Here is a 54885-nt window from a genome sequence, read left to right as displayed (position 1 = left end):
TGATCGAGGGCTGCAGCGCGTAACCTTGCGAGGTCACCAGCTGGCCTTCGGACGAACGGGTGAAGTTGCCCGCGCGGGTATAGCCGAGCTGGCCACCGGGAAGCTGGACCTGGAAATAACCCGTGCCGTCGAGCGCGAGGTCGAGCGAGTTGCCGGTCGTCTCCAGCGAGCCTTGCGTTTCCATGCGCGTGGTCGACTGGATGGCAACGCCGGTGCCCAGATTTAGGCCGGTGGCGTAAGTGGTCTCGGTCGATGAGTCCGCCCCGGCCACGCGCGCGTCCTGGTAGGCCAGCGTCGCGAAGTTGGCGCGGTCGCGCTTGAACGCGGTGGTACCGACGTTGGCGAGGTTGTTGGCGATCACGCGCATGCGCTGGTCTTGGGCTTCGAGACCGGTGCGGGCGACCTGGAGTGCTGAGCTAGGCATGGTTTCTTACTCCTCAGGAATCGATGCGCATGAGACGCGCGCCGCCTTCGTCGAGCTGCTTGGCGGTGTCGACGAGCTTGGTACGCATGTCGAAAAGGCGCTGGGCCGAGATCATCTCGACCAGCACTTCGGATGCGTTCACGTTTGACTGTTCAAGGGCCTCGGGGGTCAGCCGGGCGTTCTCGTCGACCGGCAGAACGCCGCCGCCGCGCACGCGGAACTGGCCGGCGAGGTCCTTCTCGATCTGCGATCCGGTGGTGCTGACCAGCTTGAGGCGGTCGAGGCGGACCGGCGGGTCCTGGGGCGTTGCCGGGTCCTTGACCAGCACGCCGCCGTCGGGCGCGATGGTGACGATCGAACCGGGCGGGACCGTGACCGGGCCGTTGTCGCCCAGGACGGGCAGGCCCTCGCCGTTCTCGATCACGCCGGTGACCGAGACCGAGAGGTCGCCGCGGCGGGTATAGGCCTCGCCGCCGTCGTAGGCCTGGACCGCGAGCATGGCATCGCCGTCGAGCGCGACGTCGAGCGGATTGCCGGTCGAGGTGACCGAGCCTTCCTTCATCGATGCGCCGCGCACTTCGGTGCTGGTCATCGCGCGCGCTTCCAGCTGCGGGCCTTCCAGCGTCATCGGCGTCGCCTGGATGATTTCCTTGCGAAAGCCGATCGTCTGGGCATTGGCCATGTTGCTTGCGATCACGCGCTCGCGCGTCATCGAGGCATTCATGCCGGAAACGGCGGTATAGATCAGCCGGTCCATGGGGTCAGGTCCTTGTCAGGGTTTGCTACTGCTGGCTTCAGGTCCGCAGGTTGATGATGGTCTGCGAGATCTGGGTGGCGGTATCGACGGCCTTGGCATTGGCCTGGAAGTTGCGCTGCGCGGTGATCAGCGAGACCAGTTCCTCGGCGATGTCGACGTTGGAACGCTCGATTGCACCGGAGAGCAGTTCGCCATAGAGACCGCCGCCCGCTTGGCCGTAGTTGGCAGCGCCCGAGACGCCGGTGGCTTCCCAGCTGGCATTGCCGACCTGCTTGAGACCGGTGGGAGAGATGAAGGAGGCCATCGCGACGACGCCGAGCGTGGCGTTCGAACCGTCGGCGTAAGTGGCGACGACGTTGCCGTTCACGCCGATCGTGACACCGGCGAATTCCGAACCGGCTGCGTTGGTCTGCGGGATCTGTACGTCCTGCAGGGTGGTGGTCGAAGTGATCGCGCCGGTGGCGTCGACCGGGAAGGCCTGCAGGCGCGAACCCACGGCATTCTGGACATAGCCCTGGCCGTCGACGTTGAACGAGCCGGCGCGGGTGTACTGGGTCTCACCCGAGATCGGCGAGACGACGGTGAAGAAGCCTTCGCCGTTGATCGCGATGTCCAGCGCATTGCCGGTCTGCTCGACCGCGCCCAGCGAGAAGTTCTGGGTGATTGACGAGACGCGCGCGCCGATGCCGACGGTCAGCTTCGGGTCCGAAAAGGCCGAGGAGGAGACGATGTCCGCGAAGGCGGTATCGCTCTTCTTGAAGCCGCTGGTCTCGGCGTTGGCGATGTTGTTCGAGATGACGTTGAGGTCGGTCTGGGCGTTCTTGAGGCCGGTAAGCGAAGTGTAGAAAGACATGGCGTTGGTCTCCAGGAATGCGGTGTCAGGCGCTGGCCGAGCTGTCGGTCGCCTGCGAAGCGGCTACTTGCTGTGCGAGCGAGGTCAGGGCCTCGTTGGTCGAAGTCTGGGCCGTCACGAGCGTGTCGAGCTTCGAGGAAATCGTGCTCAGCGTGTCGGACATCTCGGTCGTGCTCGAGAGCTGCGAGAACTGCGCCATCTGCGCGAGCATTTCCTTCTGGTCGACCGGGTTGGTCGGGTCCTGCTGCTGCATCTGCGCGAGCATCAGCTTGAGGAAATCGCCGGAATTGAGCGAAGCGAGCGAAGTCTTGTTGGTCGACGAGGTGCTCGTCGACGCGCTTGTCGAATTTACGGAACTGACGGTCATTTGAGCCTCATCGTGTCGAGCATGAGTTGCTTGGCGGTGGAAAGGGCCTCGACCATGTTCTGGTACTGGCGCGAGGCCTCGAGCATCTCGACCATCTCGGCGTTCTCATCGACGGGAGCGGCCCAGACATCGCCGTTTTCATCGGCGAGCGGGTGGTCGGGATTGTGTTCGCGCACCGCTGCGGCCTGTTCGCGCACCACACCCTGCACCTGAACGGTGGCAAGGCCGCTGGCGCGATCGAGGTCCTCGGCGAAGACGGCGCGGATCGGCTTGTAGGCATCCGCCTCGCTGCCCGACACGGTGCCGGCATTGGCGAGGTTGGAAGCGGCGGCGTTCATGCGCACGAGCTGGGCGGACATGCCGCGCTGTGCGACGTCGAAGATGGTAAAGGGCTGACCGGCCATCCTATTCACCTCTCAGTGCGCGTTTGACGTTGTCGACGCGCGAGCGGATGAACTCGAGCGTGGTGGCGTAGCCGACGGCGTTTTCCGAAAAGGCGAGCTGCTCGTTCTGCAGCTCCACCGTATTGCCGTCGAGCGAGGGCATCACCGGAATGCGGTATTGCGTGGCGCTCTGCGCTGCGCTCCCGATATCGGCGCCGTTGCTTGCGGACTTCAGCGCCGCGGCAAAATCGATGTCGCGCGCCTTGTAGCCCGGGGTCCCGGCATTCGCGATGTTCGAGGCGATCACGCCCATGCGCTCGGAGCGAAGCTCGAGCGCCTTGGCGTGAATTCCGAACAGGTCCTGCGGCATTTGTCCTGGCTCCAGGTTTAATCTCCCCGGTTATTCGCAAGTACCGTGCCAGTTTCATGGATTGCCGCGGATTTCCGGGCTTTTGCCGCTCTCTTGCCGGAGGCGGCAGGGCAAGGCGGCAAGGCTTTGCCGGATGGCGGCAAAAAGGATCCGCCAAGCCCCTGAAATTCCCGCATTGCCGTCCGTTCTATCCTGCACGAAGGAGATGCAGCTTCATGCAGGTCGACAATCTGTTCGATGCCACCAGCGCCCTGATCGTTGTGGGCGGTACGATCGCGGCGACGGTCATGCGCTGCGGCCTGCGGGACACGCGCACGGCGTTCGCATCGCTTGGCGGCCTGTTCGGCAAGCGTTTCGATGCTGCCCGCGCCCGCGCCGAACTGGCCGGGCACGTGCGGGAAATGCAGACTGACGGGGTTATCCGCACGGCACCGCATCATTTCGGCGATGCGGAATTCGACGAGGCGACCGATGCCTTGATCGGAACCCGTTCGATCAGCGCCCTGCAGGCGGCCCATGTCGCCCACAAACGCCGCCGCGTGGTGCGCAATCGCCGCGCCGTGCGTACCTTCAACCAGGCGGCAGACCTCTCGCCGGTTTTCGGACTTGCCGGCACGCTTGTCTCGCTCAGCCAGTTGCCCGGCGGCGCGGAAGGGGCCGGAGATTTCACCACTGCAATCTCAATGGCCGTGCTGACGACGCTCTATGGGCTGTTGCTGGGCAACATCGTCTTCGCTCCGCTTGCGCGCGTCGTGGCCCGGGTGGGCGCGAAGGAAGAGCGTGAGCGCCAGAAAGTGCTCGATTGGCTGGAGGGCCAGCTCGTTTCCGCCTTGCCGGCCCATGCGCGCCCTGCGGCCATGGAAAAGGCCGTGGCGTCCATCGCCGCGCGCGGCTCACGCGCGTGAGCGGGCGCGCCTCGGTTGGTTGGCAAACCGCGCTGGCCGACCTTTCCCTGATCCTGTTCATGGTAACGGCCGCCGCGGTGAGCCGGCAGCCGCCCGAAGCCTTCGCCAAGGCCGGAAAGGTTGCGGCGCAGGCTGGCGGCGGAGCAGCGGTTTCGCCGCAGTCCGAGCCGCTCGCCGTCTATGTCGATGCGCCGGGTGCGCCGCCGCTTTCGCAGTGGCTGGCACAGCAGGCCGTCGATCCGCGCCAGCAGCTCACGATCACCGCGCATTACGGGGAGGCCCCCGAGGCGCAGGCCCGCGCGATGGCCGAAGCCACGCGCCTGCTCGAGCAGGCGGGGAGGGCAGGCCACGCCGCACGTATCGTCGTCGAGCCCGGGCAAGGTCCATCGCGCGTCGTCATTGCTTACGATGCGCCGCTGGTGAACGATGAGGGCAGGGCGGCTGCGCAAGTCAGCCTCTCGTCGCGCGGGACGCAGAAAAATGCGCCGGAAGTGGCACGGAAATTGCAGGAGTCGGGCCAAAGTTAAAGCTACAGGATACCCTGAAGATGACGACTGGCCTTGTCCTCGCTGCCGCCGCGGCAGCTTCCGCCCTTGCCGGCTTTGCCGATCTCGAAGCGATCGACCGACAGGTTGCCGGCTTTACCGGAGCGCCGATCGGCGCGGTCGGCGGGGCCATGACGGGTGTCGACCGCCGTTTGCGCCTGCAGCCTTGCCGCAGCGGACTGGCGCTGTCCTGGCGCACGACGATGCATGACAGCGTCGTCGTCCAGTGCGGCGATGCCAACGGCTGGCGAATTTTCGTGCCGGTGCGCCAGGCCGCTCCGGTCGCCGCCGCTCCCGTGGCCAATGCGGTCAATCGCGGCGATGCGGTCGCGATCTCGATTTCCGGTGACGGCTTTTCCGTCTCGCAACCGGGCGAGGCTCTCGATGCAGGTGCCGTGGGCGACTGGATCAGGGTGCGCCCGGTAACCGGCACGCGCACACGTGCCGAACCGATGCGGGGCCGCATCGAACGGCCGGGCGTAGTATCCATTCCCTTGCCCTGAACAAAAACTTTCGGTTTGCCCTTAGTACCTTGCGGCTCATTTCGAAATTTTTTGCCCCGGGCCTTAAAAGAACCTTAGCCCCGCCGTTTTAAGCTGCAGGAACTTTCAAGGAGCGGCATCATGCCACCTATCGAAGTGGGACCTGCACGCGCAATTACCGCGATCAGTGCCAGGCTGGCCCGCACGGCGGGCAAAGACTCCCTGCCCGGCGCGAACGGCGCTGCGGCAGTCAGTAAAACTGCGCCGACCGACAAGCAGGCGGCGATTGCCGCCGGTGCGGCGGTGGAGACGACCGAGGCGCTCGATCCGAGCGCGCCGCCGGTCAATACCGAACGCGTGAAGCAGATCCGCAAGGCCGTGGAATCGGGGACCTATCCCCTCGTTCCCGCCGAAATTGCGGACGCCATGATTGCAGCCGGCGTGCTGCTGAGGAGCGGCAAGTGATTACCAGGACTGAACTTCGTGACACCCTGCGGCAGATGCTTGCCGTGCTGGAAAGCGAACGGCAGGCTCTTGCCGGTCTCGACCTCGACGCGATCGTCGGTGCGACCAACGACAAGGACCGCCTGTGCGGTACCCTTGGCGGCGTCGACGGCATCGAGCTCGACGACGAGTGCCGCAGCCTGATCGATACGGCCAAGCGCCTCAACGAGGTGAACCGGCAGGTCCGCAATATCATTGCCGCCAATGTCACGACGCGTCTCAACGCCATCGTCGGCAGTCCGCAGGTCTATAACGCAACGCCGCGCTATGCGCAGGCAGTGGGCCGCAACTGACATTTGCCTTTCCCGGCAGGAGCCGTTTGGCACGGTTCTTGCTGAAACACTCCCGGTTAGATTTTCGACCGGGAGCCGGAATTGAGCGATGCACCAGGTATCGGTGGGGTAGGAAGCCCGAATGGCGGCGGCACTCGCGTGCAGGCCGCCATTGCGCGTGCCGCTGCCGCCACCGGCGTCGACTTCAAGTACCTGATGGCCCAGGCCAAGCTCGAGTCCAGCATGGACCCGGGCGCCAGGGCGTCGACATCCAGCGCCGCCGGCCTCTATCAGTTCACTCAGGGCACCTGGGTCGAAACGCTCGACCGCCATGCCGATCGCCATGGCCTCGACTGGGTCGGTTCCGCGATTGACGGTGGGCGGATCACCGATCCCACGATGCGCGCGCAGATCATGTCGCTGCGCTACGATCCCGACACTTCGGCGATGATGGCTGCCGAACTGGCCAGCGACAACCGCGCCGAGCTGACCGGCGTGCTGGGCCGCGAGCCGGATTCGTCCGAGCTATATCTCGCCCACTTCCTCGGCATTTCCGGGGCCAGCCAGTTCCTGTCGGCCCTCAATACCAATCCATCGCAGAGCGCGGCCTCGATCCTGCCCAAGGCGGCAGCGGCCAATCGCGGCATCTTTTACGACGGCGGCGCACCGCGCAGCGTCGGTGGGGTGATGGATCTCATCCGCGGCAAGGTGTCGCAGGCGATGAACGGCGAAGCGCCGGCGCATTGGGCGACGATGTCAACCAATGCGCAGCTCGCGGCAGCACCGGCTGCACCGCAATCGCACCTGGGGCCAATCGCCCGCGAATTCCATGCCGGACTGGGCGAGGCGCCGCAGACGGCGACGCGCTCCATGTCCGCAACTCTCCAAGGCACATTCGGTTCGGGCTCGGGGGCGGATACCGCCCCGGCGCATGTCCGTAACGCCTACGCCAAGCTTGCGAGGTTCGGACTGTGAATCTGTTCAAACGCGTTTCGGACCCCGGGTCGCTGGCGTTGCCGGCCGGTATCCTCACGCTCATCGTGCTGATGATCGTGCCGGTCCCGGCCATCGTCCTCGACATCTCCTTCGTCATGAACATCGCGCTTTCGGTGGCGATCCTGATGGCGGCGATGAACGCGGACAAGCCGCTGGACTTCTCCTCGTTCCCGTCGGTCCTGCTCTTCGCCACCTTGCTGCGCCTGGCGCTCAACGTCGCCTCGACGCGCGTCGTGCTGGTCCACGGACACGAGGGCGAGGCGGCCGCGGGCAAGGTCATCGAATCCTTCGGCGCCTTCCTGATCGGCGGCAATTTCGCCGTCGGCATCTTCGTCTTCCTGATCCTGATGATCATCAACCTGGTCGTGGTGACCAAGGGCGCGGGACGCGTGTCGGAAGTTTCGGCACGTTTCACCCTCGACGCCTTGCCGGGCAAGCAGATGGCGATCGACGCCGACCTTGCCGCCGGACTGCTCACCGCAGACGAGGCCAAGGCCCGCCGCCGCGAAGTGTCCACCGAGGCGGACTTCTACGGCTCGATGGACGGTTCGTCGAAGTTCGTGAAGGGCGACGCGATTGCCGCGCTGCTGATTCTGGGCGTGAACATCATTGCCGGCTTCTGCCTCGGCATGATCAGCCACGGGCTGTCTGCCGGAGAGGCCGCGCAGACGTACATCACCCTGGCCATCGGCGACGCGCTGGTCGCGCAGGTTCCCTCGCTTCTGCTGTCGATTGCCGCTGCGGTCATCGTCACCCGCGTTGCCGACACCCGCGACCTTGCCGGCCAGATCGGCGGCCAGTTTGCCGATCCCGGCACCTGGTTGCCGGTTGCCGTCGTGCTTGGCGCGATGGGCATGATCCCGGCGATGCCGCAGTCGATCTTCTTGCCCGCATCGGGTCTCGCCTTCTGGTTGTGGTATGCGCTCAAGAAGCGGCGCGACCGCCCGGTGGTGGTGGCCGAGCCGATGCCCGAACCCGTCGATCCGGCGAAGATCGAGCTGGAGGAAGTCTCCGACCACACGCTTGTCACCATCGAGCTGGGCTATGGACTCGTCCAGCTGGTGGACGACCGCAAGGGTTCACCGCTTGTCCAGCGCGTCACCGGCGTGCGCAAGCAACTCAGCCAGGCGTTCGGCTTCATCGTGCCGCAGTTCCGGGTGCGCGACGCGCTCGACATGCCGCCGCACGAATATCGCATCATGCTGGGCGGGGTGAACCTGGGCGGCGCCATGATTCGCGCCGACAAGGTGCTGGCCATCGATGCCGGCGAAGTGCGGCCCAACCACACGCTCAAGGGCGAGGCGACGCGCGATCCCAGCTTCGGCTGCCCGGCGCTGTGGATCGACCCGGCCCAGCGCGACCATGCCACGGCAGAGGGCTTCCTTACCGTCGATGCCGGCACCGTTATCGCCACGCACCTCAACCAGCTCCTGTCGGAACGTCCGCAGGACATGCTCGGTCCCGACCAGGTCAAGGACTTGCTGGAATCGCTCAAGGAACATGCCTCGGGCCTTGTCGAGACGATCCATCCCCAGCCGCTCACGCTGGCTGCGATCACCCGCCTGCTGCGCTCGCTGCTGGAAGATCACATCCCGATCTCGCATCCCTTGCCGATCCTGCAGAGCCTCAGCCGCGCGGTGCAGCAGACGGTCGATCACGACCGGCTGGTGGAACTCCTGCGCGCGGACCTTGGCGCCCTGATCGTCGGGCGCATCTGCCCACCGCACGAGCGGCTTCCGGTCCTGACGCTCGACGCCGGGCTGGAATCCGCCATCGTCCAAGGGATGCAGGACCCGGTCACCGGTCAGCCGGTGATCGAACCCGACCTCGCCCGCATGATCGGCGAGCGCGTTTCCGAACTGTCGGAGGCCCGCGGCCCGGGCGCGATCCCGCTGACGCTGGTCGTCCAGCCCCGCGCCCGCCGTACCCTGGCCGCGCTGCTGCGCCTGCGCGCGCCTTCGTGTCTCGTACTCAGCATTGCCGAACTGCCGGCGACCCAACCGATCGAGGTGGTCGACGTCATCGGCAGTGCGCCGCCGCAGCGACAGGCTCCGGGCCTGCCGCGACCAGACCATAACGATCCAGCTGAAAGCATGGCAGCATGAAGCACGATCCCAATGCATTCGCGCCCGCGCCGACCTACAAGGTCAACACCGCGCAGTCCCGGCGTGTCAGTGGCGCCTATCAGGGTGACGTGGCGGACCGGGTTCGCCGGTTCCTGCCCATGGTCAGGCGGCTTGCCTGGCATGTGAACGGAACCGGCCGGCCCGGTATCGAACTCGAAGACCTGATGCAGGCGGGCCTCGTCGCCCTGACCGAGTGCGCCCAGCGTCATCAGGGGCCGGGCGAGGACGGCTTTGCCGCCTATGCCAAGATGCGCGTGCGCGGGGCGATGGTGGACCTGATCCGCCGGACGCTTCCGATGTCACGCGGTGCCAGCGAAAGGCGTCGCCTGCTGGCCGAAAAGCAGACCGAACTGCGCGGGGTGCTGGGCCGCGATCCATTGCCGCAGGAACTGGCCGAGGCCATGGGCATCGACGAAGCCGAACTGCACGCCCTGCGCGATTCCAGCCAGCCGCTGCACTTCGAGCCGATCGACGAGATCTATTCCGACCAGAACATGGCCTTTGCCGACGAGACCCCCGACAGCCTTTCCATCCTCCAGGACGAAGAGATGCGCGAGGCGGTCATCGCCGCCATCGCCGAGCTTCCCGAGAGGCTCAAGCTGATCGTCTCGCTCTATTTCGTGGAGGAACTGAATCTCTCCGAAATCGCGCAAGTGCTCGATGTTTCGATCCCGCGCGTCCACCAGCTCAAGGCGCAGGCTCTCGCCAAGCTGCGCGAGGCGCTGGAAGGCATGGCGGAGATCATCTGATTCCGGCCTGAAGAGCGTGCAGAACTGCACGTTCGACGGGGCCGGAACACAGGCTTGCCGCCTGCACGGCAACCGTTTGCCGCATTTGCCGCCTCATTTGCGACGAGGCGTTCGCGGCGATGCAACTACCCCCTCTCCCGGCCGCTTCAACATACGCGGGGAAGGAGTGCGCTCGATGCGCCTCCTGTGTGTTGAACCGAAGAAGCCTTGGGAGATGCAACGTGATAACCATTACCCCGCTCGGGCTGGCGATAGGGCTGATCGTCCTTGCCGTGATTGTCGGCGCCGCCCTCATGTACATGCGCAAACGCCATAGCGAGCAGCTGCGCGACCGCTTCGGCGGTGAGTACGACCGCACCGTTCGCGAAGCCGGCAATGCGCATCGCGGCGAAACCATCCTGCACGAACGCGAAAAGCGCGTGGCCTCGTTCGACATCCGTCCGCTCTCGGAAGAAAGCCGGGCCCGTTACGTTGAAGCATGGCGCAAGGTGCAGGCCCGCTTTGTGGATTCCCCGGCCGATGCCGTGACCCGCGCCGACGTTCTTCTCGGCGAAGTCATGGAAGAGCGCGGCTATCCGGTCGTCGATTTCGAACAGCGTTCGGCCGACCTCTCCGTCGACCATGGCGACGTGGTGCAGAACTATCGCGCCGGCCATGCCATTGCCGAGCGTCATTCGCGCGGCGAGGCGGGCACCGAGGACCTGCGTCAAGCCATGATTCACTATCGCGCCCTGTTCGACGATCTCGTCCATGAGCCGGTCGACAGCACTCCGGTCATCGAGGGCCGCGACGGGCGCATCCATGACATGCGCAAGGACAGGAGTTTCAGCCGGGAGAAGCTCCACGACTGATCATATCGACAGCGCCGAATGCATCGCCTTGCAGCGCAACCGCGCGTGCTTCAGGCGATGGCCCGCGATCTGACGGCTGATGAGCGGCAGGCAGCAGGGCGCCACACATCGCCCCTGCCTGCCGCTCAGGCGGCAACCCGCTCGTTGGATGGCGGGCTGAGGCGGTTGAGCACCGCCGGAACCTGGGCCGCGGGAATGGCCTCGCAATGGAAATGGCCCTGGACGCGATCGCATCCCATGACCGTGAGCAGCTCCATCTGATCTGACGTCTCGACACCTTCCGCGGTTACCGAAATGCCCAGGCTGTGCGCGAGAGCGATCATGCCGTGGACGATCTTCTGGTCTCGCGTGTCGCTGGTCAGGTTGGTGATGAAGCTGCGGTCGATCTTCAAGCGGCTGATGGGCAGTTCCTTCAGATGCGTGAGCGAGGCAAAGCCAGTGCCGAAATCGTCGAAGGCGATTTCGACGCCTGCGTTCGACAGCGCATGAAGTTCGCGCCGGACGATCTCCGATTGCTGTCCCAGGAACATGCCCTCGGTCACCTCGATGCCGATGCGTTCGACACCGACGCCATGCCGGTCGAGCAGGGTCAGGAGGCGTGCCGCGAAGTGCGGGGCGTCGAAGTCGGCGGTCGTCGTGTTGTATTTCACTTGCGCGAACGGAATGCCTGCATCGATCCAGGCGCGGGTCTGCATGATTACCGCTTCCTGCACGAACGTGCCGATCTCCGCGCAGAGCTGGCGCGATTCGAAAACCTCTTCGAACGCGCCGGGTGCGATCAGGCCGAGCACCGGATGATGCCAGCGCAGCAGGGCCTCGAACGATGGCAGGCCGCTTTCATGCAGGCCAACGATCGGTTGGTAGAACAGTTCGAACTGTCCGACGGAAAGGCCTGCGTGTGCCTGTTCCTGGATCAGAACGCGCCGCCGCGTGCGCTCCAGCATTTCCGGCTTGAAGCGGATACAGCGGTTCCGGCCCACGCGCTTGGCCGAATAGAGCGCGACGTCGGCGCAATTGATCAACTCGGCCGTGCACTGGCCGTCCTTTGGATAGACCGAAAGGCCGATGCTTGCCGTCGCAAGCAGGAAAGCCGGTCCGATCTGGACGGGAGCCCTGACCGCTTCCTGCATTTGTTCTACGATGTCCGTCAGCGGCGCGCTGTCGGGCGTGCGCTTCAGGACAATGGCGACCTCGTCGCCGCCGGGCCTTGCGATCAGTGCCTCGCTGCCCAGCACGGTGCGCAGGCGATAGGCCATGGTCTTGAGGAACTGGTCACCGGCATCGTGCCCGCTGACGTCGTTGATGTCCTTGAAGTTGTCAATGTCGAGCATCAGCAGCGCCAAGCCGTGCTGGTGCAGTTGCGCCTCGCTCAGGAGCTGGGCGAAGCGATGCTGGAAGCCGAGGCGGTTCTGCAACCCGGTGAGCGCATCGGTGACGGCCATCGCGCGCATGCGCTGCTCGGCGTTCTTCTGTTCGGTGATGTCGAAGCGACAGGAAACGAAGCGGCAGACCTCCCCCGCCTCGTCGAGTTCGGGGAAGATGGTCGTCGAGACCCAGTAGAGCGAGCCGTCCTTCGCCCGGTTGCAGATTTCCCCGCGCCAGATTTCGCCGGCGCAGATCGTGTTGAACATGGTCTTGAAGAAGGCCCGGTCGTGATGGCCGCTGTTGAGGATGCGGTGGTTGGCGCCGACGAGTTCCTCGTGACCGTAGCCGCTGATCTCGCAGAACCGGTCGTTTGCATAGAGGATCCGCCCGGCGCGGTCGGTCACTGCGACGATCAGGACATCGTCGACGGCCTCGATCCAGAACGAGCCGGCCTGCTGGCCATGATCCTGCAAACTGTTGACTGCGGGTGATCCCATCCGGCGGTGTCCCGAATCGCGGTTTCAATTCGTCTCCTGATAACGGTAACGCGGCTAACGGTTTTGCGTTGGGCAGCTAGGGGACTCACCGCTGGCAAAGATGAATCCGCGTCAATATCTCGCCGAGGAGCGCGAGCCGCCGCAAACGCGGCAGGATCAGCGGTCCGCTTTCTCTGCAAGCAGTGCAGGGGTCAGCACCTGGGGCAGCTTTTCGGGTGCGCGGCCCGGGGCGTACCAGACATAGAGCGGAACGCCGGCTGCGCCCTGGGCGGTGAGATAGCGGGTAATATCCGGATCGCGCCGGGTCCAGTCTCCGCGCAGCACCGCTACGCCTGCTTTTTCGAAGGCGGACCGGGTGTCCTCGCGCTCTATGGCGACTTCCTCGTTGACCTTGCAGGTCAGGCACCAATCCGCCGTCATGTAGACGAAGACCGGCTTGCCCGAAGCGCGGGCCTGCGACAGCGCTTCCTCGCTGAACGGCGCGGTCTTCAGGATGCTGTCGACATGCGCGGCACGCGGGCCCGGACGCGGCAGGAGGGCAAGTCCGGCAACGGCAGCGAAGGTCGCAAGCATAGCCGCGGGCGCGGCGCTGCGACCCCGGCGCTGGGCCATGCCGGCCCCGGCGAGCGCCACGAGGACGACGCCGGTGAACAGCAGTGCGCCCAGCAGGAACCATTCGCCTCCGATTTTCCACGCCAGCCATGCGAGGGCCAGCGCGGTCAGGCCCATCGGCATGGCCATGATCAGCCTGAAGCGGCGCATCCACGCCCCGGGCCTGGGCAGGCGGCGGCGCAGAGCCGGGATGAATGCAACGGCGATGAAGGGCAAGGCGATGCCCAGGCCCAGCGCGGCGAAGAGGGCCAGCGCGGGCACGACCGGCAGCAGCAGCGCCGCGCCCATCGCGCTCGCCATGAACGGCCCGGTGCAGGGCGTCGCGACGAAGGCGGCAAGCAGGCCGGTGGCGAAGGCGCCCTGCGTATAGCTGCGCGGGCTGCCGCCGGACACGAAACCGGGAACGGCGAATTCGAACAGGCCGAGCAGGTTCGCGGTAATGGCGCTTGCCAGCAGCAGCAGGCCGACCACCACCAGCGGTTCCTGCAACTGGAAGGCCCAGCCCACTTCCTCGCCCGCGGCGCGCAGCACCAGCAGGACGCCGCCCAGCGCCAGGCACGCGGCTATGACGCCGGCGGCATAGGCAAGGCCCTCGATCCGCGCATGGGCCTCGCTCTCGCCCGCGCGGGCGAGGCTGAGCGCCTTGAGGCTGAGGATCGGGAAGACGCAGGGCATGACATTGAGCAGCAAGCCGCCCGCCAGCGCGGCGAGCAGCAGCCATGGCAAGGAAGGCAGAACAGGTGCGCCGCCGGCTGCGATCGTTTCCCCGCCCGTCGGCACCGTGCCGGGCCGTGCGGTGAAGGAAATGCCGTTGCCGGCGCGGTCGAACTTGAGCACGCCTTCGATCACTGCCGGGCTCTGCGGGTCGAAACCGACGCGCGGGATCGTCACCAGCAGCAGGTCGCCCTTGCGCGCGAAAACCTGCGGCGCGGCGTAGTCCACCACCTTGTCCTGCGCGATGAAGACGTGCGGTTCGCCAAGGTCGACCGAAGCCGGAAGCGGGATCGCGAGACGCAGGGACTGGTCGGAAAGCGCCATCTCGACCGGGGCGCCCAGCGGTGCGGGCAGGCGGCGGGTCCATTCAGCAAAGCGGGCGGGGTCCTCGCCCGGCGCACCGACAATCACTTCGGTGCCAAGGTCGGCGCGTTCGGGCACGCAGATCTGGTCGGTGCAGGCCAGCCACTGCGCCTTGACGCGCACCGGCAGGCGGCTGCCCGGCCTGGCATTCGCAGGCAGGGTCAGCGGCACGAGAACCGCGTAGTCGCTCTCATAGACATGGTTCATCAGCCCGGAGACGATCAGCGTATGCGGTACCGGGTACTGCGGCTGGCCGATTTTCGCGCCGGAAGGCAGCGCCCAGTCGAGCTGCATGCCCAGCCCCGCGTCGCCCGGATTGGTCCAGTAGCCGTGCCAGCCCTTTTCGGGCTTCATGTCTATCGCGAGGGTGACGTGGCCGCCATCCGGGGCAGGCGGCCCGGCCACCAGCTGTGCAGCGATATGGTTCGGCGCTGCCGATACTGTCGCCGGAAGCAGGAACAGGGCCAGCAGGTGACACATGACTGCCACAAACAGGCGATAGCGGCGCGTATCCATGAAGCTCCCGTGCATCCGGCGGCCTTGCGAAACATATTCGCTCCGGCCAAAGTTGCATTGCCTGCATTGCGCTGACTTTTCAAGGAACCTCCCCCCATATGCCTCTCGCCTCGCGCCTTTGCCTCGCACCGCTCGTCCTTGCCGGTCTCGCAGCATTTTCGGCTCCGGCCTTTGCCGGGGATGTACCTTCTGCCCAGGCGCCTTCCCCGCAGGCGCCGGCTGCCCGGACTGCGCAGGAAAAGCCGAAGCTGATCCTGGCCATTTCGGTCGATCAGTTTTCCGCCGACCTCTTCGCCCAGTATCGTGAGCATTACAGCCACGGCCTTGGCCGCTTGCTCACCGGCGCGGTGTTCCCGTCGGGATTCCAGTCGCATGCCGCTACCGAGACATGCCCCGGCCATTCGACGCTGCTGACCGGCGTTCACCCGGCACGCACCGGCATTATCGCCAACAACTGGTATGTCCCGGGCATCGGCCGCGAGGACAAGCAGGTCTATTGTGCCGAGGACGAGAGCAATCCGCAGAGCACTTCAGACGATCCGGTCGTCTCGCCCGATCATCTCAAGGCGCCGACGCTGGGCGACCTGATGAAGCAGCGCAACCCGGCCGCGCTCAATGTCGCGGTCTCGGCCAAGGACCGTGCGGTCGTGATGATGAGCGGGCACACCGCCGATGCCGCCTACTGGTTCAAGGGCAAGGGCTTCACCAGCTATGCCGACCGCAAGCTGTCGCCCGCAGCGCAGGCCGAGAATGCCGCGCTGGCGCAGACCGTGGGCGCGGGCAGCGGCGACCTGCCGGTCCCGGGCTGGTGCGGCGCGGTCGATCGCGCAATGTCGCTCGGTACATTCTCGATCGGTACCTATCGCTTTCCGCTCAAGGCGGGCGACTTCAAGGGCTTCAGCGTCAGCCCGCGGATGGATGCGGCCACCACCGACATGGCTGTGCGCCTTGTCGACGAGATGGGCCTTGGCAAGGATGATGTCACCGACGTTCTTTCTGTCAGCTATTCGGCGACCGACAAGGTCGGCCATGCCTTTGGCACCGAGGGCGTCGAGATGTGCATCCAGATGGCGCAGCTCGACCAGACCATCGGAACCCTGCTCGATGCTCTCGATGCGCGCGGGATCGATTACCTGGTCGTGCTGTCGGCGGATCACGGCGGCATCGACGCGCCCGAGCGGCTGCGCGAGCAGGGCGTGCCCGATGCGGCCCGCCTCGATCCTTCGCTGACCGGCCAGGCTCTGGCGCAAGCGGTGTCGCAGGATACCGGGATCACTGCGAAGTCGGGGCCGCTCCTGTACGGTGCGGGCAGTTCGGGCGACATCTGGCTGGCCGATGGCCTGAGCGCCAGGGAGCGCCGCAAGGTGATCGCGGCACTGGTCGCCCGGCTCAAGGCGAACCCGCAGATCGCGGCGGTCTTTACCGCCGATGAGCTCAAGGCGGCCAAGATCCCCAGCGGCAATCCGCAGGACTGGACGATGATCGAACGCGTCGCGGCTTCCTACAACCCCGCCCACTCGGGCGAGGTTCTGATGATGACGAAGCGCGGCGTCGTGCCCGGCACCGAGCCGCATCCGGGCTATACCGCCACCCACGGCAGCCCCTGGGACTATGACCGCCGCGTGCCGATGCTGTTCTGGCGCCGGGGCATGGTGACCATGGAGCAGCCGCAGCCGGTGGAGACAGTCGACATCGCGCCGACGCTCGCCGCACAGATCGGTCTGGTCGAACCGGCGGGGACCTGGGATGGCAGGTGTCTCGACATCGACGCTTCGGAGGCCGATAGCTGCTCGCGATGAGCGAATCGCAGACGACCTTGCAGCAGGCGGCTTCTCCCGAACCCGGGGAGCGCCGCGACCTGATCATCCTTGGCGGCGGCCTTGTCGGCATGACGCTGGCACTGGCGGCCGCCCGCTCGGGCATCACCAGCCACGTCATCGACCGGGCCGATCCCGCTGACCTGACCGCGGTCGGCGCCGATGGCCGCGCCTCGGCGATTTCTACCGCGAGCTGGAACCTGTTCCGCAACATCGGCATCGCCGACAGTCTGGATGCGCTGGGCTGTCCGATCGATTCCATCGCGGTAACCGACGCCATGAAGCCGGGCCGGATCGATTTCACGCCCAAGCCTGAGGAAGGCTCGCTGGGCCGCATGTTCGCCAACCGCGATTTGCGCATCGCGCTGTTCGATGCCGCGCGGCAGGAACCGAACATCGCCTGGCACGTGAAGTCCGAGGCGGTGCGCCGCGATCGCGGGCCTCACGGTGTCGAGGTCGAGCTATCCGACGGCCGCGTGCTCAAGGCGAGCCTGCTCGTCGCGGCGGAAGGGCGCCAGTCGCCCACTCGCGACGAAGCCGGTTTCGCGCTGGCCAAGTGGGACTACAAGCACCGCGCCTTCGTGACCGGGCTGTTCCATGAAAAGCCGCATGACAATACCGCGTGGGAGATCTTCTATCCCGCCGGGCCTTTCGCGCTATTGCCGCTGCTCGACGACGAGGAGGGCCGCCATCGCAGCGCGCTGGTCTGGACCGTCGCGGAAAAGGACGCCGCCGGGATCACGGCCATGCCTGACGCGATGTTCGTCAACGAAGTGGCATCGCGCATGCACGGCGTGCTGGGCGCGATCTCGCTATCCGCGCCGCGCATGTCCTATCCGCTGCGGTTCCACCATGCAGGTCACGTGATCGACGACCGCCTCGCAGTGATCGGCGATGCCGCGCACGGCATGCATCCGATCGCCGGTCAGGGACTCAATCTGGGCCTGCGCGATGTCGGTGCGCTCGTGGAAGTGCTGACCGAAGGCATGCGTCTCGGCCTTGAGCCGGGCGATGCGCAGCTACTGGCCCGCTACGAGAAGTGGCGCAGCCTCGATGCCTTCATGGTCATGTCGGTGACCGACGGATTGACCCGCCTCTTCGGGATCCCGGGCCGCCTGCCCAGCGCGGCGCGGCGCCTTGGCATGGGCGCCGTCCAGCGCATGCCGACGCTCAAGCGCTTCTTCATGGACGAGGCGCGGGGCATGTCGGGCAAGCTGCCCGCACTGCTGCAGGGATAAGGACGCAGGCCCGGCCGGCGCGCCCGCCTCAGTTGACCGGCATTTCCATCGGTTGATCTGCGCTGTCTTCGCCGGGCATGGATTCCGGCGTGCCGGGCGTGGCCAGTGGGCTGGGCTGATCGACCTTGTGGCCCTCGGCATCCTGCAGGCGGCGCGGTTCGAGCATGGCCGTCGTTTCCAGCAGGTCGAGTGCGCGCTGGACTTCCTCATAGCGGCGGGCGTCGGCGATCCAGCGGTCGGCGGCTTCCGCGCCCGGCAGGCGTTCCACTTCGGAGACCGCGCTGCCGATGCGCTTGGCGGTAAGCATGACGCTGGCGCGTTCGATCCTTGCCGACGGGCTCATCAGCGCCGCCGAATCGCGGTGGACCTTGAACATCCCGGCCAGTTCGGTGCGGGCACGGTCCCACAGGCTCATGTCGCTGCCGGTCGCGCTCAGTTCGGGTGAAAGCGCCTCCAGGCGCGCGCGCAATTCGTCGATGGTGACGGGGTTCTTCGAGAAATCGATCACCGTCTGCACCGCGCGCGGCTGGGCATTGGCGAAACGCAGGCGCAGCTGGTCGGCGACGTAGCTGAGCGGCTCGCCGCGATCGACCATGCGGCGTGCGGCAAAGGCGATCAGCAGGCCCTCGGCCCTTGCGGCATTGCCCGATGCGGCGTCGGTCTGGAAATCGATGCGGGAGAGCCGGTCCTCCAGCAGCGCGAGGCGCCCCTCGATCGATCCGATCGCGGCAAGCTGCTTGGCCGTGGGCTGCGAGGGCTGCGCAGGTGTTTCGGGGGCGACGCTTTCGGTATCCGGCTCGGCAATCGTGGCGGGCTCTTCGGTCGGTTCCTCGACCGGCTGCAGCTTGTCGAGATAGCCGCGTGAACCCGCCCAGGCGACCAGCAGGGCGCCCAGCAGGAAGGCGAGCAAAGCCACGAAGATCACCCCGCTGCGCGAGCGCGGGCGGGTATGGGTTGCAGAGGATATCGCTGAACTGTCCTGCATCGAGCCTTTTTCGGTTATGGGACCCTGTTTGCGGTGTCTTGGCACATCTGCGAGGCCAAGACCAGTAAGGCGGCATCGCTCGGTTCGTCGGCGCTGTGCAGTGCGGCCCAGCCATCGCCCGCCCGTTCGGCCACGCGGGGGCCGATGGCGGCCAGGGAAACGGTCCCGCGGTCGATTCCCGATGCCTCCACGCACTGTGCGAAGTGGGCGGCAGCCTCGCCGGAATGCAGCAGGACCACACAAGGCGCAGTCAACAGGCGCTTCAGGTCCGCGGGGAGGGGCAGGGGCTCGCTGGCATAGACTTCGCGTGTGGTCATTGTCACGCCGGGGGGCAGCGAAAGCTCGACCCGTTCGCGTCCGGCGAGCCGAAGCAGGCGACGGTGCCCGGGCTCGAGGTCAGGCAGTACGCGCTGCAGCCCGCCTTTTCCGGTCGCAACGATGTTGAGGCCGGCGGCCCGCGCCGCATCGGCCGTCTTTTCGCCCACGGCATAGGCGGGAAGCCCGCGGTAGGTTTCCAGCGCCGCGCCGCCATGGCGCAGGGCATTGGCGCTGCCCAGCAGGATCGCGTCGACTTCGCGTGCAGGAACCGACTCCCATTCGAGCGCCCGGATCGCGAAGAGGGGGTAGCAGCGCGCATCGAGGCCCATGGCATGGGCTGCGACTTTCGTGGCACCCGCTCCGGGTTCGGGCCGAATGATGACGAGAGGGGTCATCGCCCCGCTCAGGCCGGTCCGTCGAAATGAGCGGCGATGGCCGGGACCGCGCGGGACAGGAGATCCGCACCCAGTCTGGCGGGGGCCTCGAGGTCGCTCGCGGCAAACCGGATTTCGCCTTCCACCTTCTCGGCGCCGTCCGGGCTGTACAGGGCGGCGCGCAGCACGATCCGGTCGCCTTCCAGGCGGGTCAGCACGGCGATCGGGCTGTGGCAGTTGCCGCCCAGCGACGCGAGCAGCGCGCGCTCGGCCATCACTGCGGACCGGCTGGGGGCATCGTCGATAGCCGAGAGAATCTCGTGGGTGCGCGCATCGTCGGCGCGGCATTCGATCAGGATGGCGGCCTGTCCCGGTGCCGGGAGCCATTCATCCTCGGCCAGGGGGTGGCCGGTTCCGGTCTGGCCCAGGCGCTCGAGCCCGGCGGCGGCAAGGAAGGTCGCGTCGGCTTCCCCCGCGGCCAGCTTGGCGAGGCGGGTGGCGACGTTGCCGCGAAAGGTGATGACCGAGCAGTCCGGGCGCGCGTGAAGCAGCTGCGCGGCGCGGCGCGGGGCGCTGGTGCCGACCACGGCGCCGGGCGGCAGGGCGTGGATGCTGTCGGCACCGATCAGCACGTCGCGCACGTCCGCGCGCGGCAGCACCGCGCAGATCGCGAAAGCATCGGGCCGGATCGTCTCCACGTCCTTGGCCGAATGCACGGCGAAATCGATCTCCCCGGCAGCCAGCCAGGCGTCGAGTTCCTTGGTCCACAGGGCCTTGCCGCCGATTTCGGCGAGGGCGCGGTCCTGGATGCGATCGCCGCTGGCGGTAACCGCGACGATCTCTATATGCGCAGGATCGATTCCATGGGCCGCGGCCAGGCGATCGCGCGCTTCCTCGGCCTGGGCCATGGCGAGCGGTGATCGGCGGGTGCCGAGGCGGAGTTTCATGTCTTGTTTATCGTGTGCCATCGGCGGGTTGTGCTACCCGGCATTGTCGTTCAGGGAAAGTCGCGATGAGGACAGTTCTCGGGATAGAATCTTCCTGCGATGAAACGGCTGCCGCGCTCGTGACCGACGGGCGCGTCATTCTTGCGCAGCGCATCGCGTCGCAGGACGAGGTGCACCGCCCCTATGGCGGCGTCGTGCCCGAGATCGCCGCGCGCGCCCATGCCGAACGCCTCGCTCCGCTGATCAAGGCCACGCTGGCCGATGCCGGCATGAAACTGGACGAGGTCGATGCAATCGCCGCCACGGCCGGTCCCGGCCTCATCGGCGGCGTGATGGTCGGCCTCGTCACAGCCAAGGCCCTGGCGATGGCGGCCGACAAGCCGCTCATCGCGATCAACCATCTTGAAGGCCACGCCCTCTCGCCCCGCCTGGCTGACGAGACGCTGGCCTATCCCTATCTGCTGCTGCTCGTTTCGGGCGGCCACTGCCAGATTCTCGCGGTCGAAGGTGTCGGGCAGTTCCGCCGCCTGGCCACGACCATCGACGATGCCTTGGGCGAGGCTTTCGACAAGACCGCCAAGCTGCTGGGCCTCGGCTATCCGGGCGGCCCCGCGGTCGAGCGGCTGGCCGCGCAGGGCGATGCGAAGAAAGTGCCCCTGCCGCGCCCGCTTGTGGGATCTTCCGAGCCGCACTTCTCCTTCGCGGGACTCAAGAGTGCGGTGATGCGCGCCAAGCACGCGCTCGATGCGGCGGCAGACCCGGATTATACCGATGCGGATATCGCCGCCTCGTTCCAGCAGGCCGCGATCGACTGCCTGATCGACCGCACGCGGCGCGCGCTAAAGGGCGTGGGCGAAATGAACGCGCTGGTCGTTGCCGGTGGGGTCGCTGCGAACACGGCGATCCGCGGTGCACTGGAAGCCCTTGCAGAAGATCATGGCCTGCCATTCGTCGCACCGCCGCTGGGCCTGTGCACGGACAATGCGGCGATGATCGCCTGGGCGGGCGTTGAACGTCTTGCACTGGGGCAGTCGGATCCGCTGGATACGGCCGCGCGTCCGCGCTGGCCGCTCGATCCCAATGCAGAAGCCGTTCGCGGCGCGGGAGTGAAGGCATGACGTGCAAGGTTGGGGTCATCGGCGCAGGCGCCTGGGGCACGGCCCTGGCGCAGTCGCTGGCGAGCGACGGCAGCGACGTGCTGCTCTGGGCGCGCGAGAGCGAAGTCGTGGCCGAAATCAACGCGCAGCACCGCAACAGCCTGTTCCTGCCGAGCGCCGGGCTTTCCCCGACGATCCGCGCTACCGGCGATCTTGCAGAGATGGCGGGATTGTCGGCGCTGCTGCTGGTGGTGCCTGCGCAGTTCCTCGCCTCCATCATCGCCCTGTTGCCCAAGGGTGAGCATGACCTTGTCCTGTGCGCCAAGGGGATCGAGGCCGGCACCGGGCGCCTGATGTCCGATGTCGCGGCCGCTGCCGCGCCGGATGCACAGCTGGCGGTGCTGTCCGGGCCGACTTTCGCACATGAGGTCGCCGCCGGATTGCCGACCGCGGTGACGCTCGCCTGCGCGGGCGGGGAAGCGCAGTGGGACCGGCTGGCGCCGCTGATCGTGCGTCACACCTTGCGACCCTATTATTCCGACGATGTCATCGGCGCCGAGATTGGCGGCGCGGTCAAGAACGTCCTCGCCATCGCCTGCGGCGTCGTCGAGGGGCTCAACCTCGGCCAGAACGCCCGTGCGGCACTGATTGCGCGCGGCTATGCCGAGATGCTGCGCTTCGGGATTGCGCGCGGCGCGCGGGCGGAGACGCTGGCCGGCCTTTGCGGCCTGGGCGACCTCGTACTGACCTGCAATTCCACTTCCAGCCGCAACTTCTCGCTCGGTCTTGCGATCGGGCAGGGTCAGTCTGCGGCGGCGGCCCTCTCGGGCAAGAACAGCGTTGCCGAAGGCGCGGCCACCGCGCCGGTCCTTGCCGAACTGGCCGCGCGCGAGGGCATCGACATGCCCATCGTCCAGGCCGTGTGCCGCTTGCTGAAGGGCGATGCGCCTGCAGGAACCGTAGTTGAAGACATGCTCGCACGGCCGCTGCGCGCAGAGCAGGAAGCCAATACTTGAGCGAGACTTCCGGCAGCGCCCAGGGCGCGCCCGGTTCCGGCGACCGGGATGACATTGCAGCGCTGGCCAAGGGCGGGCGGACGAACTTCTTCGGGTTCTTCCTGCGCCTCGCCGCGCGCATACCGTTTCTCTTCATCGCCGGCCGCGCCGCGGTTTACGGTCCGGCGGCGCTCGGTCGCTTCGCCTCCGCGCTGGTGGTGATCGAACTGTGCGCGATGATCTGCACGATGGGCGAGAAGCGCGGTCTGGCGCAGCGCCTCTCCGATACCGAGGGCGAGGTTCATCCCGCCAATGTCGTTGCCGATGGCATGGTCCTCGCGATCCTCGCCTCGTGCGCGGCGGCACTGATCCTCTGGTTCGTGCCCGCGCTGACGTTCCCGGGCGGCAAGTACACCGAAATCGACCGCTTGATGGTGATCGCCATCCCGCCCCTGACCTTGACCGAGATCTGGCTCGCGGCACTGGCCTATCGCCTGCGGATCAGCCCGACGGTCTGGTCGCGCGCCATCGTCGAGCCATGGACGATCTCGATCATGGCGGGCGCGATGATCTGGATTGCGCCCGAAAGCGGCCTTTCGCTGGCCTATATCGCCTCGATCTTCGCAGCGGCGATCACGGCCTTCATCCCCTTCATCCGCGAATACGGCCTGCCGCATCACTGGCGCCCCAAGGGCGGGCAGATGCGCCGTCTTGCGGTCCGTTCGATGCCGATCGCCCTGGCCGACACGATCGAGTGGGGGACGCGCCGCGTCGACATCTTCATGCTCGGTTTCCTTGCGCCGCCTGCCGCAGTGGGCGTCTACTACGCCGCCCAGCAGGTCGCGAGCCTGCCGCAGAAGCTCAAGACCAGCTTCGAGCCGGTGCTGGGGCCGGTCATCACTCGCAACCTGAAGGAAAAGGACTACGGGGCGATTGCCCGGCAGGTCTGCCAGGTGGGTTTCTGGATCACCGCGGCGCAGGCCGGCATTGCGCTTGCACTCGGTATTCCGGGCGAAGGGGTCATGGGCCTCGTCGGGCGCGAGTTCGTCGGCGGCACCGGCGCATTGGCCTTCCTGCTGGCCGCGGAAGTCGTCGCCGCGACGGCAGTCGTCAGCGAGGCGGCGCTGATCTACGTCGCCCGGGTTCAGAACCTCGCGGTCTCGGTAGTTACCATCGGCCTGCAGGCGGCCCTGACGCTGGCAGGCATCATGCTGATGCAGCACTATGGCTACAATTCGCTGTACCAGGCGGCAGCCGCTGCAATCGCGCTGATGCTGGCGCTGGGCTTCGCCTCGGTCGTCAAGTCGCGCATGCTGGCAAAGCACCTTGGCGAGAAGATCAACAACTGGCGCTGGGCGCTGGTCTGGGCGGCCGCTCCGGCGGTCGTCATCGGTTTTCTCGCCACGCAGTACCTGCCGGAATGGGCCGAACTGCTGTTCGGCATCCCCGCAATCCTCGGTTCGTACCTCTACGTCATCTGGAAGAAGGCCTTCGGTCCGGAAGATCGCAAGCTGTTCCAGAAGACGAAGGCGGCCTGAACCCGATTAACTCGCTGTAATCGGTTCGTCGCGCGCCAACGGCATTCAGTCGCGATTAACCCGCACTAGGCCCTTCTTCGCTCCGGGAAAGAATCCGAGAGGAGGGAAGGCCATGCCGAAGCAAAACGCAGGCCCGCGTTCATGGATTGCGGGCACGAGTATTTCGACGGTTCTCTTTCTTGTCGCCGGCTGTGCGGGTGAAACCGGCGATCTGGCAAGCGGGCAGGGCGCCGTGCAGGCCGATGCGACAAGACCGCGCGAGGCCGCGACCCAGGCGCCGCCTGCCGTGGCCGTTCAGGATGGAACCACGATCGTGACCACCGCGCAGCGCAAGAATGCGGGCTCGGTTCAGGCCGAGGCGCAAGTCGCCCCGCCGGCGTCGATCGCGATGGCCGCGCCGCCTTCACCCCCTTCACCCCCTCCACCTCCTCCACCCTATTCTTCGCGGCTTCTCGTTCCGCCGGTCCAGGTGGCGACCGACCCCGGGCGTGAGCAATACGAGGGCAAGGAGGTCTCACCCGTCCATCTCGCGCGCGAGGAGCCCGTCTCGACCTTCTCGGTCGACGTCGACACCGGCGCTTATGCCAATGCCCGCCGCTTCCTGGCGCAAGGCCAGCTTCCCCCGGCGCGGGCCGTGCGCACGGAGGAGATGATCAACTATTTCCGCTACGACTATGCGCGGCCCGAAAGCCGGGACGTTCCCTTCTCGGTAACGACCGACCTTGCGCTCACGCCCTGGAACCCGGCCACCCGGCTCCTGCGCGTGGGCCTGCGTGGCTATGACCTCCCGCGCGAGGGACGGCCGCCCGCCAACCTCGTTTTTCTTGTCGACGTGTCCGGCTCGATGAACGCGCCCGACAAGCTGCCGCTGCTCAAGTCGGCACTGGCCGGGCTCGCGGGTGAACTGGGCAAGCAGGACAAGGTCTCGATCGTCGTCTATGCCGGTGCGGCCGGGCTGGTGCTCGAGCCGACCAACGACACCCGCAAGATCCGCGATGCGCTGGACCGATTGCAGGCGGGCGGATCGACTGCCGGGGCCGCCGGGCTCCAGCTGGCCTACAACATTGCCCGGGACAACTTCATCGAAGGCGGGGTGAACCGTATCCTCATCGGCACCGATGGCGATTTCAACGTCGGTGTCACCAACCGCGACGACCTGATCGCCATGATCGAAAAGGAGCGCGACAACGGCATCACGCTCACCACGCTCGGCTTCGGGCAGGGCAATTACAATGAAGCGCTGATGGAGCAGATCGCCGACCACGGGAACGGCAACTACGCGTATATCGACAGCGCTCTGGAAGCGAAGAAGGTGCTGGGCGAGCAGATGAGCTCTACCCTGTTCACCATCGCCAAGGACGTGAAGATCCAGGTCGAGTTCAACCCCGCCCAGGTCAGCCAGTATCGCCTGCTCGGTTATGAGAACCGGGCGCTGCGCGAACAGGATTTCGACAACGACAAGGTCGATGCCGGCGACATCGGCGCCGGCCACCAGGTCACCGCGATCTACGAGATCGTGCCTGCCGGTGCGAAAGGCTGGATCGCGCCGCGCCGCTATGACGATCCGCTGCCCGCGGCGGCCAGGCAGTCCGGCGAGCTGGCCTTCGTCAAGCTGCGCTATAAGCTGCCCGGCGGCAAAGTCTCGAAGCTGATCGAGCGCCCGGTTCCTGCGCGCCTGATGGCCGCCGCCGCGCGGCCGCGCGGGGATTTCGCCTTTGCCGCCGCGGTTGCCGCCTTCGGCCAGTCGCTGCGCGGCGACGACCTGCTGGGCGGCTTCACCCCCGCGCAGATCCGCCAGCTTGCCGGTGCCCAGGACGATTACTGGCGGCAGGAGTTCGTCAAGCTTGTCGACGTCGCCGATTCGCTTGGGGGCAATTCGCGCGAAGGAGGCTGACAGCGCCGGGTTTGCGCCCTAGGCTTGAGGGCATGAACCCGCGCCGAGCCTCGATTGCTGCAGCCGGAGCTGCCCTGTGCCTGGCCTTGTCCTTCGCCGCCTCCCGCCTTTACGGGCCGGTCTTCATCGCCGGGTTGGAGCGCAAGGCGGTGGCCGCCCGCGATGCGGCGGGCGGGCAGGACATCGACCTGGCTTTCCGCGACCGCTACGGCTGGTACACACGCCACCCGATCCTTTCCGGAGGGCGCAAGCTCGACGCGGCCACGCGCAAGCGGGTGGCATCGGCAGTTGCCGAAGTGCCGGGCATAGGCGGTGTAAGCTGGGCGCGGGATAGCGAAGGCGTCCCGGCCGTGACCACATTGCATTGCCAGGACGACGTCCAGACGATCCTGCGGACACGCACGATCCGCTTTTCCGAGGCCAGCGCGCGCATCGACCCGGCCAGCGAGCGGCTGCTCGATGAAGTCGCCCATGCCCTTCGGCCCTGCGTGGGCAGCATTATTGCGGTGACCGGCCATACCGATGGCGTCGGCAACAGCGAGGCCAATGTCGCGCTGTCCAAGGCGCGGGCGGAAGCGGTGCGATGGGCTCTCGTCGGGCGCGGCATTCCGGCCGACGGATTGCGGGCGGCTGGCGTGGGGGCGCGCGATCCGATTCCGGGGCTCGATCCGCGCGATCCGGCCAACCGCCGCATTGAATTCTCGGTGATCACGTCCGCGCCGGTCAAGCCGACGCCGATCGATACGCCGGGGCCGGGCTGATATGAACTTGTCTGTTGAGCGCGCGCCCGACTTTGGTCATGGGCAGATCCGCGAGGCCACGGGATCGTGGCAGAAAGGATGCGCGGATGCCGCTTTGGCTTGAAATGGCCGTCTCGGTGCTGCTGACATATTGCGTCGGCTTCGGCATCGGCTGGCTCTTGTGGAACCGGAAGGGATAGATCTTGGTGCAGATGATCGAAGCCAATTGGCTGATCTTTATTGCCGCTCTGCTGATCGGCATTGTCGTTGCCTACTGGCTCTTCGTGCATGGCTCGAAGCAGGGCAGGCGCGATCGCCGGCCCGACGTCCTCGATGAAGGGGCCGCTCCGGCCAAGCGCAACCAGGCGCTGATCGACGCGCCGCCTGCCGCCCATATCGATCCGCCCGCGATGGCGGGCACGATGGCTGGTATAGGCGAGGTGATCGCAGTCGCCGCGCAGGACGAAGTCGACGCGGTGAAAAAGCCCGCAGCGCCTGCGCCCACTCCCACAACCACTTCCGCACCCGCCCCTGCCGCGCCGAAGGCCGAAACGGCAGCTGGCGAGGCTGACGATCTGCGCAAGATCAAGGGGCTCGGCCCCAAGATGGCGACGCTCCTGACCTCGCTCGGCGTGACCCGCTACGAGCAGATCGCGGCCTGGACCGAGGCGGATCTCGACGAGTTGGACACCAAGCTGGGCTCTTTCGCGGGACGTCCGCGCCGCGACAACTGGGTTGAGCAGGCAAAGCTCCTCTCGAGCGGAGACAGCGCCGCCTATGAGGCCAAGTTCGGCAAGCTCTGATGCGCGTCAGTCGACGACGATCTTCCCCTTCATGCCGAACCCGGCATGAAGGAAATGTGTGCACTTGAGCGGGTAGGTCGCCGGTGCCTGCGGGGCGGTCAGCCTGAGATCGACCGCCTCGCCGCCCTTCAGTTCGATCTTGCCGTCCCTCACCTTGCCCCTGTCGTCCGGGGCAAGCGCGGCGTCGGCGAAGAAGGCCCCGGCCTGGAAGTTGTGGCCTCCCTTGGCGCCATTGACGATGTGCAGGACGTAGGGGCGTCCGTGATGCAGGGCGATCACCGATGGATCGAAAGCGAAGTTGCTGAGCGTGACGGTAATCCGCTCGGCCGGTGGCGCGGCATTGCCGTCGGCGGCGGCAGCTGTCGGGATCGTCACCGCAGCGGCGGCAAGGGCTGCGGCTGCAAGGGCGCGGTTAGCAAGCGGGGGCAGGCGCACGGTTACTCTCCCGGTTGGACCGGGCGATCATACGCCCCGTGCGCTGCCCCGTCGCGCTGAATCGATAGCTGCGCGTCGTCGCAGCGGCTGGCGCTCAGCCCCTTGCCCGGTAGCTGGCCATGACATCCTGACGCATCATCTCGCCGCTGTCCGAGCGCGAATAGAACATGTGCCCGCCGGGGTACATGTGCAGGCGCACCCGGTTCTCGACGCCGAAGTCGGGCATCTGCGAAACGATGAGGCGTGAGGCGAAGTAGGGGCAGGACAGGTCGTCCCAGCCATGGACGATATCGACCGTCATCTTCGGGTCGATGGAAATGGCGCGCCGCAGGTCGGAAACCGGGCTGTCGGTATCGTCGCGGTCCCACTTCTCGTTCACGTCGTAGGACAGCGCGTTGTAGCGCGCATCGACCTTCCAGCCGACCTGCCGGGTGACGAAGTCCACCATGGCTGAAGTCGTCGGAGCGATCAGCGTGGTCAGCAGCGGATCGTTATACTGGGGCGAAGCGCTGGCCGGGAAGGGGTCGTAGGCGGTGTAGTTGGAATCGTAGACCGATCCGATGAGCCCCTGATCGCGGCGGATTTCGCGAAGGTAAGTGGCAATGTCGACGCGTCCGTTCATGCGACGGACCATCGCCGGATCCAGTCCGGTGAGTTCCGCGACCCTGGCCGAAAGCCGGTCGGTCGCGGCCTTGTCGCGCGGTCCGGCAAGGAAATCCTGAACGAACTGGGTACGCATGTAGGTTTCGACCGGGCCCATCGTGGCATCGTCGAGGTGCAGGCCCTGACGCTCGAAATGCCCCGCCGCCATCGATGGATAGGCGATCATCCAGGGCAGGGGTGAAAGGGCATCGTCCTCGCCGATGGCGGGCGGGTCGAGATAGGGCGAGACCAGCGTCATTCCGGAAATGCCGACGCCCATCTGCGTCTGCAGGTAATAGGCGAGGCGCGGGACCCGGTAGCCGCCATAGCTTTCGCCGGTGAGGTACTTGCGGCTGGTCAGACGATCGTTGGCGACGAGCCAGTCATAGACGATGCGGCTGAGGTAGTGGATGTCGGCATCGGCCGAATAGAATGCCTTCTTCGACTGCTCTTCGTCCACGCGTGAGCGCGAAAACCCGGTTCCTATGGGATCGATGAAGACGAGATCGGTGAAATCGAGCCAGGAATTGGGATTGTCGCGCAGCACCGCCGGGTCGGACGGGGCATCGCCCTGTGCGCCGAACGGTACGCGCTTGGGGCCGATCGCACCGAGGTTGAGATAGACCGAGGCCGCGCCGGGGCCGCCGTTGAAAGCGAAGGTGACGGGCCGGTCGGTTGCGCGTCCGGGGACGGTATAGGCGGTATAGACGACCTCGCCGATGACCTTGCCCTTGTCGTCCTTGACGGGAAGGGCGCCGACTGTGGCGGTGTAGTTCACGGTCTTCCCGCCGATCACGGCCGATTGCCTGATCGATTTCGGAGCGGGGAAGGGTTCGAGCCGGTCTTCGGCGCTCTTGTCGTCGGACTTGGCCTCGGCGGCCTTTTCCTCGGCATGGAGCGCGACGGGGGAGAGGGTGGAAGCGGCGGTAAAGATGGCGGCCGATGCGGCCAGAGCGAGAAGTCGCATGGGGGGAAGTGACCTCGATTGCAGTGCCTTGGGCACCCGAAGCGGGGCACTTTATCGTCCGTCGCGCCGCCTGCAAGGGGCTGGCCGCGCGCCTAGTTGCCGTTGCCGCGCCGCAAGTGGACGCTGCGTCCGCGCGCGGTCTCGCCGACGAAATATTCCGCCTCGGCCTGCCGGGCGAAGGCTTCCATGAGGCCCACTCCCATGCCGGCGGTTCCCGCGGCCTTCTGCTGGCGCGATTCGTCCGCGGCGCCGACGCCGTCGTCCACCACCCTGAGCTCCCAGTTGTCCTCGTTGCCGGTGAACGTCACGCTGACCTTGCCGGCGGCGCCGTCGGGGAATGCGTACTTGGCGCTGTTGGTCAGCGCCTCGTTGATGAACAGGCAGATGGCGACGGCAGTCTGCTGCGGCAGTTCGCAATCGCTGGACCTGACCTCGATTTCGACAAGGTCGTGAAAGGACCCGGCCGATACCCGGGAGACGACGTCGCCGACATACTGGCGCATCGGCACGTAAGAGCCTTCCGCGTCGGTCAGCTTGAGGTTCTCATAGGCGCGCGCGAAGGTGTCGACGCGGCCGATCGCCTGGTCGAGCGCCTCGACGATTTCGGGATTGTCGTGACGCCGCCGCTGCAGCGAGAGCAGGCTGGCGACGAGGGCGAAATTGTTCTTGGTGCGATGCTCCAGTTCGCGCAGCAGCACCTGTCGCCGCTCCAGTTCGGCATCGCGAGCGCGGGTAACTTGCCGGACCGCGCGGCGGAAGATCTCGGCCAGCACCAGCACGACCAGAACCGCCATTGCGTTGATCGCCACGCGCGGCGGGTCGGTCGCGACCACGAACCGGAACGAATGGACCGTGGGCAGGACGATCCACCAGGCCCAGAAGAAGCTGATCAGGTAGGCGACCGCGCCGGCCTGCCAGTGACCGTAGAGCGTGGCGATCAGGATCGTGGGATAGACCAGCGCGAAGGGACCCGAGGTCGGCGCCCACATGTTGATGGCCGCGCGCAGTGCGATCATCGCCAGGGCGCAGATGATGCCGAAGCCGATCTGGGCAAGGATTCGCCGGGTTTCGCTGGGAATGTTCGCCGTGACGTCGAAGCTGGCCAGTCGGTGCATAGGGGTCTTCGCGCTCTCTCCGGTCAGCCGGTGCATCACCTGAAGACCCCGAACGCACAGGCGGACGGGGTCTCGATGTCAGTTAACTCGTGGTCGCGCGCGGCGTCGTGTGACCTGGTAACACTATCGTACGCGACTTGTTTCCTGTCGATGGAAATATTCCGCGCGCTGCCGCGCGCAGGACAGGGCAAGTGCCCAGGATCGGACAATATTCAGCTTGCGCGCTTTCGTCAGCGGCCGAACTTTCTTTGCGTCTTGCCGTAACGCAGCTTTCGCGTCCCCGGCTTGCCTTCGTTGGACCGGCCCACCAGCGGGGCCTTCTTCTGTGCGTCCGGCAGGCCGAGTTCGCTGGCCTCGAGGCGGCGGATCTCGTCGCGCAGGCGTCCCGCTTCCTCGAACTCGAGGTCGGCTGCCGCAGCACGCATGCGCTGCTCCAGTTCCTCGATGTAGGCGCGCAGGTTGTGGCCGACCAGTTCATTGCGCTCGCCGTCCTCGAGATCGACGACCACGCCGTTGCGGCTGGCGGTATCGGCGACGATGTCGGCGATGCGGCGCTTGATCGTCTGCGGGGTGATGCCGTTGGCCTCGTTGAACGCCTGCTGCTTTTCGCGGCGGCGGTCGGTCTCGGCGATGGCGCGCTCCATCGAGCCGGTCATGCGGTCGGCATAGAGGATCACGCGGCCATCGACGTTGCGCGCAGCGCGCCCGATGGTCTGGATCAACGATGTTTCGCTGCGCAGGAAGCCTTCCTTGTCGGCATCGAGGATGCACACGAGCCCGCATTCGGGAATGTCGAGGCCCTCGCGCAGCAGGTTGATGCCCACCAGCACGTCGTAAACGCCCATGCGCAAGTCGCGGATCAGCTCGATGCGCTCGAGCGTTTCGACGTCGGAGTGCATGTAGCGCACGCGCACACCTGCCTCGTGCATGAACTCGGTAAGGTCCTCGGCCATGCGCTTGGTCAGGGTGGTGACGAGGGTGCGATAGCCCTTGGCTGCGGTTTCCTTGCACTCGTTGATGCAGTCCTGCACCTGGTCCTCGACCGGGCGGATGGTCACCGGCGGGTCGATCAGACCGGTGGGACGGATGACCTGTTCGGCGAAGACGCCGCCGGTCTGCTCCATCTCCCAACTGCCGGGCGTGGCCGAGACAGCGAAGGTCTGCGGGCGCATCGCATCCCACTCATTGAAGCGCAGCGGGCGGTTGTCGATGCAGCTGGGCAGCCGGAAACCGTACTCGGCCAGCGTGATCTTGCGGCGATGGTCTCCCTTGGACATCGCGCCGATCTGCGGCACCGTCTGGTGGCTTTCGTCGACGAACAGCAGGGCATTGTCGGGCAGGTACTCGAACAGCGTGGGCGGTGGTTCGCCCGGCATGCGCCCGGTGAGGAAGCGCGAGTAGTTCTCGATGCCGTTGCACGAACCGGTCGCGGCGATCATCTCGAGGTCGAACTGGGTGCGCTGCTCCAGCCGCTGCGCTTCCAGGAGGCGGCCTTCGGCTTCGAGTTCCTTGAGTCGCTCGGTCAGCTCGAAGCGGATCGCCTCGCTCGCCTGCTTCATCGTCGGGCCGGGGGTGACGTAGTGCGAATTGGCATAGACCCGGATCTTCTCCAGCGCCGCGCCCTTCTTGCCGGTCAGCGGATCGAACTCGGAGATCTCCTCGATCTCGTCGCCGAAGAACGAGATGCGCCAGGCCATGTCCTCGTAGTGCGAGGGGAAGATTTCCAGATTGTCGCCGCGCACGCGGAAAGTGCCGCGAGTGAAGGCGGCATCGTTGCGCTTGTACTGCAGGGCGACGAGCTTGCGAATGATCTCGCGCTGGTCCTGGGTTTCGCCCGCCTTGAGGTCGAAGATCATCGCCGAGTACGTCTCGACCGAGCCGATGCCGTAGAGGCAGGAGACCGAGGCGACGATGATCACGTCGTCGCGTTCGAGCAGGGCGCGCGTGGCCGAGTGGCGCATCCGGTCGATCGCCTCGTTCACCGAGCTTTCCTTCTCGATGTAGGTGTCGGAGCGGGGTACGTAGGCTTCGGGCTGGTAGTAGTCGTAGTACGATACGAAGTACTCGACCGCGTTGTCCGGGAAGAAGTCCTTGAACTCTGCATAGAGCTGGGCGGCAAGGATCTTGTTGGGCGCCAGGATCAGCGCGGGACGCTGCAGTTCCTCGATCACCTTGGCCATCGTGAAGGTCTTGCCCGAGCCGGTGACCCCCAGCAGCACTTGCGTGCGTTCGCCTTCCTGTGCCGATTGCACCAGTTCCGAGATGGCGGTCGGCTGGTCGCCCGCCGGTTCGTAGTCGGAGACGATCCGGAACTTCTTGCCCGGCAGAGACTTTTCGGGTCGCAGCGGCTTGTGGGGGACGAAGTGGCCCGAGGTATCGGGTTCCTCGAGCCCGCGGCGGATGACGAGTTCGGCCATGGCGGAACATATGGGGTATATGAAGGCCCGCCGCAATGATGGAGAGTGAATCGTTGGCAGTTCACAGGGCGGGTGTTACGCCCTCGCCCAAGGGGATGGTCCAGAGGGAAGACAGGACATGAAACCACTTATCGCCATAGCCGCTGCCGGCATCGCGGTGCTGACGCTCGCGGGATGCGGCTCGGAAAAGGAACCGGCCAGGAGCCCGGAAGAGCAGGCCTCGGTCGCGAAGCAGGAAGTTGCCAAGCTCGAACCTCCGCAGCCTGGCCAGTACCGCCAGACGGTGGAATTCACGAAGTTCGAAGTTCCCGGGATGAGCAAGGAAGGCGCTGCCCAGTTCAAGACGATGATGGCGAACGTTCCGCCCCGCACTTACTGCCTGACCCAAGCGGAGGCGGACAAGGGCTACAAGGACATGCTCGATTCGCTACCTGGCGACAGCCAGTGCAGTTATTCGCGCTTCGACGTCAGTGGCGGTACTCTGAACGCTCAGTTGGAGTGCAAGGACAAGTCCGGTGCAAAAGCGATGGCTACGATGGTCGGTACCGTCAGCCCGCAGGGCTCCGAGGTAAATCTCGACATGGAGCAGTCGATGCCCGGCATGGGTGAGCGGATGGCCAAGATGTCGATGCACATGAAGACGACGCGCCTCGGCGACTGCGAATCCTGAGGCGCTGCGGTACCGAGGCAGGGAGTACGCGGATTACATGAGTGACGGGCGGGCCGAGAACGGACTGGCGGGATTGCGCGAGGCGCTTGCCCGCCGCGCGGCTCTGGCCCGCCAGCCCCGGCCGGAAGGTGCGCGCGCGCCTTCGCTGCGCCTCTTCCTTGCCGAACTGGCCTCGCTCCGACGTGGACGGCCCAAGCCTGTCGCGGTGGAGAAATCCGAGCATCCGCAGGTGGTCATGCTGCTGCCCGGTTTCGGGGCGCATCCCAACCGGATGAGGCCGATGGCCGATGCATTGGCCGAGGCCGGGCATTCGGTTCACGAATGGGGGCTGGGTTTCAACTTCGGCCCCAACCAGCACAATTTCGCCTATCTCATGCGCCGCGTCGGCGCGCTGGCCCGGCAGCACCGCAATCCGGTGGCGCTGGTCGGCTGGAGCCTTGGCGGACTGTTCGCCCGTGAAATCGCGCAGCGCCAGCCCGAAAACGTCGCCAAGGTGATCACCATGGGCACGCCCTTCTCGGGCGACCCGCGCAACAACAATGCCTGGCGGGCCTATCAGGTCATCACCGGCCATGCGGTGGACAAGCCGCCGATCGAGGTCGACTTCGCGATCAAGCCGCCGGTGCCGACAATCGCCCTGTGGAGCCCGCGCGACGGGGTGATCCACCCCCGTTCGGCCTGCGGCTGGGCCGACGAGCGCGACAGGGCCGTATCGGTGCGCTGCACCCACCTGGGTTTCGCCAGCGATCCCAGGGTCGTCGCCGAAGTTCTGCGCCAGCTCGACCTTCCCGATTGAGAGCGAGGCGCGCGCCGCTGGGCACTTCAGGCGCGCGGCGGCTGCCGGCGATAGCTGAGGGCTTCCGCCAGGTGAATCCGGCCGATCTGCTTCGCTCCGGCCAGGTCGGCGATCGTTCGCGCCACGCGCAGGACGCGGGTATAGCCGCGGGCGGACAGGTGCATGGCCTCGGCCGCCTGCATCAGGAGCCTGCGCCCGTCTTCGTCGGGTGTCGCGTGCTGCTCGAGCAGGTCTCCGCCGAGTTCCGCATTGGTGCGCGCAGGCGTACCCTCAAGGCGCTGCGACTGGATTGCCCGTGCGCGGCCGACGCGCCGGGCGACTTCGGCCGAACCTTCCATAGGTGGTGGCAGGGCGAGGTCGACGGCGCGGACCGGATCGACGTCGACGTGCAGGTCGATGCGGTCGAGCAGGGGGCCGGAAACCTTGCTCTGATAATCCGCAGCGCATCTCGGTGCGCGTGAGCAGGCCAGCGCCGGATCGCCCAGGTGGCCGCAGCGGCACGGGTTCATCGCGGCGACAAGCTGGACGCGCGCCGGAAAGGTGACATGGGCATTGGCCCGCGCGACGGTGACTTCGCCGGTTTCCAGCGGCTGGCGCAGTGAATCGAGCACGGCGCGCTGGAATTCCGGAAGTTCGTCGAGGAACAGCACGCCAAGGTGGGCCATGGAGATCTCTCCGGGCCTGACCTTCAGTCCCCCGCCGGTCAGCGCCGCGATCGAGGCGGAGTGGTGCGGCGCGCGATAGGGCCGGGCACGGGAAATGCGGCCCTCCTCAAGCGTCCCGGCGACCGAGGCGACCATCGAGACTTCCAGCGCCTCGGCCGCGGTCAGCTCGGGCAGGATGCCGGGCAGGCACGAGGCGAGCAGCGACTTTCCCGCACCCGGCGGACCTGCCATCAGCAGGTTGTGCGACCCGGCCGCCGCGATTTCGAGGGCCCGCTTGGCGGTTTCCTGGCCCTTCACCTGCCTGAGGTCCGGCCCGCTGGGCACCGGGTCGGCGCGGCCCGGTTCGGGTGGGCGCAGGACCTGCGTGCCCTTGAGGTGATTGAGCAGGCTGACGAGATCCGGCGCGGCCAGCACCGGCACGCCGTCTCTGCCGCCGCTCACCCAACTGGCCTCGCTGCCTTGCGCGGCCGGACAGATCAGTCCTTTCTCCGTCTCGCTGGCATGGAGCGCGGCGAGCAGCACCCCGGGTGAGGGGATTACCCTGCCATCGAGCGCGAGTTCGCCCACGGCCACGAAGTCGGCCAGGTGTTCGGCATCGACAACGCCCATCGCCGCCAGCAGCGAAAGCGCTATCGGCAGGTCGTAGTGCGAGCCTTCCTTGGGCAGGTCCGCAGGGGAGAGGTTGATCGTGATCCGCTTGGGAGGAAGCGCGAGGCCCATCGACGTGAGCGCGGCGTTCACCCGCTGGCGGCTTTCGCCCACTGCCTTGTCGGGCAGGCCGACGAGATGGAAGCCGGGCATCCCGGGAGCGACCTGGCACTGCACTTCGACAGCGCGCGCCTCCAGCCCGAGGTAGGCGACCGTCGCGACGAGTGAGACCACTCCCTTACCCTTTTTCCTTGCAAATCCGCGTGTTGGACGATGCGATCCTTGCAGAAGCGGAGGGCGGGCGCAGCCAGGGAATTTATCCCTTACACGCTTTTAACCGAATCGCGCAGGGCTTGGGTAAGTGGCGGAGCCGCATTTTCGCGGGCATGCGCTCGACCGCTGCGATCCTTGCCCTGGTGGCTCTGACTGTCTTGTCCCCCCTGTCGGCACAAGAGATCACCTATGAGGTCGTCGATGTGGATGCCGATCATGCCGGCGACGGCGGCGAGCGCATACTGCATGGCGAGGTTGCCGCAATCCCGCAGGGTATCGCCGCCTATGGCCCGTTCCGCGTGCTGGACGATGGCCATGCCGCGCTGGTCGACGTCACCGATGCCCGCAGCCCCGCCCAGTTCGCCGCCATGCTCAAGGACTATCCGGGCATCGGCATGATCGAGATGATCGAATGCCCGGGCACCGAAGACGACCTCGCCAACCTGCGGCTGGGGCGGATGATCCGCGACAAGGGAATTGCCACTCATGTTCCTGCGGGCGGCTCGGTCAGATCGGGCGGCGTCGAGCTGTTTCTGGCAGGCGCGCGGCGCTATGCCGATGCCGGAGCGGAATTCGCGGTCCATTCGTGGATGGACGACACTGGACTGGAACCGGACGACTATGCCGCCAATGCGCCGGAGAATCGCCGCTACATCGTCTATTACGAGCAGATGGGCATGAGCCCGATCGAAGCTCAGGCCTTTTATGCCATGACCAATTCGGTCCCGTTCGAATCGGCCCGCTGGTTCGGCGCGAACGAAATGGGGCTTTGGGTTTCGCTGGACAGGGGCGGAGCCTGAGCCGTTCGACCTTCCTGAATGCGGCGCCTCTTCGACCAATCGGCGATTAGTCAAACAGCGATTGCAGGAACCCCTTGCGCTTGGCCGGGGTGAGCGAGCCGGACGCTTTCAGCAGGTAGTTTGCCAGCACGGCGGCCTGGCTCTTGGTCAGGAAAATCCGTGTGTGATCAGGTTCTTCGCCAGCTTTCCAGCTCGTCTTCTCAAACGTCTGGAGGTCGACGACGATGTTGGTGCCCAGGTCCTGAGAAGACCAGCCCACCAATACGCCAATGTCTTCTTTCTGTTGCATCGGTACTGTTTCACCCACAGTTCAGGGGTCGCGGGAAGCGAGAGCAAGATACTTTTTCAATTCTTGTCCCCCCGGACCGAATGGAGCAGCTGGTCGCCGTGCCGACTAACCGTTAGTTAATAACTTATCATGCTTGGGCCAGTATTGTCATGCAAAGCCGGGACTGCCATGTGCGCCGGGTATATCGGGCAGGTACGGGCGACGAATTCGATACCTCTGCCGCCGCCTTTGCCTTGACTCTGTTCCGGGCCTCCAGTAACGGCGCGCTTCTGTTTAGCGGTCGTCTGCATGGGCGATCGGATTTTGTTCGGGCCTCCCGGGGCCGTTTGTTGAATTTCGAGGACTGACATGAAGCGCACTTTCCAGCCCAGCCGCCTTGTCCGCGCCCGCCGTCACGGCTTCCGCGCCCGCATGGCGACCGTTGGCGGCCGCAAGGTGCTTCGCGCTCGCCGCGCCCGCGGCCGCAAGAAGCTCTCGGCCTGACCTGATCCAGCCTCACGGCTGGACTCGCACCGGCCCGCGCCTCCATCCGGCTTCCCGCTAGACGGGGAACCGGGCGGGGGCGCGGGCCGATGCCGTTTGGAGCTGGCGCCGTTTGGAACCGGAAGGGATTCGCGAATCGCCTGACGCGGTTCCGCAGCGCCCCGGATTGCGATAGACCCCTGTCATGAGCGCCGCCTACACCACGATGTCCCGCCGAGCGGACTTCCTGGCCGCCAATCGCGGTATCAGGGTGGCGCGGCCGGGTTTCGTGCTGCTGGCCAATGCCAATGGCGGCAAGGGGCAGCGCGCGGGCATCACCGTTACCAAGAAAATCGGCAACGCGGTGGTGCGCAACCGCATGAAGCGCCGCTTTCGTGCGCTGCTGCGCGAGCTGCTGCCTGAGCATGGCCTTGCCGATACCGACCATGTCCTGATCGGGCGCGATAACGGTGTGGAGCGCGAATTCGCGCGCTTGCGCGAGGAACTCGTAGCCGCTCTCGGCCGTGCGCGCGAGGGCAAGGGCGATCCGCCTCGCGGTGCGAGGGGGCGCAAGGGTGGCGGCAAAGGTCGAGGTGGCAACAGGAGCGCCGCGAGGCCGGGGGGCGCAGGGACGACATGAAGAGGGCGCTGGCCTTTATCGCAGCGGTTCCAGGCTTCATTCTCATTGCCGTGGCCCGGGCCTGGCAGTGGGGGCCTTCGCGGATCATGCCGCCAACCTGCCGCTACTCGCCGTCCTGTTCGCAATATGCGATCGAGGCGGTGAAAAAACATGGTGCGATTAAGGGTGGCTGGCTCGCGTTCAAGCGTCTATTGCGCTGCCAACCGTGGGGTGGGCACGGCTATGACCCCGTCCCGGACTGAACGATGCAATACAGGCGGCGCGTCTCGCGTCGCCACTGGCGGGAACTCGACAGGAAAACGTCTTCGTGGAAAATCAGCGTAATATCATCCTCGCGGTCCTCCTGACCGCGCTTGTCCTCTTCGGGTGGGAAGCCGGAGTCGGCTATTTCTACCCGCAGGCCAAGACGCCGACGAAGGTCGAGCAGGCTGGCGGCGCCGAACAGGCATCCAGCCCGTCCAGCTCGATCAAGCCGACTCGCGAGGGTGGTCTGCGTGACGCGGCCGACGTCGCGCTCGAAAAGCAGGACCTGAAGTCGGCACTGGCCGAAGGCGGTCGCCTGCCGATCGAGGCACCGGGTCTTTCGGGCTCGATCAACCTTACCGGCGCAATCGTCGACGACCTTGTCATCAATCGCCACCGTGAGACGGTGAAGAAGGATTCGGGCCCGGTCCGCATCTTCTCGCCCGCCGGCACTCCCGCGCAGCAGTTCGCCCAGTTCGGCTGGGTCGGCAGCGGCGTCGCCACGCCCAATGCCAAGACCGTGTGGACCGCGCAGAAGGGCGCAAGGCTTACACCGTCCAGCCCGGTCACGCTGAGCTGGAACGACGGCAGCGGCCAGACCTATTCGATCCGCTTCGCGATCGACAAGAATTACATGATCACGGCCGAGCAGACGGTCGACAACAAGGGCTCGGCGCCGATCACGGTCCAGCCCTTCGGCCTCGTCAACCGCACCGACCAGACCGCCAGCCTCGACACCTGGAACGTCCACTCCGGTCCTATCGGCGCTTTCGACGGCTCGGTCAGCTTCTCGACCAATTACAGCGACGTGTCCGGCAAGGGCACGGTCAAGGAAGCCGGCAACACCGACTGGATCGGCTTTACCGACGTCTACTGGATGTCGACCCTCGCTCCGGTCGGCTCGAAAGCCGAAGGCACGTTCCGTTCGCTCGGCAACAACCTGTTCCGCGCCGACCTGATCTACGACCAGAGCATCGTGCAGCCCGGCCAGCGCCTTTCGCGCACGACCAAGCTCTTTGCGGGCGCCAAGGAGCACAACGTGCTCGACGCCTATGAAAAGCAGGGCATCACCAACTTCGGCCTTGCCATCGACTGGGGCTGGTTCCGCTGGTTCGAAAAGCCGATCTTCTGGCTGCTGGTGAAGCTGTTCAGCCTCGTCGGCAATTTCGGTGTCGCCATCATCCTGCTCACGCTGATCGTGCGCGGCATCATGTTCCCCATCGCCCAGCGCCAGTTCGCCTCGATGGCCGCGATGCGCGCGATCCAGCCGAAGATGAAGGCGCTGCAAGAGCGCTACAAGGACGACAAGCAGAAGCAGCAGCAGGAAGTGATGAAGCTGTACAAGGAGGAAGGCGTGAACCCGCTGGCGGGCTGCCTCCCCATGTTCCTTCAGATCCCGGTGTTCTTCGCGCTCTACAAGACCCTGATCCTGGCCATCGAGATGCGCCACCAGCCTTTCGTGCTGTGGATCAAGGATCTTTCCGCGCCTGACCCGCTGCACATCCTCAACCTGTTCGGCCTGCTGCCGTTCGACCCGCCCGGCTTCCTGGCCATCGGCGTGCTCGCACTTCTGCTGGGCATCACCATGTTCCTGCAGTTCAAGCTGAACCCGGCGCAGATGGACCCGACCCAGCAGCAGATCTTCATGATCATGCCGTGGTTCATGATGTTCATCATGGCACCCTTCGCCTCGGGCCTTCTGGTCTACTGGATCACCTCCAACCTTCTGACCATCGCGCAGCAGAAGTTCCTCTACAGTCGTCATCCGCAGCTCAAGGCCCAGGCCGAGAAGGACGCGGGCGACAAGAAGCGCGTAAAGGCCTGATCGGACTGACCCCGTGAGCGAGGAATTCGAAGAACTGACCGAGCGCGCGCGCAAGCTCTTTGCAGGACCGGTGACGTTCCTGAAGAGTGCGCCCGCGCTCAAGTTCCTGCCTGACCCGGACGTGCCGGAGATCGCCTTCTGCGGCCGCTCCAATGTCGGCAAGTCCTCGCTGCTCAACGCGCTGACGGGGCGCAAGGCGATCGCGCGCACCTCGGTGACGCCGGGGCGCACGCAGGAGCTGAACTTCTTCGAGGTCGGCGAGCCGCTGCTGTTCCGCCTCGTCGACATGCCGGGCTACGGCTTCGCCAAGGCTCCCCCGGCCGTGGTCGAGAAGTGGCGGCGCCTCGTGCGCGACTTCCTGCGCGGCAGGGTGGTGCTCAAGCGCACGTTGCTGCTCGTCGATGCGCGCCACGGCGTGAAGGCCGTCGACGCCGAGATGATGAAGATGCTCGACGAGGCTGCCGTCGGTTACCGAATCGTCCTGACCAAGGCCGACAAGATCAAGGCGACAGAGCTGGAAAAGGTCCATGCCGAGACCGTGGCCGAGGCGCGCAAGCATCCCGCCGCTTTCCCGGAAGTGCATATCACGTCTTCCGAAAAGGGCATGGGCATCGCCGAATTGCGCGCGGCAGTTCTGGCCGACTCAGAGATCTGAATCGGGTCCTCGCGAGGACTACGTTACTGACATTCATCGAATTATCGGGTTCGGCGGTCTATCATGTGCGATAGTCCCGCCAGCCCGGCGCGCCGTGCCGCAGGGCGACTCCGGGGAAATCCCGGAATATGACGATTGCGTGACACTCAAGAGTCCCCTAGTGGGCCCGCCAGTGCGTGTTGAGGAAGGAGGATAGTCTTGCCGCTGCGCCAGATTGCCGTTCTGCCTTATCGCACACAGGGACCCGCGGTGGATGCACCGATCGAGATCCTGTTGATCACCTCGCGCGAGACGCGTCGCTGGGTGATGCCCAAGGGCAACCTCATGAAGAACCTCCAGCCGCATGCCGCCGCTGCCCTCGAGGCAGAAGAAGAGGCCGGCGTGCTCGGCGCGGTCTGCCCGACGCCGCTGGGGTCCTATCGCTATCGCAAGCGCCGCAATTCGGGCGCCTCGGTCTGGGCCGACGTCGACGTTTTTCCTTTCGCGGTGACGGAAGAGCTTCCGACCTGGGACGAGCAGCACCAGCGCGATCGCCGCTGGTTTTCGCTGACAGACGCCGCCAATGCCGTGGACGAGGAAGACCTCGCCGCACTCATCCGCAGTTTCGGCGCCCGGGAGTTTCGCGCCGCTACCCAAGGTAGCCGGCTGTTCGAAACGGTTGCCGACAAGACAGGGGTCAATGCCATGTTTGCCTGGTTCCAGAAGCTGCTTCCGCAGCAGGGGAACTTCTTCGAGCTGTTCGAGCAGCAGGCCGCCACGCTGGTCGCCGGTGCCGACGCTCTTGCGCGCCTTGCCCAGGGCGGCGCGGGCCGCAACCAGCACATCCGCGAGATCGAGGAGCGCGAGCACGACGCCGACGAGATCACCCGCGAAGTGCTCCATGCGGTGCGCCGTACCTTCCTGACCCCGTTCGACCGTTCCTCGATCACCAGCCTGATCACGACGATGGACGATGCCATCGACGAGATGCAGCAGGTGGCCGGCGCCTGCGATCTTTACGACATTACCGACTTCGAGCCGGAAATGCGCGACATGGCTGCGATCATCGTCGATTCGGCGCGTCTCACCGCCGAGGCCATGCCGCTGCTGCGCAAGGTTGCCGATAACGGCCATCGCCTTCACGAGCTGACCGAGCGCCTCGTGCGCATGGAAGGCCATGCCGACGAGATCCACGCCGCTGGCATGAAGCGCCTGTTCAAGCAGAGCACCGGCAAGGACCCGCTGCACTTCATCGTCCGCCAGGAGATGTTCAAGCGCCTCGAGCGCGTGGTCGACCGTTTCGAGGACCTCGCCAACGAGATCGACGGTCTCGTCATCGATCACGCCTGACGCCGATTTCCTGCCCTCATGGATCATAGTCTCGCCCTGCCATTGCTGATCGGCCTCGTCGCGCTTGCGCTGGCCTTCGACTTTCTCAACGGGCTGCACGATGCCGCCAACGCGATCGCCACGGTGGTGGCGACGCGCCTGCTTTCGCCGGTCGTGGCCGTCCTGTTCGCCGCGCTGGGCAATTTCGCGGCCTACTTCTTCGTCGGCCTCCATGTCGCCGAGACAGTGGGCAAGGGCATCATCGACAAGGATGCAGTGACGCCTGCCGTCGTCTTCGGGGCGCTTGTCGGGGCGATGTTCTGGAACGTGGTGACCTGGCTCAAGGGTATCCCTTCCAGCTCCAGCCACGCGCTGATCGGTGGCCTGCTGGGTGCCGGTATCGCAGCGGCGGGGCCCGGCGTCGTCGAAAGCTCGGGCACGACCAAGACGATCGTTGCCATCTTCCTGTCGCCCATCATCGGTTTTGCCATCGCCATGGCGCTGATGCTGGTGACCAGCTGGCTGTTCAGGGGATCTTCCCCGCGCGGATCGAACAGCGTGTTCAAGGGGCTGCACCTGTTGTCCTCGGCGGCCTATTCGATCAGCCATGGCGGCAACGACGCCCAGAAGACCATGGGCATCATCGCCGTATTGCTCTACTCGACAGGCCACCTCTCGGGCGATTTCCACGTTCCCGAATGGGTCGTGCTCTCGTGCTACACCGCGATTGCGCTGGGCACGCTCTCGGGCGGCTGGAAGATCATCAAGACGATGGGCTCCAAGCTGACCAAGCTCAACCATCACTCGGGCTTCTGCGCCTCGTCGGCAGGCTCGATCGTCGTCTTCGGCGCCAGCGCGCTGGGCATTCCGGTCTCGACCACCCATGCCATCACCGGATCGGTCGTCGGTACCGGCGCGGCCCGTCGTGCCAGCGCGGTACGCTGGAGCGTGGCGAGCCGGGTGATCGTGGCGTGGTTCATCACAATCCCCGCCAGCGCGATCGTCGGCGCCCTGTTCTACTGGCTGACGCTGCTGTTCTGATCGCGCCGTTGAAGCGCCGGAAGGGGCGCTGCGCCCCGCTTCACCCTCGACACGGCACGCCTTAACTTCTAGGTCCGGCCTTCAAGCGAGAGGGACCGCCGCCTGTGAAGCTGATCATCGGCAACAAGAACTATTCGAGCTGGTCGCTGCGCGGCTGGTTGGCCTGCAAGCAATCCGGCCTGCATTTCGAGGAGCTGACGGTCCCGATCTACGGCGACGACTGGGACCAGCGCAAGATCGAGGGCGAACTCGCGCCTTCGCACGGCAAGGTGCCGATCCTGTGGGATGGCGAGGCGGTCGTGTGGGACAGCCTGGCGATCGTCGACTACCTGGCAGACAAGGTGGGCCGTGACCGTTTCTGGCCCAAGCCGGACGATGCCCGCGCGATGGCCCGCTCGATGGTCGCCGAAATGCATTCCAGCTATCTGCCGCTGCGGCGCTCGCTGCCGATGAACGTGCGTGCGCGGGTGGAAGGCGCGCAGGTGGATGACGAGGTGCGCGGCGACATCGTGCGTATCCTGACGCTCTGGGCCGAGGCGCGGGCGCGCTTCGGCGGCGGGGGGCCGTTCCTGTTCGGCACGTTCAGCGCCGCCGACGTCTTCTATGCCCCTGTCGTCAGCCGCTTCCTGACTTACGGCGTCGGCGTACCCGGCTTCGCCCAGGCCTACATGCAGGCAGTCTGGGAACACGAATGGATGCAGCAGTGGGTCAGCGCCGCCGAATCCGAGGACTGGGTGATCGAGCAGTTCGAGGTCCCCGCGACCTGATCGGCCCCGGGAGCGGACCTGCGCGCGCTCAGTAAGGCGTCCCGTCCTTGCGGACGTAGCCTGTCTCGTTCCACATCATGTCGATGTCCGGATAGGAGCCGCATGTGTCCTTGCCCGCGCCGATGGCGACGAAGACGCAGTCTTCCCCGCTCTCGTTGACGAGGTGGTGCCCGTTCTCGACGCCCTTGGGCCAGGCGCAGATGTCGCCCGCGCGCAGTACGGTGCGTCCCTCGTTCTCGATCAGCACGGCCTCGCCGCTCAGCATGACGAGCAGTTCGTCCTCGCCTTCGTGCCAGTGGCGCTGGCTGGACCACGCGCCGGGCTTCAGGACGACATGGCTTGCGCCCATCTCGGTCAGCCCGCCCGCAGGCGCAAGGCGCTTCCACCAGCGGCCTTCTACGGCCTTGTCGAAAGGGTCGGGGTAGCCGGTGGCGTTGGACTGCGGAATCGCATCGAGATCGATTTTCGGCATGGCTTCCTCTTTACCCCCTATGGTCAAGGCCGCAGGCATATGCGATGGGCCGCGATATGTCCCAGACCGCGCCTTCCACTGCAAGCGTTGCCGAGCTTGCCGAAGCCCTGATTGCCTGCCCCAGCGTCACCCCTGCCGCGGGGATGGTGTTCGACTGTCTCGAAGGCCAGCTCAAGCCGCTCGGCTTCGAAGTCGTGCGCTTCGTCGCGGGGGAGGCGCCGGACGGTCCGGTCGAGAACCTCTTCGCGATCCGCAAGGGGCCGGAAGGTTCGCGTCACTTCGCCTTCGCCGGGCATCTCGATGTCGTTCCGCCGGGCGAGGGCTGGACGAGCGCGCCCTTCATGCCCGAGCGACGCGGCGAGCTGCTCTATGGCCGCGGGGCCGTCGACATGAAGGGCTCGATTGCGGCGATGGTCGCGGCCGTGGGTGAAATTCCGCAGGATGCGGGCACGATCAGCTTTGTCATTACTGGCGACGAGGAAGGCCCGGCGCGTTTCGGCACCGTTGCGTTGATCGAGCTGATGCGCGAGCGTGGCGACATTCCCGACTTGTGCCTTGTCGGCGAGCCGACGTCCGTCAATCGTCTCGGCGACATGATGAAGATCGGTCGCCGCGGCTCGGTGAATATCTTCCTCGAGGTCGAAGGGACGCAGGGCCACGTCGCCTATCCGCACCTCGCCCATAACCCGATCACGCCGCTCGTCGCGATGCTGGCCGAACTCAACGCGCTGCTGCTTGACGAGGGGACCGACTGGTTCCAGGCCTCGAACCTCGAAGTGACCGACATCACCGTCGGCAATCCCGCGCACAACGTGATTCCCGCCAAGGCGATGGCGCGCATCTCGATCCGCTTCAACGACCTGCATACGGGCGCGGAGCTGGGCGCGCGCGTGACGGAGATTGCCGAGAAGCACGGCGGCACCGCCCGCCCGGTGATCTCTGGCGAGGCATTCCTGACCGAGCCGGGCGCGTTCTCCGACCTCCTTGCCGACGCGATCCGCGCAGAGACCGGCGTCGAACCGGAACTGTCGACCAGCGGCGGGACGTCCGACGCGCGCTTCCTCAAGAACATTTCGCCGGTCATCGAATTCGGCCTGTGCAACGCGACGATGCACAAGCGCGACGAGGCCGTGGCACTGGAAGATCTCGAGGTTCTGGCCCGGATCTATCGAAGGACGGTACAAAACGCCCTGAAGGCTTGAATTATCGCCCTGCGCTTGCGAGCCTTGGGCGATGATCTTGATCGCGTCGCCCCTTCGCGGTGACGGCCAGTGGCCTGCGGGTTTCCTCCCGCAGTGCCGGAAGGGGTAATCGATGCTGCGTTTCTGGTTTGCCGTGCCCCTCTGGCAGCGCGTGGTCGCTGCACTGGTCCTGGGCGTGATCACCGGGCTGCTGTGGGGGCCCGAAGCCGAATCGATCAAGTGGATCGGCGACTTCTTCATCAAGTCGATCAAGATGCTGGTCGTGCCGTTGATCTTCGTCTCGATCGTCGGCGGCGTCGCTTCAATCGGCGACTTGCGCAAGCTGGGCGCGGTCGGCTGGCGGGCGATGGTGCTGTTCGTGGTGACCGGCCAGATCGCCGTCTGGCTTGGCCTTGCCCTCGGCACGATCTTCGCGCCGGGTATCGGCGTCGATACGAGCGCGATCGCAGCAGGCGCGACGCCCGAGCCCGTGGCAGCCAGCGCGGTCGACATGATCCTCTCGATGGTGCCGGAAAGCCCGGTCAAGGTGATGGCCGATGCGCAGGTCCTGCCGCTCATCGTCTTCGCCCTGCTGATCGGCATCGGCATCGTCATGGCCAAGGAGGAAGGCCAGCCGCTCGTCCGCGTCTTCGATAGCGGCTCGATCGTCATGCAGAAGGTGACGATGATCGTCATGGAGTTGACCCCGTTCGGCGTCTTCTCGCTGATGGCGTGGGTCGCAGGGACGCTGGGGCAGGATGCCCTCGTCGCGCTGGCCAAGCTCGTCGCGCTCAATTACCTGGGCTGCCTGCTGATCATCGGCGTCATGTACACCGCGATCATCAAGTTCCTGGCCCGTCTGCCGGTACGCCACTTCTTCCGCGGCATCATCGACGCCATGGCAGTCGCCTATTCGACAGCCTCTTCCAATGCGACCCTGCCGGTGACGCTGCGCTGCGCAGAACGCAACCTGGGCGTGAGCCGTCCGACCGCCAGCTTCGTCGTCTCGCTGGGGGCGACGATCAACATGGACGGCACGGCGATGTACCTGGGTCTGGCCACCCTGTTCGGCGCCCAGATCTTCGGCATTCATCTCGGCTTTTCGGACTACATCGTGATCTCCGTGCTTGCGACGCTCGGCTCGGTCGGCGCGGCCGGCATTCCGGGGGCCGGACTGATCATGATGGCATTGGTGTTCGGGGCCGTCGGCGTCCCGCTGGAGACCATCGCCTTCGTCGCCGGGGTGGACCGGATCATGGACATGATGCGCACCGCCACCAACGTCACCGGCGATTCGGCGGTGACGACGGCGGTTGCGGTCATGACGAACGAGATCGACCTGACCGAAATGATCAGCGCCGACGACGTCTAGGCGGCTACCTGGCGCCGCGTCTGCCGGACCGGCTTACTTGTCGAGCAGCTTGACCGGTACGAAGTCGCCCAGCCCGCAGGCCCCTTCGCGCTGGTACTGGCCGCCGTACTGGCGGATGGGATAGATGATGTCGTTGCTGCACAGCTGCGTCAGCGAAGTTTCGAAGCTGAAGCTGTCCGCGGATTTCAGGCCAGGGCACTTGTGGGGCAGCGTGACGCGCCAGACCTTGCTTCCGGCGCCGCCGATGAAATCGATGGTCCAGTCGTCGCGGATGCGGGTGGTCGAATAACTGGTGAGCGGCAGGCAACTCACGGCCTTGCCGATCACTTCTGCCGCCGGTGAGGCCGGCGGTGCCTCGCCCGGCGCGGTCTTCGCGCAGGCGGTGAGCGCCAGCGGCAGCAAGGCAATGGACAATGCGATGGAACGCTTCATGGCAACCTCCTGTCAGGAAGCCTTTTTCGCGGCTCCCTTCTGCATGATCTTGGGCTTGTAGCCGCACAAGTCAACGACCGGGCAGCGCCAGCATTCGGGGCTGCGAGCCTTGCAGATGTATCGGCCGTGCAGGATCAGCCAGTGGTGCGCGCCGACGCGAAAAGGGGCCGGCACCTTTTTCTCAAGCTGCTTTTCGACCGCGAGCGGGGTCTTGCCCTTGGCGAGCCCGGTGCGGTTGCCGACGCGGAAGATATGCGTGTCGACAGCAAAGGTTTCGGCTCCGAAGGCGCAGTTCATGACGACGTTCGCGGTCTTGCGGCCAACGCCCGGCAATTCGACGAGCGCGTCACGGTCCTGCGGCACTTCGCCGTCGTAACGCTCGACCAGGATCTCGGACAGGGCGATGACGTTCTTCGCCTTGGAGTTGAACAGGCCGATCGTCTTGATGTGCTCCTTCAACCCCTCTTCCCCCAGCGCGACCATCTGCGCGGGGGTCTTCACCTCCCGGAACAGGGCGCGGGTGGCCTTGTTGACGCCGACGTCGGTCGCCTGCGCGGAGAGCACCACGGCGACGAGGAGCTGGTAGGTATTGCCGAATTCCAGCTCCGTCTCGGGCGAGGGGTTCAGCTCGGCCAGGCGCCGGAAGAACTCGAAGACGTTGTCCTTCTTCACCGGATTGCGCCCTAGAGCCCGAGGACCTCGGGCATTGTGTAGCGGCCGGGCTTGCGCTCCAGCATCCACTGCGCCGCCTTGACCGCGCCGCGCGCGAAGATGCCCCGGTTCTCGGCCATGTGCGACAGGGCGAGGCGCTCGTTCTCGGCCAGGAAATGAACCGTGTGATCGCCCGCCACGGTGCCGCCGCGCAAGGCGGCAAAGCCGATAGTGCCGGCCTCGCGCTTGCCGGTGATGCCGTCGCGGCCGCGCTCGGAATTGTCCGCCAGCGCAATGCCGCGGCCCTTGGCGGCAGCCTCGCCCAGCAGCAGGGCGGTGCCCGAGGGCGCGTCGACCTTCATGCGGTGATGGGTCTCGACGATCTCGATGTCCCAGTCTTCGCCCAGGCGGCTCGCGGCCTCGCGCACGAGATGCGCCAGCAGGGTGACGCCCAGCGAGGTATTGCCGGTCTGCAGCACCGGAATCGATTCGGCCGCCGTGTCGATCAGCCAGTGGTGGCGTTCTTCGAGCCCCGTGGTGCCGACGACGATCGGGGTGTCCGCCGCGATCGCCGCCTCGAGGTTGCCTTCGAGCGCACCGGGGCTGGAGAAGTCGATCAGGACATCGGCCTTGGCGGCCAGCGCGGCGACGTCGCCGTCCTTGTCCACTCCGCCTGCCAGTTCCTCGCCCGCCGCACCGATCGCTTCCGCGATTGCGCGTCCCATGCGACCTTCGCTGCCGATGATTCCGATACGTGCCACGTTACAATCTCCATGGGGGCGGCAAGCCGAACTTGTTTCGGCGTGGTTCGTGCCCCAGACATCGTCCTGCGCATGGCGAAAAACGGCCCCTGAAACAAGGTCGGGGTGATGCTACGGGAATTTGCATGAACCAGATCCGCAATATCGTGATCCTCACAGGTGCCGGGGTTTCGGCCGAAAGCGGCATCGACACCTTCCGCGATGCCGGCGGTTTGTGGGAGCAGCACCGGGTGGAAGACGTGGCGACGCCCGAGGCTTTCGCCCGCGACCCCGAGCTTGTCCTGCGCTTCTACGACATGCGGCGCGAGGCGATCCAGACCAAGCAGCCCAATGCCGCGCACCACGCCCTTGCCCGGCTCGATGCCGAGTGGCGGGGGGAACTGCTGATCGTCACCCAGAACGTCGACGACCTGCACGAGCGGGCCGGGGCGACGCGGGTCCTGCACATGCACGGCGAACACCTCAACGCCTGGTGTACTGCCTGCGACGAGCGCTCGCCCTGGACCGGTCCGTTGCTGGATCGCCCGGCCTGCCCCGAATGCGGGGTGGCCGCGCTGCGGCCCGACGTCGTGTGGTTCGGCGAGATGCCCTATCGTATGGAAGAGATCTTCGCGGCCCTGCGCGAGGCGGACCTGTTCGTCTCGATCGGTACATCGGGTGCGGTCTATCCTGCAGCAGGCTTCGTGCGCAATGCGCGGGAGCTGGGGGCGGCGACGCTCGAACTCAACCTGGAGCCGAGCCAGGGCAGCAGCTGGTTCGACGAGTCGCGGCACGGCCCGGCGACCGATGTGGTGCCGGCCTGGGTGGACGAGCTGCTGACCCGGAAATGAGCCCGGGGGCGACGCGCGGCGTCAGGCTGGGGTGCCGCAACCCTTGCAACCGGGGTCCTTGGCGATTCGCAGCGGGCGCATCGAGGGGGCAAGGCCGTCGATGAGCTGGAGCGTACCGAACTGCGGCTCGCCCAGCGCGGCGCGGCCGGCAAGCAGGACGCGCATGGCGTGCATGGCTGCGAAAGTGCCGACCATGCCGACCATCGCGCCCAGTACGCCGTCGGCGGCACAAGTGTCGCAATCCTCGGCATCGAAGGCATCGCCCACGAAGCAGCGGTAGCAAGGCTGGTCGGACAGGTGGCCGGCGAAGTTCGCGACCTGGCCCTGAAATCGTCCCACCGCGGCGCTCGTCAGCGGCAGCTCCAGTTTGACGCAGGCATCTGACACCAGCAGGCGAGTCGCGAAGTTGTCACAACCGTCCAGTACGAGGCTCGCGCCGGCGAGGATCTGTGCGACGTTTTCAATTCCCACCCGCTGGACGATCGCACGAACCTCAAGGCCAAGATCAAAACGCCGCACCCATTCGGCCGCCGCTTCCGCCTTGGGCTTGCCGATATCAGACGGCGTGAAAATCGTCTGGCGCTGGAGGTTGCTGACGTCGACGACGTCGTCATCCACCAGGGTCAGTCGGCCTATGCCGGCTGCGGCGAGATACTGAAGGGCAGGACTGCCGATCCCGCCGCAGCCGACAAGCACCACGTGGGCTTCGGCCAGCGCCATCTGTCCCGTGCCGCCCACTTCGGGCAGCACGATGTGACGGGCGAACCGCTCAAGCCGATCCGGTGTAAGCGTCATACCTGGTCCGAACCTGCCTCTGTGCCCTCATTTTCGGGCAGTCTTTCCTTGCTGAAGCCGTGAAGTCCGTACCACCACTGCGCGGCGATGACCGCGCCTTTCGAGGGTTGAAGCAAGCCCAGCATCATCACCAGTGCGAGCGGCACCAGGATCGCGAACATGCCGGCGGGGCCCAGGTCGAAGTCCTTGGACAAGGCGATGATCAGCGGCGCCATCAGGTGGCCGGTGACGATGATGGCGATGTAGGCAGGGAAATCGTCGGCGCGTTGCGGGCTCCAGTCGACTCCGCAATGCGGACAGGCGTCGAGCGGCTTGAGCCACTTGCGAAACAGCGGCGCTTCCCCGCAGCGGGGGCACCTGCTGCGAATTCCGCGCAGGGCGGCCTGCCAGAAAGTGGCAGGTAGCGAAGGGGTGAGACCGGGAGCCATGCGGCCCGCTTAGAGCAGGAGCGAGGCCGGGGAAAGGAAGAAGGCGCGGGGGCTGGGCAGGCCTGCAGGGCGATCAGTTCTCCTCGACCTGTTCCTCCTCGGCGATCTGCAGGCGATTGCGCCCGCGCGCCTTGGCGACATAGAGCGCCGCATCCGCCCGTTGTGTCGCATCGCCCAGTTCTGGGAAGCTGCGCAGCGGCGCCAGCCCGCAGGAGAAGGTGACCGGCCAGCTGTCGTGCCCCAGCTCGCTGTCGAGCGCAACCGAGGCGCGCAGCCGCTCAAGCACCAGGCGGGCCTCGTCGAGCTGGGTGTCGGGGAACAGGACCGCGAATTCCTCGCCGCCCCAGCGCGCCGCGATGTCGGTACGGCGCAAGCCACCCTCAAGGCGCTTGGCCAACGCGCGCAGCAGCGAGTCGCCGGCGTCGTGGCCGAACTGGTCGTTGATCAGCTTGAAATGGTCGATGTCGATGATAGCGAGCACGGCATTGGTCTTGCCCTGCAGGATGCCTTCGGCCGCATCGAGGAAGCCCCGGCGATTGCGGATCCCGGTCAGGGCATCGCGTTCGGCGGCGGTGATCAGTTGTTCGATCCTGGTCGCGGATTCGTTGGCGGCAGTGGCCACGCCGTGGAGCAGGCGGCCGACGAGATCGGCGCCGCCGTCGGGAATATGCGAGATGCGCTCACCGTTCTGGATCGCCTCCAGCATCCCGGTTGCGCGCGTGATCGGGGAGAGCAGGCCGTGGATCGCCGCGATCCCGAGGCCGGTGCCGGCCAATGTCGCCAGGAGCAGGGTGATGAGGGTGGCGGGGTGCCATTCACCGGTGACGACCTGGAGGCTGACGCAGGCAATCAGGGGAACGTGTACCGCGCCGAAGCAGATCAGGAGAATCCGCCATTCGTAGTTGCGCGGGAACAAGAATGTCGTGGCTCGGTAGAAGCGCATGGGGGGGTGCCTTCTCGTTGCAATTCGGGCTTTATACTCGAAAGGTAACGGGAAGTGCTTTGCCAATAGTTAATCGAATTTCAGAAACGTCTGAAAAACAGGGATTAACTTCTTGTAAGGTGGCTTTGCGTTTTCACGGATTGGCGCAATGCGACCGTCAACTACCCAAATGCAAGGAGCACGAAAGGCTCGAACCTTTCGCGCTCCTCATGGGATATCCCTGTTGGGAACCCTGTGCATTTCTCGGGACAGGCCCGGGAAAACTCAGCTTTCCAGCTGGCGCAGCAGCGAACGGACGTCGCCGTCCATGTCGGCATCGCGGGTGCGCAGTTCCTCGATCAGGCGCACGGCGTGGATGACCGTGGAGTGATCGCGGCCACCGAACTTGCGGCCGATCTCCGGGTAGGAGCGCGGCGTCAGCACCTTGGCGAGATACATGGCAACCTGACGCGGGCGGACCACGGCACGCGCGCGGCGCTTCGAGCTCATCTCGGTCCGGTCGATCCGGTAGAACTGGCAGACCGTGCGCTGGATCTCGTCGATGGTGATCCGGCGGCGATTGGCCGAGAGGATGTCGGTCAGCTGTTCCTCGGCCAGCTGCAGCGAGACGGCCTGACCGGTAAGCTGGGCATAGGCGATCAGCTTGTTGAGGCCGCCGACGAGTTCACGCACGTTGCGGTTGATCGTCCTTGCAAGGAACTCGATGACGTCGGCCGGCACGTCGATCGAGGCGAAACGCTGAAGGCGATTCTCGAGGATCGAACGACGCAGTTCGATGTCGGCCGGCTGGATGTCGGCGACAAGACCCATCGACAGGCGCGACAGCAGGCGCGGCTCGACGCCGTCGAGTGCCTGGGGCGCACGATCAGCTGCGAAGACGAGGCGCTTGCCCTCCTGAAGCAGGGCATCGATTGTGTAGAGCAGCTCTTCCTGTGCCGATGCCTTGCCGATGATGAACTGGATGTCGTCCACCAGCAGAAGGTCGAAGCCGCGCAGGCGCGCCTTGAACTCGATCATCTGGTTCTGGCGCAGCGCCTGGACGAATTCGACCATGAAGCGCTCTGCCGAGCAGTAGAAGATCCGCGCATGCGGGTGGTTCGCAAGGTACGCATGCCCGATTGCGTGGAGCAGGTGCGTCTTGCCCTGGCCAGTCGCCGCCTTGAGATAAAGCGGCGAGAACTGCGGCTTTTCGCCGGCTGCCATGCGCTGTGCCGCATTGCAGGCGAGCACGTTTGCAGTGCCGGTCACGAAAGTCGAGAAAGTCTGCGAGGCATCGATGCCGGCCGGGCCCTGGCCCAGCGATGCGAAGGCATCGCCGTTCAACGCCGCCGAGATGGCATCGCTTGCACCCACGACCGAATCGTTCGCCGGCGCGTGGCTGGGACGACCGCCATGGCCGAGGCGCAGCTCGGGCAGCTGGCGGCGGCCCGGGTGAACGAGAATGCGCACGTGGCGCACGTCGGGACGGGCGATCTTCCATGCCAGCGAGAGGCGATCGGCGAATCGGTCATTCACCCAATTCGCCGAGAACTCGGTCGGCAGGTACAGATCGAGCGTACCCGTTTCCTTGCAATAATTGCCGGGCTGGATCGGCTTGATCCACTGGCTGTGAGCCTGGTGTCCCAGGTCCTTGCGCAGGCCCTGGCTGATGTCTGCCCAGTCCGCCGCCAAATTCACGGCTTCCTGATCCTCTTCCATCACCACTTTTCCTGCCTTCGATTTCTTCACTGTCTGATTAGCGCCCTGACCCGCCGAATTACCTGTCACTTGGTCGAACTCCCCTTGCCCGCAACCAACCCCCGATATTCGGGCCGGAAACGGAACTGGTCTCACACGATTGCAAGGCAAAACGACCCCGTCACCGCAAACGCGTGTTTGCGGCAATTGTCTTACATGCTTTCGATATTCCCCGGCCAGTTCCGCAACGGCCGAGGACCTTCATAAGGAGGCCTTGGCCCGACAGGCAAGACGGTCGCTCCAAATAAATAAAATTATCTCGGCTTGACTCACGGAAGACTGCCGGAAAAGCGTCATGAAGAATTTTAATTCTGCAATTTCAGTATCTTAACAAGATGCCTATGACGAATCGCAGCTATTCCGCGCACTTGCAGATTCTTCCGCATTGCAGCAGCGCAAACAAGAACGGAGCCGGAGATTATCTCTCCGGCTCCGTTCTTGTTTCGTGCCTGCTTCACCCTGCGTTTGGAGTCGCGACTCCAGTCTCAGGCGATTCGCAGCGACTCAGAGAGCGGCGACGCGCTTGCTGAGGCGCGACATCTTGCGCGCAGCGGTATTCTTGTGGAGCACGCCACGGGCGACGCCGCGGGCCAGCTCGGGCTGGGCGGCCTTCAGGGCTTCCGCAGCTGCAGTCTTGTCACCACCGGCGATGGCGCTTTCGACCTTCTTGACGAAGGTACGGATGCGGCTGACGCGGTTGATGTTGATCTCGGCGCGGCGCTCATTGCGACGGATGCGCTTGCGGGCTTGCGGCGTGTTGGCCATGAACTTTCCTCTGTCTGGCCGCCGGGCGGCCCAATTGCCTGTCGAATCTGCTGCTGGCGAGCGGACTCGCCGGAAAGCGCGCCCCTTAGCGGCAGGCGGTGCTTGCGTCAAGCCGCAGGCATGGCTGCAAACCGCCCGATTCTGCAGCTTTGGCCCAATATCGGCCCTTCCGGCGAACATGGCCATGCCTGATGTGCGCGGACTCGACGCAGACTCGCAATGGCATGCGGCCCCGCTCTACTTCTGGCAGCGCCTGCACCAGAAGGTGCTGCGCCCGCCTTGCACAAAGCGCAGGACCGGCGCGCCGCAGGTGCAGGCTAGCCCCTCGCGGCCGTAGACTTGCCAGGACGTGGCGAAGTAACCCAGTTCGCCGGTCGGCTGCGCATAGTCGCGAATGGTCGACCCGCCGGCCGCGATCGATTCGGTCAGCACTTCGCGGATCGCCGGGACGAGGCGGGCGAGG

The 54885-nt window shown here is 65.8% G+C and carries 58 protein-coding genes (2 of these 58 only partly in view); 31 read left to right on the top strand and 27 right to left on the bottom strand.

Annotated features, from left to right (window positions below; translation table 11 throughout):
- The 6 genes in view from flgG to flgB are tightly spaced (at most 37 nt apart) and all read right to left on the bottom strand, a layout consistent with a single transcriptional unit that may run on beyond the window.
- Positions 1-424, bottom strand: the 5' portion of a protein-coding gene (gene flgG / locus PP1Y_RS22965; RefSeq protein WP_013834320.1) for a flagellar basal-body rod protein FlgG. It extends 365 nt beyond the left edge of the window; 424 of the gene's 789 nt are visible here — the first part of the coding sequence; it begins with the start codon at positions 422-424; its stop codon lies beyond the left edge, outside the window.
- A gap of 13 nt (positions 425-437) precedes the next feature.
- Positions 438-1181: a flagellar basal body rod protein FlgF gene (locus PP1Y_RS22960; protein WP_013834319.1), complete on the bottom strand. Its 744-nt coding sequence runs from the start codon at positions 1179-1181 to the stop codon at positions 438-440.
- A gap of 37 nt (positions 1182-1218) precedes the next feature.
- Complete coding sequence (locus PP1Y_RS22955) at positions 1219-2034, bottom strand: flagellar hook-basal body complex protein (RefSeq protein ID WP_013834318.1); 816 nt, start codon at positions 2032-2034, stop codon at positions 1219-1221.
- A gap of 25 nt (positions 2035-2059) precedes the next feature.
- Positions 2060-2401 (bottom strand): flagellar hook capping FlgD N-terminal domain-containing protein, encoded by a 342-nt coding sequence (locus PP1Y_RS22950; protein WP_013834317.1) that lies wholly within the window; start codon positions 2399-2401, stop codon positions 2060-2062.
- A complete protein-coding gene (gene flgC / locus PP1Y_RS22945) occupies positions 2398-2805 on the bottom strand; it encodes a flagellar basal body rod protein FlgC (RefSeq protein ID WP_007012299.1) in 408 nt (135 codons plus the stop codon). Before flgC ends, PP1Y_RS22950 begins: the two co-directional genes overlap by 4 nt.
- A 1-nt stretch (position 2806) precedes the next feature.
- Positions 2807-3154: a flagellar basal body rod protein FlgB gene (flgB, locus tag PP1Y_RS22940; protein WP_013834316.1), complete on the bottom strand. Its 348-nt coding sequence runs from the start codon at positions 3152-3154 to the stop codon at positions 2807-2809.
- Between the two features lie 215 nt (positions 3155-3369).
- Between flgB and PP1Y_RS22935 the strand changes: the two genes are divergently transcribed.
- The 9 genes from PP1Y_RS22935 to PP1Y_RS22895 all read left to right on the top strand — a co-directional run bounded on the left by PP1Y_RS22935 (position 3370) and on the right by PP1Y_RS22895 (position 10584).
- Complete coding sequence (locus PP1Y_RS22935) at positions 3370-4059, top strand: MotA/TolQ/ExbB proton channel family protein (RefSeq protein ID WP_013834315.1); 690 nt, start codon at positions 3370-3372, stop codon at positions 4057-4059.
- Complete coding sequence (locus PP1Y_RS22930) at positions 4056-4586, top strand: hypothetical protein (protein WP_007012296.1); 531 nt, start codon at positions 4056-4058, stop codon at positions 4584-4586. Before PP1Y_RS22935 ends, PP1Y_RS22930 begins: the two co-directional genes overlap by 4 nt.
- 20 nt (positions 4587-4606) lie before the next feature.
- Positions 4607-5107 carry a flagella basal body P-ring formation protein FlgA gene (locus tag PP1Y_RS22925; RefSeq protein ID WP_041559120.1) on the top strand — a complete coding sequence of 167 codons (501 nt, stop codon included), beginning with the start codon at positions 4607-4609 and terminating at the stop codon, positions 5105-5107.
- Between the two features lie 120 nt (positions 5108-5227).
- Positions 5228-5551: a flagellar biosynthesis anti-sigma factor FlgM gene (gene flgM / locus PP1Y_RS22920; RefSeq protein ID WP_013834314.1), complete on the top strand. Its 324-nt coding sequence runs from the start codon at positions 5228-5230 to the stop codon at positions 5549-5551.
- Positions 5548-5883 (top strand): hypothetical protein, encoded by a 336-nt coding sequence (locus tag PP1Y_RS22915; protein ID WP_013834313.1) that lies wholly within the window; start codon positions 5548-5550, stop codon positions 5881-5883. The genes flgM and PP1Y_RS22915 overlap by 4 nt, the downstream gene beginning before the upstream one ends.
- An 81-nt stretch (positions 5884-5964) precedes the next feature.
- Entirely contained in the window at positions 5965-6837 is an 873-nt protein-coding gene (locus tag PP1Y_RS22910; RefSeq protein WP_232512539.1) for a transglycosylase SLT domain-containing protein, read from the top strand.
- Positions 6834-8963 carry a flagellar biosynthesis protein FlhA gene (locus PP1Y_RS22905; RefSeq protein ID WP_007012291.1) on the top strand — a complete coding sequence of 710 codons (2130 nt, stop codon included), beginning with the start codon at positions 6834-6836 and terminating at the stop codon, positions 8961-8963. Before PP1Y_RS22910 ends, PP1Y_RS22905 begins: the two co-directional genes overlap by 4 nt.
- Complete coding sequence (locus tag PP1Y_RS22900; RefSeq protein WP_013834311.1) at positions 8960-9733, top strand: sigma-70 family RNA polymerase sigma factor; 774 nt, start codon at positions 8960-8962, stop codon at positions 9731-9733. The genes PP1Y_RS22905 and PP1Y_RS22900 overlap by 4 nt, the downstream gene beginning before the upstream one ends.
- Positions 9734-9954: 221 nt before the next feature.
- On the top strand, positions 9955-10584 hold the full coding sequence (locus PP1Y_RS22895; protein WP_051010097.1) for a hypothetical protein: 630 nt from the start codon (positions 9955-9957) through the stop codon (positions 10582-10584).
- 125 nt (positions 10585-10709) lie between these two features.
- Here the strand turns inward: PP1Y_RS22895 and PP1Y_RS22890 are convergent, their stop codons facing one another.
- Together PP1Y_RS22890 and PP1Y_RS22885 are read right to left on the bottom strand one after the other, a co-directional pair.
- The gene (locus tag PP1Y_RS22890) at positions 10710-12446 is read right to left on the bottom strand and encodes a bifunctional diguanylate cyclase/phosphodiesterase (RefSeq protein ID WP_013834309.1); all 1737 of its coding nucleotides are present in this window, start codon (positions 12444-12446) and stop codon (positions 10710-10712) included.
- 156 nt (positions 12447-12602) lie between these two features.
- A complete protein-coding gene (locus PP1Y_RS22885) occupies positions 12603-14651 on the bottom strand; it encodes a protein-disulfide reductase DsbD (RefSeq protein WP_013834308.1) in 2049 nt (682 codons plus the stop codon).
- A 98-nt stretch (positions 14652-14749) separates the two neighbouring features.
- Between PP1Y_RS22885 and PP1Y_RS22880 the strand changes: the two genes are divergently transcribed.
- Entirely contained in the window at positions 14750-16450 is a 1701-nt protein-coding gene (locus PP1Y_RS22880; RefSeq protein ID WP_013834307.1) for an alkaline phosphatase family protein, read from the top strand.
- Positions 16447-17706 carry an FAD-dependent monooxygenase gene (locus PP1Y_RS22875; protein WP_013834306.1) on the top strand — a complete coding sequence of 420 codons (1260 nt, stop codon included), beginning with the start codon at positions 16447-16449 and terminating at the stop codon, positions 17704-17706. The genes PP1Y_RS22880 and PP1Y_RS22875 overlap by 4 nt, the downstream gene beginning before the upstream one ends.
- 28 nt (positions 17707-17734) lie before the next feature.
- On the opposite strand, the gene PP1Y_RS22870 is transcribed toward PP1Y_RS22875, so the two are convergent.
- From PP1Y_RS22870 to hemC, 3 genes are read right to left on the bottom strand one after another with little or no spacing between them, the layout of a single operon-like run.
- Positions 17735-18691 carry a hypothetical protein gene (locus PP1Y_RS22870; RefSeq protein WP_013834305.1) on the bottom strand — a complete coding sequence of 319 codons (957 nt, stop codon included), beginning with the start codon at positions 18689-18691 and terminating at the stop codon, positions 17735-17737.
- Between the two features lie 14 nt (positions 18692-18705).
- A complete protein-coding gene (locus PP1Y_RS22865; protein ID WP_013834304.1) occupies positions 18706-19404 on the bottom strand; it encodes a uroporphyrinogen-III synthase in 699 nt (232 codons plus the stop codon).
- Positions 19405-19412: 8 nt separating this feature from the next.
- Positions 19413-20351: a hydroxymethylbilane synthase gene (gene hemC, locus PP1Y_RS22860; RefSeq protein ID WP_013834303.1), complete on the bottom strand. Its 939-nt coding sequence runs from the start codon at positions 20349-20351 to the stop codon at positions 19413-19415.
- A 44-nt stretch (positions 20352-20395) separates the two neighbouring features.
- On the opposite strand from hemC, the gene tsaD reads away from it, so the two are divergent.
- The 6 genes from tsaD (at position 20396) to PP1Y_RS22830 (ending at position 27397) form a co-directional block, all read left to right on the top strand.
- Entirely contained in the window at positions 20396-21448 is a 1053-nt protein-coding gene (gene tsaD / locus PP1Y_RS22855; RefSeq protein WP_013834302.1) for a tRNA (adenosine(37)-N6)-threonylcarbamoyltransferase complex transferase subunit TsaD, read from the top strand.
- On the top strand, positions 21445-22443 hold the full coding sequence (locus PP1Y_RS22850; RefSeq protein WP_013834301.1) for an NAD(P)H-dependent glycerol-3-phosphate dehydrogenase: 999 nt from the start codon (positions 21445-21447) through the stop codon (positions 22441-22443). Before tsaD ends, PP1Y_RS22850 begins: the two co-directional genes overlap by 4 nt.
- The gene (locus PP1Y_RS22845; RefSeq protein WP_013834300.1) at positions 22440-23960 is read left to right on the top strand and encodes a lipopolysaccharide biosynthesis protein; all 1521 of its coding nucleotides are present in this window, start codon (positions 22440-22442) and stop codon (positions 23958-23960) included. The genes PP1Y_RS22850 and PP1Y_RS22845 overlap by 4 nt, the downstream gene beginning before the upstream one ends.
- Before the next feature lie 112 nt (positions 23961-24072).
- Positions 24073-25854, top strand: coding sequence for a VWA domain-containing protein (locus tag PP1Y_RS22840; RefSeq protein WP_041559119.1), 1782 nt, complete (start codon positions 24073-24075; stop codon positions 25852-25854).
- A gap of 32 nt (positions 25855-25886) precedes the next feature.
- The gene (locus PP1Y_RS22835) at positions 25887-26615 is read left to right on the top strand and encodes an OmpA family protein (protein WP_013834298.1); all 729 of its coding nucleotides are present in this window, start codon (positions 25887-25889) and stop codon (positions 26613-26615) included.
- A 191-nt stretch (positions 26616-26806) separates the two neighbouring features.
- Positions 26807-27397: a hypothetical protein gene (locus PP1Y_RS22830; RefSeq protein WP_051010096.1), complete on the top strand. Its 591-nt coding sequence runs from the start codon at positions 26807-26809 to the stop codon at positions 27395-27397.
- 6 nt (positions 27398-27403) lie between these two features.
- Here PP1Y_RS22830 and PP1Y_RS22825 read toward each other — a convergent pair whose 3' ends face one another.
- The 4 genes from PP1Y_RS22825 to uvrB form a co-directional block, all read right to left on the bottom strand.
- Entirely contained in the window at positions 27404-27832 is a 429-nt protein-coding gene (locus PP1Y_RS22825; RefSeq protein ID WP_013834296.1) for a plastocyanin/azurin family copper-binding protein, read from the bottom strand.
- 94 nt (positions 27833-27926) lie between these two features.
- Complete coding sequence (locus tag PP1Y_RS22820) at positions 27927-29441, bottom strand: S10 family peptidase (protein WP_013834295.1); 1515 nt, start codon at positions 29439-29441, stop codon at positions 27927-27929.
- Between the two features lie 92 nt (positions 29442-29533).
- Complete coding sequence (locus PP1Y_RS22815) at positions 29534-30556, bottom strand: sensor histidine kinase (protein ID WP_007012274.1); 1023 nt, start codon at positions 30554-30556, stop codon at positions 29534-29536.
- Positions 30557-30786: 230 nt separating this feature from the next.
- Positions 30787-32973 (bottom strand): excinuclease ABC subunit UvrB, encoded by a 2187-nt coding sequence (uvrB, locus tag PP1Y_RS22810; RefSeq protein ID WP_013834294.1) that lies wholly within the window; start codon positions 32971-32973, stop codon positions 30787-30789.
- 118 nt (positions 32974-33091) lie between these two features.
- Between uvrB and PP1Y_RS22805 the strand changes: the two genes are divergently transcribed.
- Both PP1Y_RS22805 and PP1Y_RS22800 read left to right on the top strand, forming a co-directional pair.
- Entirely contained in the window at positions 33092-33643 is a 552-nt protein-coding gene (locus PP1Y_RS22805) for a DUF3617 domain-containing protein (protein ID WP_013834293.1), read from the top strand.
- 37 nt (positions 33644-33680) lie between these two features.
- On the top strand, positions 33681-34439 hold the full coding sequence (locus tag PP1Y_RS22800) for a triacylglycerol lipase (protein WP_013834292.1): 759 nt from the start codon (positions 33681-33683) through the stop codon (positions 34437-34439).
- Positions 34440-34465: 26 nt separating this feature from the next.
- Here the strand turns inward: PP1Y_RS22800 and PP1Y_RS22795 are convergent, their stop codons facing one another.
- Positions 34466-35986 carry a YifB family Mg chelatase-like AAA ATPase gene (locus PP1Y_RS22795; protein ID WP_013834291.1) on the bottom strand — a complete coding sequence of 507 codons (1521 nt, stop codon included), beginning with the start codon at positions 35984-35986 and terminating at the stop codon, positions 34466-34468.
- A 152-nt stretch (positions 35987-36138) separates the two neighbouring features.
- On the opposite strand from PP1Y_RS22795, the gene PP1Y_RS22790 reads away from it, so the two are divergent.
- Positions 36139-36825, top strand: coding sequence for an alpha/beta hydrolase (locus PP1Y_RS22790; protein ID WP_013834290.1), 687 nt, complete (start codon positions 36139-36141; stop codon positions 36823-36825).
- Positions 36826-36871: 46 nt separating this feature from the next.
- On the opposite strand, the gene PP1Y_RS22785 is transcribed toward PP1Y_RS22790, so the two are convergent.
- Positions 36872-37114 (bottom strand): hypothetical protein, encoded by a 243-nt coding sequence (locus PP1Y_RS22785; RefSeq protein WP_041559117.1) that lies wholly within the window; start codon positions 37112-37114, stop codon positions 36872-36874.
- A 348-nt stretch (positions 37115-37462) separates the two neighbouring features.
- Here PP1Y_RS22785 and rpmH point away from each other — a divergent pair, with 348 nt between their 5' ends.
- The 8 genes from rpmH to PP1Y_RS22750 all read left to right on the top strand — a co-directional run bounded on the left by rpmH (position 37463) and on the right by PP1Y_RS22750 (position 44055).
- Positions 37463-37597: a 50S ribosomal protein L34 gene (gene rpmH / locus PP1Y_RS22780; RefSeq protein ID WP_007012267.1), complete on the top strand. Its 135-nt coding sequence runs from the start codon at positions 37463-37465 to the stop codon at positions 37595-37597.
- A 184-nt stretch (positions 37598-37781) separates the two neighbouring features.
- On the top strand, positions 37782-38216 hold the full coding sequence (gene rnpA, locus PP1Y_RS22775) for a ribonuclease P protein component (protein ID WP_041559116.1): 435 nt from the start codon (positions 37782-37784) through the stop codon (positions 38214-38216).
- The gene (gene yidD, locus PP1Y_RS25555; protein ID WP_083835240.1) at positions 38213-38458 is read left to right on the top strand and encodes a membrane protein insertion efficiency factor YidD; all 246 of its coding nucleotides are present in this window, start codon (positions 38213-38215) and stop codon (positions 38456-38458) included. The genes rnpA and yidD overlap by 4 nt, the downstream gene beginning before the upstream one ends.
- A gap of 65 nt (positions 38459-38523) precedes the next feature.
- Positions 38524-40284, top strand: a complete 1761-nt coding sequence (gene yidC, locus PP1Y_RS22770; RefSeq protein ID WP_013834287.1) for a membrane protein insertase YidC — start codon at positions 38524-38526, stop codon at positions 40282-40284.
- Positions 40285-40297: 13 nt separating this feature from the next.
- Entirely contained in the window at positions 40298-40939 is a 642-nt protein-coding gene (gene yihA / locus PP1Y_RS22765) for a ribosome biogenesis GTP-binding protein YihA/YsxC (protein ID WP_007012263.1), read from the top strand.
- 204 nt (positions 40940-41143) lie between these two features.
- The gene (locus PP1Y_RS22760; RefSeq protein ID WP_083835268.1) at positions 41144-42268 is read left to right on the top strand and encodes a DUF47 family protein; all 1125 of its coding nucleotides are present in this window, start codon (positions 41144-41146) and stop codon (positions 42266-42268) included.
- A gap of 18 nt (positions 42269-42286) precedes the next feature.
- Positions 42287-43288, top strand: a complete 1002-nt coding sequence (locus tag PP1Y_RS22755) for an inorganic phosphate transporter (protein WP_007012260.1) — start codon at positions 42287-42289, stop codon at positions 43286-43288.
- A gap of 104 nt (positions 43289-43392) precedes the next feature.
- Entirely contained in the window at positions 43393-44055 is a 663-nt protein-coding gene (locus PP1Y_RS22750; RefSeq protein WP_007012259.1) for a glutathione S-transferase family protein, read from the top strand.
- Between the two features lie 28 nt (positions 44056-44083).
- Here the strand turns inward: PP1Y_RS22750 and PP1Y_RS22745 are convergent, their stop codons facing one another.
- Positions 44084-44527, bottom strand: coding sequence for a cupin domain-containing protein (locus tag PP1Y_RS22745; RefSeq protein WP_013834285.1), 444 nt, complete (start codon positions 44525-44527; stop codon positions 44084-44086).
- A gap of 56 nt (positions 44528-44583) precedes the next feature.
- Here PP1Y_RS22745 and dapE point away from each other — a divergent pair, with 56 nt between their 5' ends.
- Complete coding sequence (gene dapE, locus PP1Y_RS22740; protein ID WP_013834284.1) at positions 44584-45729, top strand: succinyl-diaminopimelate desuccinylase; 1146 nt, start codon at positions 44584-44586, stop codon at positions 45727-45729.
- A 112-nt stretch (positions 45730-45841) separates the two neighbouring features.
- Complete coding sequence (locus PP1Y_RS22735) at positions 45842-47080, top strand: dicarboxylate/amino acid:cation symporter (protein ID WP_013834283.1); 1239 nt, start codon at positions 45842-45844, stop codon at positions 47078-47080.
- 33 nt (positions 47081-47113) lie between these two features.
- Here PP1Y_RS22735 and PP1Y_RS22730 read toward each other — a convergent pair whose 3' ends face one another.
- Genes PP1Y_RS22730 through dapB form a run of 3 tightly spaced genes read right to left on the bottom strand, consistent with a single transcriptional unit; the run spans position 47114 to position 48924 of the window.
- Positions 47114-47512 carry a hypothetical protein gene (locus tag PP1Y_RS22730; RefSeq protein WP_013834282.1) on the bottom strand — a complete coding sequence of 133 codons (399 nt, stop codon included), beginning with the start codon at positions 47510-47512 and terminating at the stop codon, positions 47114-47116.
- A gap of 12 nt (positions 47513-47524) precedes the next feature.
- On the bottom strand, positions 47525-48184 hold the full coding sequence (gene nth / locus PP1Y_RS22725) for an endonuclease III (protein WP_041559115.1): 660 nt from the start codon (positions 48182-48184) through the stop codon (positions 47525-47527).
- Between the two features lie 11 nt (positions 48185-48195).
- On the bottom strand, positions 48196-48924 hold the full coding sequence (gene dapB, locus PP1Y_RS22720; protein WP_041559114.1) for a 4-hydroxy-tetrahydrodipicolinate reductase: 729 nt from the start codon (positions 48922-48924) through the stop codon (positions 48196-48198).
- A gap of 125 nt (positions 48925-49049) precedes the next feature.
- On the opposite strand from dapB, the gene PP1Y_RS22715 reads away from it, so the two are divergent.
- Positions 49050-49754 (top strand): NAD-dependent deacylase, encoded by a 705-nt coding sequence (locus tag PP1Y_RS22715; RefSeq protein WP_013834279.1) that lies wholly within the window; start codon positions 49050-49052, stop codon positions 49752-49754.
- Positions 49755-49775: 21 nt separating this feature from the next.
- Here the strand turns inward: PP1Y_RS22715 and PP1Y_RS22710 are convergent, their stop codons facing one another.
- The 6 genes from PP1Y_RS22710 to mutM form a co-directional block, all read right to left on the bottom strand.
- Positions 49776-50549: a HesA/MoeB/ThiF family protein gene (locus PP1Y_RS22710; protein WP_013834278.1), complete on the bottom strand. Its 774-nt coding sequence runs from the start codon at positions 50547-50549 to the stop codon at positions 49776-49778.
- Positions 50546-50977: a DUF983 domain-containing protein gene (locus PP1Y_RS22705; protein ID WP_013834277.1), complete on the bottom strand. Its 432-nt coding sequence runs from the start codon at positions 50975-50977 to the stop codon at positions 50546-50548. The genes PP1Y_RS22710 and PP1Y_RS22705 overlap by 4 nt, the downstream gene beginning before the upstream one ends.
- A gap of 73 nt (positions 50978-51050) precedes the next feature.
- Positions 51051-51920: a GGDEF domain-containing protein gene (locus PP1Y_RS22700; protein WP_013834276.1), complete on the bottom strand. Its 870-nt coding sequence runs from the start codon at positions 51918-51920 to the stop codon at positions 51051-51053.
- A gap of 264 nt (positions 51921-52184) precedes the next feature.
- Positions 52185-53618: a chromosomal replication initiator protein DnaA gene (gene dnaA, locus PP1Y_RS22695; RefSeq protein ID WP_013834275.1), complete on the bottom strand. Its 1434-nt coding sequence runs from the start codon at positions 53616-53618 to the stop codon at positions 52185-52187.
- 543 nt (positions 53619-54161) lie between these two features.
- On the bottom strand, positions 54162-54422 hold the full coding sequence (rpsT, locus tag PP1Y_RS22690; protein ID WP_007012246.1) for a 30S ribosomal protein S20: 261 nt from the start codon (positions 54420-54422) through the stop codon (positions 54162-54164).
- Between the two features lie 237 nt (positions 54423-54659).
- A protein-coding gene (gene mutM, locus PP1Y_RS22685; protein WP_013834274.1) for a bifunctional DNA-formamidopyrimidine glycosylase/DNA-(apurinic or apyrimidinic site) lyase crosses the window boundary here: on the bottom strand, positions 54660-54885 show its 3' portion. Its footprint extends 587 nt past the window's final position; 226 of the gene's 813 nt are visible here — the last part of the coding sequence; its start codon lies beyond the right edge, outside the window; its stop codon occupies positions 54660-54662.

Origin of the sequence: Novosphingobium sp. PP1Y, assembly GCF_000253255.1 — a bacterium.
Classification (GTDB): Bacteria; Pseudomonadota; Alphaproteobacteria; order Sphingomonadales; family Sphingomonadaceae; genus Novosphingobium.
Note: the sequence above shows the minus strand (reverse complement) of the source record. Positions and strands in the feature narration are given on the sequence as shown.

Coding starts and splice junctions, on each gene's coding strand:
- PP1Y_RS22865 (WP_013834304.1), bottom strand. CDS start 19,404: ATGACCCCTCTCGTCATCATTCGGCCCGAACCCGGAGCGGGTGCCACG.
- PP1Y_RS22890 (WP_013834309.1), bottom strand. CDS start 12,446: ATGGGATCACCCGCAGTCAACAGTTTGCAGGATCATGGCCAGCAGGCC.
- PP1Y_RS22960 (WP_013834319.1), bottom strand. CDS start 1,181: ATGGACCGGCTGATCTATACCGCCGTTTCCGGCATGAATGCCTCGATG.
- PP1Y_RS22715 (WP_013834279.1), top strand. CDS start 49,050: ATGAACCAGATCCGCAATATCGTGATCCTCACAGGTGCCGGGGTTTCG.
- rpmH (WP_007012267.1), top strand. CDS start 37,463: ATGAAGCGCACTTTCCAGCCCAGCCGCCTTGTCCGCGCCCGCCGTCAC.
- PP1Y_RS22815 (WP_007012274.1), bottom strand. CDS start 30,556: ATGCACCGACTGGCCAGCTTCGACGTCACGGCGAACATTCCCAGCGAA.
- flgM (WP_013834314.1), top strand. CDS start 5,228: ATGCCACCTATCGAAGTGGGACCTGCACGCGCAATTACCGCGATCAGT.
- PP1Y_RS22925 (WP_041559120.1), top strand. CDS start 4,607: ATGACGACTGGCCTTGTCCTCGCTGCCGCCGCGGCAGCTTCCGCCCTT.
- PP1Y_RS22935 (WP_013834315.1), top strand. CDS start 3,370: ATGCAGGTCGACAATCTGTTCGATGCCACCAGCGCCCTGATCGTTGTG.
- tsaD (WP_013834302.1), top strand. CDS start 20,396: ATGAGGACAGTTCTCGGGATAGAATCTTCCTGCGATGAAACGGCTGCC.
- PP1Y_RS22900 (WP_013834311.1), top strand. CDS start 8,960: ATGAAGCACGATCCCAATGCATTCGCGCCCGCGCCGACCTACAAGGTC.
- PP1Y_RS22870 (WP_013834305.1), bottom strand. CDS start 18,691: ATGCAGGACAGTTCAGCGATATCCTCTGCAACCCATACCCGCCCGCGC.
- PP1Y_RS22875 (WP_013834306.1), top strand. CDS start 16,447: ATGAGCGAATCGCAGACGACCTTGCAGCAGGCGGCTTCTCCCGAACCC.
- PP1Y_RS22850 (WP_013834301.1), top strand. CDS start 21,445: ATGACGTGCAAGGTTGGGGTCATCGGCGCAGGCGCCTGGGGCACGGCC.
- PP1Y_RS22745 (WP_013834285.1), bottom strand. CDS start 44,527: ATGCCGAAAATCGATCTCGATGCGATTCCGCAGTCCAACGCCACCGGC.
- PP1Y_RS22700 (WP_013834276.1), bottom strand. CDS start 51,920: ATGCGCTTCTACCGAGCCACGACATTCTTGTTCCCGCGCAACTACGAA.
- PP1Y_RS22730 (WP_013834282.1), bottom strand. CDS start 47,512: ATGAAGCGTTCCATCGCATTGTCCATTGCCTTGCTGCCGCTGGCGCTC.
- PP1Y_RS22830 (WP_051010096.1), top strand. CDS start 26,807: ATGATCGAAGCCAATTGGCTGATCTTTATTGCCGCTCTGCTGATCGGC.
- yidD (WP_083835240.1), top strand. CDS start 38,213: ATGAAGAGGGCGCTGGCCTTTATCGCAGCGGTTCCAGGCTTCATTCTC.
- PP1Y_RS22880 (WP_013834307.1), top strand. CDS start 14,750: ATGCCTCTCGCCTCGCGCCTTTGCCTCGCACCGCTCGTCCTTGCCGGT.
- PP1Y_RS22790 (WP_013834290.1), top strand. CDS start 36,139: ATGCGCTCGACCGCTGCGATCCTTGCCCTGGTGGCTCTGACTGTCTTG.
- PP1Y_RS22820 (WP_013834295.1), bottom strand. CDS start 29,441: ATGCGACTTCTCGCTCTGGCCGCATCGGCCGCCATCTTTACCGCCGCT.
- dapE (WP_013834284.1), top strand. CDS start 44,584: ATGTCCCAGACCGCGCCTTCCACTGCAAGCGTTGCCGAGCTTGCCGAA.
- PP1Y_RS22710 (WP_013834278.1), bottom strand. CDS start 50,549: ATGACGCTTACACCGGATCGGCTTGAGCGGTTCGCCCGTCACATCGTG.
- PP1Y_RS22800 (WP_013834292.1), top strand. CDS start 33,681: ATGAGTGACGGGCGGGCCGAGAACGGACTGGCGGGATTGCGCGAGGCG.
- PP1Y_RS22840 (WP_041559119.1), top strand. CDS start 24,073: ATGCCGAAGCAAAACGCAGGCCCGCGTTCATGGATTGCGGGCACGAGT.
- PP1Y_RS22755 (WP_007012260.1), top strand. CDS start 42,287: ATGGATCATAGTCTCGCCCTGCCATTGCTGATCGGCCTCGTCGCGCTT.
- PP1Y_RS22835 (WP_013834298.1), top strand. CDS start 25,887: ATGAACCCGCGCCGAGCCTCGATTGCTGCAGCCGGAGCTGCCCTGTGC.
- rnpA (WP_041559116.1), top strand. CDS start 37,782: ATGAGCGCCGCCTACACCACGATGTCCCGCCGAGCGGACTTCCTGGCC.
- flgB (WP_013834316.1), bottom strand. CDS start 3,154: ATGCCGCAGGACCTGTTCGGAATTCACGCCAAGGCGCTCGAGCTTCGC.
- dnaA (WP_013834275.1), bottom strand. CDS start 53,618: ATGGAAGAGGATCAGGAAGCCGTGAATTTGGCGGCGGACTGGGCAGAC.
- PP1Y_RS22805 (WP_013834293.1), top strand. CDS start 33,092: ATGAAACCACTTATCGCCATAGCCGCTGCCGGCATCGCGGTGCTGACG.
- PP1Y_RS22955 (WP_013834318.1), bottom strand. CDS start 2,034: ATGTCTTTCTACACTTCGCTTACCGGCCTCAAGAACGCCCAGACCGAC.
- uvrB (WP_013834294.1), bottom strand. CDS start 32,973: ATGGCCGAACTCGTCATCCGCCGCGGGCTCGAGGAACCCGATACCTCG.
- rpsT (WP_007012246.1), bottom strand. CDS start 54,422: ATGGCCAACACGCCGCAAGCCCGCAAGCGCATCCGTCGCAATGAGCGC.
- flgC (WP_007012299.1), bottom strand. CDS start 2,805: ATGGCCGGTCAGCCCTTTACCATCTTCGACGTCGCACAGCGCGGCATG.
- PP1Y_RS22885 (WP_013834308.1), bottom strand. CDS start 14,651: ATGGATACGCGCCGCTATCGCCTGTTTGTGGCAGTCATGTGTCACCTG.
- PP1Y_RS22950 (WP_013834317.1), bottom strand. CDS start 2,401: ATGACCGTCAGTTCCGTAAATTCGACAAGCGCGTCGACGAGCACCTCG.
- PP1Y_RS22735 (WP_013834283.1), top strand. CDS start 45,842: ATGCTGCGTTTCTGGTTTGCCGTGCCCCTCTGGCAGCGCGTGGTCGCT.
- hemC (WP_013834303.1), bottom strand. CDS start 20,351: ATGGCACACGATAAACAAGACATGAAACTCCGCCTCGGCACCCGCCGA.
- PP1Y_RS22785 (WP_041559117.1), bottom strand. CDS start 37,114: ATGCAACAGAAAGAAGACATTGGCGTATTGGTGGGCTGGTCTTCTCAG.
- PP1Y_RS22705 (WP_013834277.1), bottom strand. CDS start 50,977: ATGGCTCCCGGTCTCACCCCTTCGCTACCTGCCACTTTCTGGCAGGCC.